Source organism: Streptomyces sp. IBSNAI002 (assembly GCF_052244475.1).
Classification (GTDB): domain Bacteria; phylum Actinomycetota; class Actinomycetes; order Streptomycetales; family Streptomycetaceae; genus Streptomyces.
This window is the reverse complement of record NZ_JBQPXG010000002.1, coordinates 1,573,706-1,629,080: the sequence shown is the minus strand read 5'-3', so window position 1 is coordinate 1,629,080 and position 55,375 is coordinate 1,573,706. Positions and strand designations below refer to the sequence as shown.

At 69.6% G+C, this 55,375-nt stretch carries 63 protein-coding genes and 1 pseudogene (2 of these 64 cut by a window edge); 16 read left to right on the top strand and 48 right to left on the bottom strand.

All coding sequences use genetic code 11. From position 1 onward, the window contains the following. A protein-coding gene (locus ACTVZO_RS08010) for an endonuclease NucS domain-containing protein (protein ID WP_443297719.1) crosses the window boundary here: on the top strand, positions 1-681 show its 3' portion. The gene continues 213 nt to the left of window position 1, outside the view; the window shows 681 of its 894 coding nt (coding positions 214-894); the start codon falls outside the window, past its left edge; its stop codon occupies positions 679-681. A gap of 13 nt (positions 682-694) precedes the next feature. Here ACTVZO_RS08010 and ACTVZO_RS08005 read toward each other — a convergent pair whose 3' ends face one another. From ACTVZO_RS08005 to ACTVZO_RS07995, 3 genes are all read right to left on the bottom strand, one after another. Next, positions 695-982, bottom strand: a complete 288-nt coding sequence (locus ACTVZO_RS08005) for a hypothetical protein (RefSeq protein ID WP_443297718.1) — start codon at positions 980-982, stop codon at positions 695-697. A gap of 528 nt (positions 983-1,510) precedes the next feature. Continuing rightward, positions 1,511-2,095, bottom strand: a complete 585-nt coding sequence (locus ACTVZO_RS08000; RefSeq protein ID WP_443297717.1) for an EF-hand domain-containing protein — start codon at positions 2,093-2,095, stop codon at positions 1,511-1,513. Between the two features lie 281 nt (positions 2,096-2,376). Continuing rightward, on the bottom strand, positions 2,377-3,633 hold the full coding sequence (locus tag ACTVZO_RS07995; protein WP_443297716.1) for a carboxylate-amine ligase: 1,257 nt from the start codon (positions 3,631-3,633) through the stop codon (positions 2,377-2,379). A gap of 79 nt (positions 3,634-3,712) precedes the next feature. Between ACTVZO_RS07995 and ACTVZO_RS07990 the strand changes: the two genes are divergently transcribed. Continuing rightward, the gene (locus ACTVZO_RS07990; RefSeq protein ID WP_443297715.1) at positions 3,713-5,098 is read left to right on the top strand and encodes an NAD(P)/FAD-dependent oxidoreductase; all 1,386 of its coding nucleotides are present in this window, start codon (positions 3,713-3,715) and stop codon (positions 5,096-5,098) included. 162 nt (positions 5,099-5,260) lie between these two features. Here the strand turns inward: ACTVZO_RS07990 and ACTVZO_RS07985 are convergent, their stop codons facing one another. From ACTVZO_RS07985 to ACTVZO_RS07975, 3 genes are all read right to left on the bottom strand, one after another. Then, a complete protein-coding gene (locus tag ACTVZO_RS07985; protein WP_443303085.1) occupies positions 5,261-5,617 on the bottom strand; it encodes an FKBP-type peptidyl-prolyl cis-trans isomerase in 357 nt (118 codons plus the stop codon). A 459-nt stretch (positions 5,618-6,076) separates the two neighbouring features. Next, positions 6,077-6,493, bottom strand: coding sequence for a hypothetical protein (locus ACTVZO_RS07980; protein ID WP_443297714.1), 417 nt, complete (start codon positions 6,491-6,493; stop codon positions 6,077-6,079). 135 nt (positions 6,494-6,628) lie between these two features. Beyond that, positions 6,629-6,910 carry a hypothetical protein gene (locus tag ACTVZO_RS07975; RefSeq protein ID WP_443297713.1) on the bottom strand — a complete coding sequence of 94 codons (282 nt, stop codon included), beginning with the start codon at positions 6,908-6,910 and terminating at the stop codon, positions 6,629-6,631. A gap of 1,012 nt (positions 6,911-7,922) precedes the next feature. Here ACTVZO_RS07975 and ACTVZO_RS07970 point away from each other — a divergent pair. Continuing rightward, complete coding sequence (locus ACTVZO_RS07970) at positions 7,923-8,225, top strand: hypothetical protein (protein WP_443297712.1); 303 nt, start codon at positions 7,923-7,925, stop codon at positions 8,223-8,225. Between the two features lie 9 nt (positions 8,226-8,234). On the opposite strand, the gene ACTVZO_RS07965 is transcribed toward ACTVZO_RS07970, so the two are convergent. The 5 genes from ACTVZO_RS07965 to ACTVZO_RS07945 form a co-directional block, all read right to left on the bottom strand. Continuing rightward, positions 8,235-8,492 carry a DUF6233 domain-containing protein gene (locus ACTVZO_RS07965; RefSeq protein WP_443297711.1) on the bottom strand — a complete coding sequence of 86 codons (258 nt, stop codon included), beginning with the start codon at positions 8,490-8,492 and terminating at the stop codon, positions 8,235-8,237. Beyond that, the gene (locus ACTVZO_RS07960; protein WP_443297710.1) at positions 8,489-9,925 is read right to left on the bottom strand and encodes a DUF317 domain-containing protein; all 1,437 of its coding nucleotides are present in this window, start codon (positions 9,923-9,925) and stop codon (positions 8,489-8,491) included. The genes ACTVZO_RS07965 and ACTVZO_RS07960 overlap by 4 nt, the downstream gene beginning before the upstream one ends. A gap of 67 nt (positions 9,926-9,992) precedes the next feature. Further along, positions 9,993-11,126 carry a DnaB-like helicase N-terminal domain-containing protein gene (locus ACTVZO_RS07955; protein ID WP_443297709.1) on the bottom strand — a complete coding sequence of 378 codons (1,134 nt, stop codon included), beginning with the start codon at positions 11,124-11,126 and terminating at the stop codon, positions 9,993-9,995. Next, complete coding sequence (locus ACTVZO_RS07950) at positions 11,126-12,373, bottom strand: DNA cytosine methyltransferase (protein WP_443303084.1); 1,248 nt, start codon at positions 12,371-12,373, stop codon at positions 11,126-11,128. Before ACTVZO_RS07950 ends, ACTVZO_RS07955 begins: the two co-directional genes overlap by 1 nt. Next, positions 12,373-13,194 (bottom strand): hypothetical protein, encoded by an 822-nt coding sequence (locus ACTVZO_RS07945; RefSeq protein WP_443303083.1) that lies wholly within the window; start codon positions 13,192-13,194, stop codon positions 12,373-12,375. The genes ACTVZO_RS07950 and ACTVZO_RS07945 overlap by 1 nt, the downstream gene beginning before the upstream one ends. A 204-nt stretch (positions 13,195-13,398) precedes the next feature. Here ACTVZO_RS07945 and ACTVZO_RS07940 point away from each other — a divergent pair, with 204 nt between their 5' ends. The 3 genes from ACTVZO_RS07940 to ACTVZO_RS07930 all read left to right on the top strand — a co-directional run bounded on the left by ACTVZO_RS07940 (position 13,399) and on the right by ACTVZO_RS07930 (position 16,587). Next, positions 13,399-14,472: a tyrosine-type recombinase/integrase gene (locus ACTVZO_RS07940; protein ID WP_443297708.1), complete on the top strand. Its 1,074-nt coding sequence runs from the start codon at positions 13,399-13,401 to the stop codon at positions 14,470-14,472. Positions 14,473-14,485: 13 nt separating this feature from the next. Continuing rightward, positions 14,486-14,818 (top strand): helix-turn-helix domain-containing protein, encoded by a 333-nt coding sequence (locus tag ACTVZO_RS07935; protein WP_443303082.1) that lies wholly within the window; start codon positions 14,486-14,488, stop codon positions 14,816-14,818. 350 nt (positions 14,819-15,168) lie between these two features. Further along, on the top strand, positions 15,169-16,587 hold the full coding sequence (locus ACTVZO_RS07930) for a hypothetical protein (RefSeq protein WP_443297707.1): 1,419 nt from the start codon (positions 15,169-15,171) through the stop codon (positions 16,585-16,587). Between the two features lie 346 nt (positions 16,588-16,933). Here ACTVZO_RS07930 and ACTVZO_RS07925 read toward each other — a convergent pair whose 3' ends face one another. The 14 genes from ACTVZO_RS07925 to ACTVZO_RS07860 form a co-directional block, all read right to left on the bottom strand. Beyond that, positions 16,934-18,211 carry a hypothetical protein gene (locus ACTVZO_RS07925; RefSeq protein WP_443297706.1) on the bottom strand — a complete coding sequence of 426 codons (1,278 nt, stop codon included), beginning with the start codon at positions 18,209-18,211 and terminating at the stop codon, positions 16,934-16,936. 73 nt (positions 18,212-18,284) lie between these two features. After that, entirely contained in the window at positions 18,285-20,078 is a 1,794-nt protein-coding gene (locus ACTVZO_RS07920) for a type IV secretory system conjugative DNA transfer family protein (protein ID WP_443297705.1), read from the bottom strand. 49 nt (positions 20,079-20,127) lie between these two features. Continuing rightward, positions 20,128-20,712, bottom strand: coding sequence for a hypothetical protein (locus ACTVZO_RS07915; RefSeq protein ID WP_443297704.1), 585 nt, complete (start codon positions 20,710-20,712; stop codon positions 20,128-20,130). Between the two features lie 34 nt (positions 20,713-20,746). After that, a complete protein-coding gene (locus ACTVZO_RS07910; protein ID WP_443297703.1) occupies positions 20,747-21,406 on the bottom strand; it encodes a DUF317 domain-containing protein in 660 nt (219 codons plus the stop codon). A 211-nt stretch (positions 21,407-21,617) separates the two neighbouring features. Then, positions 21,618-22,511, bottom strand: a complete 894-nt coding sequence (locus ACTVZO_RS07905; RefSeq protein ID WP_443297702.1) for a DUF317 domain-containing protein — start codon at positions 22,509-22,511, stop codon at positions 21,618-21,620. Next, entirely contained in the window at positions 22,439-22,786 is a 348-nt protein-coding gene (locus tag ACTVZO_RS07900) for a hypothetical protein (RefSeq protein ID WP_443297701.1), read from the bottom strand. Before ACTVZO_RS07900 ends, ACTVZO_RS07905 begins: the two co-directional genes overlap by 73 nt. Before the next feature lie 36 nt (positions 22,787-22,822). Continuing rightward, positions 22,823-23,632 (bottom strand): DUF317 domain-containing protein, encoded by an 810-nt coding sequence (locus tag ACTVZO_RS07895; RefSeq protein ID WP_443297700.1) that lies wholly within the window; start codon positions 23,630-23,632, stop codon positions 22,823-22,825. A 634-nt stretch (positions 23,633-24,266) separates the two neighbouring features. After that, positions 24,267-24,677 carry a hypothetical protein gene (locus tag ACTVZO_RS07890; protein WP_443297699.1) on the bottom strand — a complete coding sequence of 137 codons (411 nt, stop codon included), beginning with the start codon at positions 24,675-24,677 and terminating at the stop codon, positions 24,267-24,269. A gap of 28 nt (positions 24,678-24,705) precedes the next feature. Further along, entirely contained in the window at positions 24,706-25,464 is a 759-nt protein-coding gene (locus ACTVZO_RS07885; RefSeq protein ID WP_443297698.1) for a hypothetical protein, read from the bottom strand. Between the two features lie 42 nt (positions 25,465-25,506). Then, positions 25,507-26,256: a hypothetical protein gene (locus ACTVZO_RS07880; protein ID WP_443297697.1), complete on the bottom strand. Its 750-nt coding sequence runs from the start codon at positions 26,254-26,256 to the stop codon at positions 25,507-25,509. Positions 26,257-26,283: 27 nt separating this feature from the next. After that, entirely contained in the window at positions 26,284-26,994 is a 711-nt protein-coding gene (locus tag ACTVZO_RS07875) for a hypothetical protein (protein ID WP_443297696.1), read from the bottom strand. Between the two features lie 32 nt (positions 26,995-27,026). Next, entirely contained in the window at positions 27,027-27,773 is a 747-nt protein-coding gene (locus ACTVZO_RS07870) for a relaxase/mobilization nuclease (protein ID WP_443297695.1), read from the bottom strand. A gap of 8 nt (positions 27,774-27,781) precedes the next feature. After that, entirely contained in the window at positions 27,782-28,201 is a 420-nt protein-coding gene (locus ACTVZO_RS07865) for a hypothetical protein (RefSeq protein WP_443297694.1), read from the bottom strand. A gap of 117 nt (positions 28,202-28,318) precedes the next feature. Further along, positions 28,319-28,768, bottom strand: a complete 450-nt coding sequence (locus ACTVZO_RS07860) for a hypothetical protein (protein ID WP_443303081.1) — start codon at positions 28,766-28,768, stop codon at positions 28,319-28,321. Positions 28,769-28,972: 204 nt separating this feature from the next. Here ACTVZO_RS07860 and ACTVZO_RS07855 point away from each other — a divergent pair, with 204 nt between their 5' ends. The 6 genes from ACTVZO_RS07855 to ACTVZO_RS07830 all read left to right on the top strand — a co-directional run bounded on the left by ACTVZO_RS07855 (position 28,973) and on the right by ACTVZO_RS07830 (position 34,119). Next, positions 28,973-29,713 carry a hypothetical protein gene (locus tag ACTVZO_RS07855; protein WP_443297693.1) on the top strand — a complete coding sequence of 247 codons (741 nt, stop codon included), beginning with the start codon at positions 28,973-28,975 and terminating at the stop codon, positions 29,711-29,713. A gap of 175 nt (positions 29,714-29,888) precedes the next feature. After that, positions 29,889-30,089, top strand: coding sequence for a tyrosine-type recombinase/integrase (locus tag ACTVZO_RS07850; RefSeq protein ID WP_443297692.1), 201 nt, complete (start codon positions 29,889-29,891; stop codon positions 30,087-30,089). Between the two features lie 16 nt (positions 30,090-30,105). Beyond that, a complete protein-coding gene (locus ACTVZO_RS07845) occupies positions 30,106-30,486 on the top strand; it encodes a helix-turn-helix domain-containing protein (protein ID WP_443297691.1) in 381 nt (126 codons plus the stop codon). Between the two features lie 1,188 nt (positions 30,487-31,674). Next, a complete protein-coding gene (locus ACTVZO_RS07840) occupies positions 31,675-32,916 on the top strand; it encodes a hypothetical protein (RefSeq protein WP_443297690.1) in 1,242 nt (413 codons plus the stop codon). A gap of 198 nt (positions 32,917-33,114) precedes the next feature. Continuing rightward, a complete protein-coding gene (locus tag ACTVZO_RS07835; RefSeq protein ID WP_443303080.1) occupies positions 33,115-33,768 on the top strand; it encodes an HNH endonuclease family protein in 654 nt (217 codons plus the stop codon). 138 nt (positions 33,769-33,906) lie between these two features. Next, positions 33,907-34,119: a hypothetical protein gene (locus tag ACTVZO_RS07830; protein ID WP_443297689.1), complete on the top strand. Its 213-nt coding sequence runs from the start codon at positions 33,907-33,909 to the stop codon at positions 34,117-34,119. 165 nt (positions 34,120-34,284) lie between these two features. Here the strand turns inward: ACTVZO_RS07830 and ACTVZO_RS07825 are convergent, their stop codons facing one another. The 5 genes from ACTVZO_RS07825 to ACTVZO_RS07805 form a co-directional block, all read right to left on the bottom strand. Next, positions 34,285-34,839: an RICIN domain-containing protein gene (locus ACTVZO_RS07825; RefSeq protein ID WP_443297688.1), complete on the bottom strand. Its 555-nt coding sequence runs from the start codon at positions 34,837-34,839 to the stop codon at positions 34,285-34,287. 64 nt (positions 34,840-34,903) lie between these two features. Next, entirely contained in the window at positions 34,904-35,287 is a 384-nt protein-coding gene (locus ACTVZO_RS07820; protein WP_443303078.1) for an RICIN domain-containing protein, read from the bottom strand. 168 nt (positions 35,288-35,455) lie between these two features. Beyond that, positions 35,456-36,406, bottom strand: coding sequence for an IS3 family transposase (locus ACTVZO_RS07815; RefSeq protein ID WP_443296349.1), 951 nt, complete (start codon positions 36,404-36,406; stop codon positions 35,456-35,458). Then, on the bottom strand, positions 36,382-36,681 hold the full coding sequence (locus tag ACTVZO_RS07810) for a transposase (protein ID WP_443296350.1): 300 nt from the start codon (positions 36,679-36,681) through the stop codon (positions 36,382-36,384). Before ACTVZO_RS07810 ends, ACTVZO_RS07815 begins: the two co-directional genes overlap by 25 nt. A 2-nt stretch (positions 36,682-36,683) precedes the next feature. Further along, on the bottom strand, positions 36,684-37,304 hold the full coding sequence (locus tag ACTVZO_RS07805) for a hypothetical protein (protein ID WP_443297687.1): 621 nt from the start codon (positions 37,302-37,304) through the stop codon (positions 36,684-36,686). 576 nt (positions 37,305-37,880) lie between these two features. Here ACTVZO_RS07805 and ACTVZO_RS07800 point away from each other — a divergent pair. The 3 genes and pseudogenes from ACTVZO_RS07800 to ACTVZO_RS07790 all read left to right on the top strand — a co-directional run. Beyond that, positions 37,881-38,048 (top strand): annotated as a pseudogene (locus ACTVZO_RS07800) (DUF4158 domain-containing protein); the annotation flags it as partial. Between the two features lie 26 nt (positions 38,049-38,074). Further along, entirely contained in the window at positions 38,075-38,317 is a 243-nt protein-coding gene (locus ACTVZO_RS07795; protein ID WP_443303428.1) for a DUF4158 domain-containing protein, read from the top strand. A 33-nt stretch (positions 38,318-38,350) separates the two neighbouring features. Then, the gene (locus ACTVZO_RS07790) at positions 38,351-38,563 is read left to right on the top strand and encodes a hypothetical protein (RefSeq protein WP_443297686.1); all 213 of its coding nucleotides are present in this window, start codon (positions 38,351-38,353) and stop codon (positions 38,561-38,563) included. Between the two features lie 143 nt (positions 38,564-38,706). Here the strand turns inward: ACTVZO_RS07790 and ACTVZO_RS07785 are convergent, their stop codons facing one another. The 8 genes from ACTVZO_RS07785 to ACTVZO_RS07750 form a co-directional block, all read right to left on the bottom strand. After that, entirely contained in the window at positions 38,707-39,090 is a 384-nt protein-coding gene (locus ACTVZO_RS07785) for a hypothetical protein (RefSeq protein ID WP_443297685.1), read from the bottom strand. A 243-nt stretch (positions 39,091-39,333) separates the two neighbouring features. Continuing rightward, a protein-coding gene (locus ACTVZO_RS07780; protein ID WP_443296327.1) for an IS3 family transposase occupies positions 39,334-40,529 on the bottom strand; the annotation gives its coding sequence in 2 pieces (ribosomal slippage) (positions 39,334-40,277 and positions 40,277-40,529; 1,197 coding nt in all). Positions 40,530-40,592: 63 nt separating this feature from the next. Then, positions 40,593-41,942 carry an MFS transporter gene (locus ACTVZO_RS07775; RefSeq protein ID WP_443297683.1) on the bottom strand — a complete coding sequence of 450 codons (1,350 nt, stop codon included), beginning with the start codon at positions 41,940-41,942 and terminating at the stop codon, positions 40,593-40,595. Positions 41,943-41,996: 54 nt separating this feature from the next. Further along, positions 41,997-43,016, bottom strand: a complete 1,020-nt coding sequence (locus tag ACTVZO_RS07770) for a hypothetical protein (RefSeq protein ID WP_443297682.1) — start codon at positions 43,014-43,016, stop codon at positions 41,997-41,999. Positions 43,017-43,200: 184 nt separating this feature from the next. After that, a complete protein-coding gene (locus tag ACTVZO_RS07765) occupies positions 43,201-44,193 on the bottom strand; it encodes a hypothetical protein (RefSeq protein WP_443297681.1) in 993 nt (330 codons plus the stop codon). 53 nt (positions 44,194-44,246) lie between these two features. Continuing rightward, a complete protein-coding gene (locus tag ACTVZO_RS07760; protein ID WP_443297680.1) occupies positions 44,247-44,681 on the bottom strand; it encodes a hypothetical protein in 435 nt (144 codons plus the stop codon). Positions 44,682-45,155: 474 nt separating this feature from the next. Further along, positions 45,156-45,563 carry a hypothetical protein gene (locus tag ACTVZO_RS07755; protein WP_443297679.1) on the bottom strand — a complete coding sequence of 136 codons (408 nt, stop codon included), beginning with the start codon at positions 45,561-45,563 and terminating at the stop codon, positions 45,156-45,158. Between the two features lie 255 nt (positions 45,564-45,818). Continuing rightward, a complete protein-coding gene (locus ACTVZO_RS07750) occupies positions 45,819-46,451 on the bottom strand; it encodes a hypothetical protein (RefSeq protein ID WP_443297678.1) in 633 nt (210 codons plus the stop codon). 203 nt (positions 46,452-46,654) lie between these two features. Between ACTVZO_RS07750 and ACTVZO_RS07745 the strand changes: the two genes are divergently transcribed. Then, complete coding sequence (locus ACTVZO_RS07745) at positions 46,655-46,786, top strand: hypothetical protein (RefSeq protein ID WP_443297677.1); 132 nt, start codon at positions 46,655-46,657, stop codon at positions 46,784-46,786. Positions 46,787-46,911: 125 nt separating this feature from the next. Here ACTVZO_RS07745 and ACTVZO_RS07740 read toward each other — a convergent pair whose 3' ends face one another. The 10 genes from ACTVZO_RS07740 to ACTVZO_RS07695 form a co-directional block, all read right to left on the bottom strand. After that, positions 46,912-47,265 carry a hypothetical protein gene (locus ACTVZO_RS07740; RefSeq protein WP_443297676.1) on the bottom strand — a complete coding sequence of 118 codons (354 nt, stop codon included), beginning with the start codon at positions 47,263-47,265 and terminating at the stop codon, positions 46,912-46,914. 116 nt (positions 47,266-47,381) lie between these two features. Next, positions 47,382-47,891, bottom strand: coding sequence for a hypothetical protein (locus ACTVZO_RS07735; RefSeq protein WP_443297675.1), 510 nt, complete (start codon positions 47,889-47,891; stop codon positions 47,382-47,384). Further along, complete coding sequence (locus tag ACTVZO_RS07730; protein ID WP_443297674.1) at positions 47,888-48,502, bottom strand: plasmid replication/partition related protein; 615 nt, start codon at positions 48,500-48,502, stop codon at positions 47,888-47,890. The genes ACTVZO_RS07735 and ACTVZO_RS07730 overlap by 4 nt, the downstream gene beginning before the upstream one ends. A gap of 268 nt (positions 48,503-48,770) precedes the next feature. Then, positions 48,771-50,288, bottom strand: a complete 1,518-nt coding sequence (locus ACTVZO_RS07725) for a VirB4 family type IV secretion system protein (protein ID WP_443297673.1) — start codon at positions 50,286-50,288, stop codon at positions 48,771-48,773. Between the two features lie 30 nt (positions 50,289-50,318). Continuing rightward, the gene (locus tag ACTVZO_RS07720; protein ID WP_443297672.1) at positions 50,319-50,765 is read right to left on the bottom strand and encodes a DUF6238 family protein; all 447 of its coding nucleotides are present in this window, start codon (positions 50,763-50,765) and stop codon (positions 50,319-50,321) included. A 42-nt stretch (positions 50,766-50,807) separates the two neighbouring features. Further along, positions 50,808-52,271, bottom strand: a complete 1,464-nt coding sequence (locus tag ACTVZO_RS07715) for an SCO6880 family protein (protein WP_443297671.1) — start codon at positions 52,269-52,271, stop codon at positions 50,808-50,810. A 90-nt stretch (positions 52,272-52,361) separates the two neighbouring features. Continuing rightward, positions 52,362-53,693: an SCO6881 family protein gene (locus ACTVZO_RS07710; RefSeq protein ID WP_443297670.1), complete on the bottom strand. Its 1,332-nt coding sequence runs from the start codon at positions 53,691-53,693 to the stop codon at positions 52,362-52,364. Positions 53,694-53,725: 32 nt separating this feature from the next. Beyond that, positions 53,726-54,412, bottom strand: coding sequence for a hypothetical protein (locus ACTVZO_RS07705; RefSeq protein WP_443297669.1), 687 nt, complete (start codon positions 54,410-54,412; stop codon positions 53,726-53,728). After that, on the bottom strand, positions 54,412-54,726 hold the full coding sequence (locus tag ACTVZO_RS07700) for a DUF6112 family protein (protein WP_266449619.1): 315 nt from the start codon (positions 54,724-54,726) through the stop codon (positions 54,412-54,414). Before ACTVZO_RS07700 ends, ACTVZO_RS07705 begins: the two co-directional genes overlap by 1 nt. A gap of 116 nt (positions 54,727-54,842) precedes the next feature. Continuing rightward, positions 54,843-55,375, bottom strand: the 3' end of a protein-coding gene (locus tag ACTVZO_RS07695; protein ID WP_443297668.1) for a C40 family peptidase. Its footprint extends 607 nt past the window's final position; only the last 533 of its 1,140 coding nucleotides appear in the window; the start codon falls outside the window, past its right edge; the stop codon is at positions 54,843-54,845.

Sequence of the window (55,375 nt, the reverse complement as noted above, 5' to 3'; positions counted from 1 at the left end):
GTCGAGTACAAGCGGGGCACTGACGCGGGCGTGATCAACCAGGGCCTCTTCTACATGGCTTGGCTGCTCGACCACCGGGATACGTTCCGGCACCTGGTCCGTGACCGGCTCGGGGCTCACGTCGCGGCCCAGGTGCTGTGGAGCGCACCGAGGCTGATCTGCGTGGCTGGCGATTTCACCCGCTACGACATCCACGCCGTCCGCGAGCACCGGCACGCCATCGACCTGGTCCGCTACCGGTACTTCGGCAGCGAGCACGTCGGCCTTGAGACGGTGGCCTCCTTCGCCGGCCGTGCTGCGGCGCCGAAGGCCGGGAGCCGGAGTCGGGGTACGGCGAAGGCGCAGCGGACCGGGACGGAGGCCGGGGCCATGGCGGAGCTGGCCGCAGCGGTCGACGAGGTGCTGCTCGGACTCGGCGAGGACCTCACGAAGGTCTCGAACCAGACCTACACCGCCTACCGGCGCATGCAGAACTATGCGTGCCTGGTCTCGCCGAAGAAGGCCAAGCTGGTGGTCTACCTGAAGGCTGACCCGGCGACGGTCGACCTCGTGCCCGGCTTCGCCCGCGATGTGACGGGGCTCGGCCACCACGGCACCGGCGACCTGGAACTCACGCTTCAGTCCGAACGCGATCTGGAGCGCGCGGTCGAGTACTTCCGCCAGAGCTACGCGGTGGCATAGCCAGGCTGGGGAATCAGCGGGGGCGGCGTCCCGTCGTCTCTTCCCACCGGTCGCGGGCGGCTTCCAGGTCAGCTTGGGCTGTCTCCACGCGGGTGTCTTCGCGGTGTTTGGTGGCTATGGTGTCCACCTCCTGGCGGGCAGAATCCACCGCGGCCGTGTCTGCGCGTACTCTCTCCAGAGCTTCTTCTGCCTTCTCGATCGCGCGGGAGCGTTGCTTGCGAAGTTTGCTGCCAGCGACGATGGCATTTTGAAGGCGGACGCTGAACTGTCGGACAGCCTCCTCGGGGTCGTCGGTATCCACCGGGTGGAGCTCGGATTGGCCGTCAGGGTGAGTGACATATAGGTATGCCTTCTTGCCCGAACGGGCAGGCTCACAATGCGCGGCGATTCCCGCGAGGGGCAGTTGCTCCGTTCCGATATGCAGTTCGTGCTCGTATAGGGAGAGCGATCCCAGCGCGGCGAGTTGCTCGCCGCGGTGGGGGGCAGCAGAAGCCTGTCCCCTGCACCCCTGAAGGTGCCTGACGGGGTTAGCCGGTCCCCTCGGCCCCTGCCGGGCGACAGGCTGGGCAAGAGCCCCACGCCCCACCCGATGCGCTCCATCGCCCGATCCCTGGCCTGGAGGGGCGGATGGCTCCGCGAACGCGGAGGGGCGCGCCCTTACGCAAGGCCGTCGGCTCCACGGCAGGGTCGCGGCCGTGCCACAGGCAGGCGAGGGACGCTTCCCCGAACTGGGCCCGGCAGCCGGTGACGGCACGGGCCCGGCGCGACGGCGTGCCGCCCCGAGCGCGGGCTCGGTACTCCCCGCCGGGGCATGGTGTGGGTTCGGCGGTTACGCCTTGCCGAGGATCCGGTTGCCGGGGGCGTTGTGGTCGGTCGAGGTGAAGAATTCGATCGCGGCGGCAAGCCATTCCTCGAGCGTCAGTTCGCCGTCGGCGTTGCGGTCGAGTTCCCGGAAGATTTCTTCGGCTTCGGTGGAGGGGACACCAAGTGCCTGGTAGAGGGACTTGAACTCCTCGACGTCCACCATGCCGTCGTTGTCGCGGTCGGCGATGGCGAGGTCGGCCTCGATGGCCGGGCGGACCATGGCGGTGACTTGCTGGGGGCTGGCTGATTCGGCCAGGCCCGCCACGAAAGCCTGCTTGGAGATCCGCCCCGCGCCGTCGACACGCGCCAGTTCGGTGACAGACCGCCAGTAGTGCGCCTTGGACTCGCGTACGGCATGGCTTTTGGGCGAGGTTACGGGCTCCCCCAGGCCGCGGATGACGCGGCTGCCGAGCTCGGTGAAGTCCTCTTCTTCGATGTATCCGTCGCGGTCACTGTCCAGCAGGTCGAACCGGTGCTCGTACTTGCGGCGCAGCAGATCTTGGCTCATCACGAATTCCTTGATGCGGGGGATGCCGGGTGCTTCAGACATAGCTGGTAGGCATCGGGCACGCCCGCAGAACCGCTCGGGGCGGACCGGATGTCACCCTGCCGGGTCCGGATGCCCCTCTGCGGCGAGCCGCAGTCGCGGATATGGCACCGCGCCCATCAGGCTGGCCCGGCCCGGTGCTCGCGGACGTCGCCCGTCCCGAAAGGCCGCCAGGGGCTCTGAACGGCCTGGATGCGGCACGGTGACGGCATGCCCTGGACGGCAGCGCCGCTGCCCTGGACCATGCCGCTCCGGCCGCGGGCCGGGGACATTGCTATCCGGGCTTACCGTTGGCCCCACCGGTTCCTTCGGTGAGGGCCGCTCGGCTGTTCAACGCAGGTCCGCGGCTGGTCGGGCTGCGGGGCTGTGGTGGTGATCAGGTGGTCGACGACGTCGGTGAGGCGGGCGCGGTGGCGGTGGGCCGCGCGTTGGGCGTCCGCGCGGCTGCCCTGGGCACGTAGCCGGGACCAGAGCGTGTGGACGAGGTGGGTGTCGCCGTGGTGGTGGAGTGCGGGTTGCAGGTGGGCCAGGAGTCGGTCGATGTGCGTGGTGGCCGGCGTCAGGTGGCCGGTGAGGGGGTCAAGGCTGTGGCCGGTGATGCCGTCGCGGGCTGCTCGCCAGCCGGCGGCCCGCAAGAGTTCCGGGGCGGGTTGCGGGGCCGGTTCGCCCGCGTCGATGGCAGTCATGGCGGTCGCGGTCAGCGCTCTGACGATACCGGCGAGCAACGCGGTGTCCTCGGGAGTGGCGGCGGCGTCAGCTGCACGGAACTCGAGGGTGGGCTGGTGGTGGGAGGGGCGGATGTCCCAGTACAGGCCGCCGGAGTCCATGATCGTGCCGCTGGCGAGGAGGTTCGCGATGAGGTCCTCGAAGTGTGAGGGGGATTCGAAGTACGGCGGGGGGCCGGCGACGGGCCAGCGTCCCCAGGTGGTGGTGCGCCAGCTGGCATAGCCGGTGTCGCGGCCCTGCCAGTACGGCGAGTTGGCCGACAGGGCGATCAGAACGTGGATCCAGGGCCGCAGGTGATTGCTGATCTTCAGGGCCGTGGCGAGGTCGGGTACCCCGATGTGGATGTGGCAGGCGCAGGCGATCTGCTCGTCGTCCAGGGCCCGGAACATGGCGGCGCTGGCGGCGTAGCGGGGGCCGTCGGTCAGGGGTGGGGGGCCGGACGGGGAGAGGACGGGGGTACCGGTGGAGATGATGCGCAGGTTCTGGCGGGCGGCGGCGTGGGCGAGTGAGCGGCGGGTGGTGCGGATCTGGTCGGCGAAGTCGGCGAGGCGGGTGTGGGGGTCGGCGCGTGTCTCGACCTGGTAGCGGGTGAGCTCGGGGCCGACGCGGTCACCGAGGTCGCGGGCGGCTTCGGCCACGACTTTCTCGGCGTCGGGGCGCAGCTCGCGGGTGAGGGGGTCGACGAGGAGGAATTCTTCTTCGGCGCCGACAGTGAGCGGGGCGAAGGGGGTGAGCCGTGCGGCAGGGGGTGGGGTTCGGCCATGGCCGAGGGCTGGTGATTGTGTGACGGCCGGCGTGTGCCCTGTACTCGTCATGGTGGTCATGCTGGCACGGGCAGCGGGCGCGGGGCAGAAGGCGAAATCGGCAGTTACCTCAAGTGGACGGGGCATGTGCGTGCGTGAGGACAGGCAGGTGGTGGTCGCCGGCGGCGGACCGGCGGGGGCGACGGCCGCGGGGCTGCTGGCGCGGCAAGGGTTCGACGTGGTGCTGCTGGAACGCGAACGCTTCCCGCGGTATCACATCGGGGAGTCGTTGCTGCCCTCGCTGCTGCCGGTGCTGGACATCCTGGGCGTCCGCGAGACGGTCGAGCGTCACGGATTCGTCCGCAAGAGGGGGGCCTTCTACGGGTGGGGCGGCCAGGAGTGGGCGCTCGGCTTCGACGGCCCCGACAGGGAGGCTCCGTACAGCTTCCAGGTCATCCGCTCCGAATTCGACCAGCTGCTCCTCGACCACGCCCGCCACCTCGGGGCGGACGTACGGGAGGCAACCCGCGTACGCCGCATCGACCTGGAAGGGGGGCGGGCGGTGTCCGCGGCGTGGCTGGACGAGGACGGGAGCGGCGGGAGCATCGGCTTCACGCACCTGGTCGACGCCACGGGCCGGGCCGGAGTACTGGGCGCCCGACAGCTGGGGACGCGGCGGGTCCACGACGTCTTTAGGAACGTCGCCGTGTGGGGCTACTGGCGAGACGCCACCGCGCTGCCGCAGGCCCCGGAAGGCTCGATCGGCGTGTTCTCGCTGCCCGACCACGGCTGGCTGTGGGCCATCCCGCTCCACGACGGGACCCTCAGCGTCGGCCTGGTCACCGACAAACGCTCCTTCCAGCAGGACCGCGACACCCTCGGTTCCATCGACGCCGTCTACGAGGAAGCACTCGGCCGGTGCCCCCTGCTGGGGCGGATCCTCCACGGGGCCCGCCAGGCTTCCGCGCTGAAGACCGAGAGCGACTACTCCTACACCGCTGAAGCATTCTGCGGGCCGGGCTGGTACCTCGCCGGCGACGCCGCCTGCTTCCTGGACCCCCTGCTGTCCACCGGCGTGCACCTGGCCATGTACAGCGGGCTGCTCTCCGCTGCCGCGATCACCGCCGTCCTGCACAGCGAAGTCGAAGCGGACGCCGCACAGGCCTTCTACCAGACCGCCTACCGCAACGCCTACGAACGCCTGCTGATCCTCGTCGGCGCGTTCTACCGCATCCACGACGGCCGCGACGCCTACTTCCGGCAAGCCCAGCAACTCAGCCACCGCGACCAACGCCCCCTGCGGCTGCACGAATCGTTCCTCAACATCATCACCGGCGCCGAAGACCTCCACGACGCCCGTTCCCTCTCCCTCGCACATCTCTACGCCAAGCTCCGCAACCCCGTAGCCGGCCTGACCGGCCCGGGACTCAGCGGCCACGGAACCAGCCACATGCTCCCCCTGCCAACCACCCCCGACCACGCAGCCGCAGGCCACTACCTCACCCTCACCCCCTACCCCACCCTCCGCCCTGCCTGACACACAGCCAGCCCCCTGTATTGAGCGGGTGATTCGGGAGCCAGTCCGGCAACGGATTCGAGAGCCACCTCGGGCGAGGGGCACTGGTGCACCGGAGACTGCGCTGGCCCATGGCGTGGCCGTGGGCCAGCTAGTCCACTTGGATCTCTTCCGGCCGACGGCTCAGTCGTCGACAGCGAGCAGGTCGACGACGAAGTGGAGCGTCTCACCGGGTTTGATGGCGGGCGATGGCGAGCGATCGCCGTACGCAAGGTGCGGGGGAATCACCAGCTTCCGACGGCCGCCGACCTTCATGCCCGCTACGCCCATGTCCCAGCCCTTGATGACCCTTCCCGCCCCGAGGGGGAAGTCGAACGGTACGCCGCGGTTCCAGCTGGCGTCGAACTCCTCGCCTGTGGAGTGGGCCACGCCGACGTAGTGCACGGACACCGTCGAGCCCTTGGCCGCCTCGGCCCCGTTCCCCACCGTAATGTCCGTGATATCCAGATACGAAGGCGGCTCTCCCTCAGGAAAATCCATCTCCAGCCTCTCGAGCGCCACTCTCGTACTCCTCGTCCGGCATGGCCGACCCGTCGTCGGCGTCCACCACATAGTCCCCACCCCAGCCCCGCGAAACCCGGCTGGCGCGCCGTCACTCAAACGTGGACCAGCGACATGGGCCGCCGCGCGTCGATCTCATCGAGGAGAGAGCATTCACGAGTTCACAAACGGCTCCCGATCTCGCCGCCCAAGTGGCTCGCGTTCATCCCGCCGAAAACAAGCCCCGAACCCGGCCCGTGCGCGGACGCCTTTGCGGAACACCGCAGATGCCTCTGCCCGTAGCACGACGCTGCCAGCCCCGCCGCGAAGCGCGGGGCTGGTGACTGCACAACGGGTGGGCACCGGGGTTGACCGTGCACGCCAGATCGGCGCGGGCTGAAGCGACTCTGCCCGGGCCTTGCCCTGGTGTCCCACCCGCCTACGCGGCCTGCGCCGTTCCTACAGCACGGCGACGGTGAACGGTGCGTCCACGGCGGAGCCGGCGCTGTCGGTGAGCACGACCGTGATGGTGGTCGCGTCGTTCCCGCACCAGCTGTGCGGGTTGCCGATCGCGGTGATCATCGCGCGGTTGTTGTTGACCGTGGCCACGAGTGCCGCGTCTTTGAGGTCGATGTCCGGATCCGACACCTTGACGCAGAAAACTCCTGTGTTGTTGGCCTGAGCGGTGCTCCGCCTCGACGAGGAGACGTTCTTTTCAGCCAGCAGGGTGCCGACCGCGGACACCTTCGCGGCGGCCCGGGCGTATGGCGCGTACAAGTCCACCGCTGAGGCGGTACCGGCCAGAAACGGGACTGATGTCACGGCGGCGAGGACGAGCGCGAGGACACGGCCGGTCTGGGGCATGGGGGTTCGCATGGTTGTTTCCTTCTCGGCCGTCTGCCGCCGCGATTCTCGCCGGCCGGCCGGCTAGATCATCAGGCAGGACGGCGTTCCCACCGGAGCTGACCTGTATCGGCGGTCTCGTCTCCGGCAGGGCTGGTGCGGGGGTGGTCAGGGAACCAGGAGCGGGTAGTCGGCCGGGCCGCTGTTGCTGCCGGTGAACACGGTGAGGGTGTTCGCCGCTCCGCCGCACGCGATGCTGGGCTGGGTGTTGACGTAGACGGTCCACCCCCAGGGGCTGGTGCCCTCATGCCCGTACAGGGTGGCGACCGGCGTGCTCCGCGCGACCTTGATGTTCGCGGCATCGTCGAACGTCACGCAGTACTCGCCCGTGCTGGGCTTGGTGAGCGACTTGATTCCCTTGGAGATCGGGCGGCTGCCGTCCGCCTCCACCAGCGCGGACGCCGACGCGTACGGAGCGAACGCCTTGACCGGCGCGTCATCCGCGAGCGCGACGCCCCCCCGTCACCCCCGCCGCCACGACAGCAAGAACAGCACATCCCAGTACCGGCTTGGACAGCCTGATAGAACGCAATCTCTTCACAACCTCATCCCTCGGCGCTCCCTCCATCAGGAGCGGTTCAGGGGCATCGTTGCGGGCCACGCCACAGAGTGATCGTTTTCGCAGAGGCGCACACATCACCGGTGTCGCCGAAGTCCACCCGTCCAGCCCCCAGCAGCCTCTCCGGCGCGAGCCAAAAGACCGCGCAGTCCGCCCCGCCGGGCGCCGACCACTACACCGCCAGTCTGGGAAACTCTCGGCATGTGTCAGGGGGTAGCGCTACGGTTCGTGCATGTTCAGAAGTGGCCGCAAGAAGCAACAGCCGCTGGTGGCAGAGCCGCGCCGATCGGTGGATGACGCCCTCGATGAGGGCGTCCCCGCACACCTAGAGATCCCCTTGCGGCAGTGGGTTATGGCGATTCTGCAAGAGGACGAGGAGAACGCTCAGAGAGTTGCCCTGCACCTGCGGCTGCGTGTGGATACAGGTAGGTATGAGTACTCGCCTGCCAAGTTCCTGGCAGGCAGCACCACCGGCGAGCAGCTGCTCGACGTCATCAACACGATGCTGCGCTTTAGCGCACCGCCCAAGCCGGAAGCCGGTAGCCCGCGGGCTTACAGGTTCGACACAAGCCGCTACGTGCCCGGTACTGCCGATCGGAACAGAGCCATCGACGTTCTGCAGGACATGTTGACGCTTGGAGGCTCCGCTTACCGTGTGAACGATGCGCGGACCGGCTGGAGCTTCGAGTCGGCCCCACGACGCAGCAATCCCTGTCCCACTCGCTTGCCGCGTCCCGGACACCGAGCTGCGGGTCCGCTGCTGATCATCTGGCAACGGCCTGGCAATGTACGTACGGGCGCAACCCGGACCCCTCCAAGGCATACAGCGAAGCGATCAAAGCAGTGGAGTCTGCGGCCCAGGCCCTGATCGAGCCGAACAACACGAAGGCGACGCTCGGCAGCATGCTTGGGGAGATCCGCAACGGGCCTCAGCGGTTCACCACGGCAATTGCGGCTGCGGGCGCTGGCGACGATATCTTGCTGATAGCGGACATGATGCGTCGCCTGTGGCAAGGCCAAACCTCCCGGCACGGCTCGCAGAACGGCACCCGGCTCGAAACGCAGCAGGAAGCGGAGATGGCGGTCCACCTGGCCTCCACCTTGGTCCAGTGGTTCGCGGTCGGTTTGATCCACCGCGCCCCGTAGTTCCCAAAGCTAGTTCTCGGTGCCGCATCCGGGGTCGAAGCCCTTGAGGACCGGGCCGACTTCGGCTGCGGCCCCGCAGAGAGAGCACAGCCGGGTGCCCGGATGTAGTGCCGCGTCCAGGGCCTGTTCCAGGCTGAGCACCGGTGTCCCCGCCGGGGCCTCTGCGCAGTCAACGGCGTGGACGGCGCCCCGGCCGGGCCTGCGGCCGCTGGCCCTTCGCCAGCACCCAGCAGGACGCGGCGCGGCCCCAGTTCCCTCTTCCTTCACGACCGACGGCGGCTCCAGGTACTCGCCGGGGGACTGTGGGGGTGGGATACAGTGCCAGGTTCGGGCAGGTGGGCCTTGGGGCGGGTGGTGCCGGTGTGAGGCTGCCGGTGTCCTTTGCCGTGGGCGAGTTCGAAGGTGATGTCCTGGAGTAGGGCTGCGGGTGTGTGCGTCGAGAGCCGTATGGACCAAGTTGGCTGGTCGGGCGTGTTTCCACCCCAGACGGTCCATGCGTCGAGTGGGGTGCTTGGCCGTGAGGCGGCGAAGGTGTCGAAGCGGACGCCAGCGGGTTCCTCGCTGGGTGCGGTCCACTCCACCAGTCGGGCACTGACGGTCAGAGGCCAGCCTGTCTCGGCGAGGTAGCGGGTGGCCTCGGCGAGCGTCTTGTCGGTGACAGCCGTGGCTGGTCCCGGACCCCAGCCGTTGCCAGCGGCGAGGCTGTCGAGCAAGGCGCGCACGATATCGACGGGGGTGCTACGGGTGGCCGTGGCCTGCCAGAGGCGTTCGCCGACCGGGGACTCGTACGAAGCGATCGTCCAGGCGTCAGGCGCACCGGGATAGGCCTCGTGGAAGAACTGCACTCGCAGGGCCAGCGATTCGTGGTTGGCGATGGTGGTGCCGTCGGACCACGTGCGCACCTTCTCCCATTCGTCCTGCGAGGCGAAGAATCGATCAAGGAGGTCTTCGTGGTCGCCAGGGTCAGCGGCGTATACGGGCACTGCTTCCGGCGACGGCTCGCTGGGCGCGAGGCTCGGGGCCGGGGCCGCGTCCGGGTCCGGGGCCGAAGCCGGGGTCGGGGTCGGCCCATCGGAGGGCGGCGTGGTGATGGCAGCGACGGCAGCGCGCTCGATGTCGGTAACGGGGGCCGGCCCGGGGCGGACGGCGACAGAGTGCTGGCGCTGGAAGTCCGCCACTGCCTCGGCCTCGGATTCGTAGTCCGTGACCTCCTGGCGGAGATAGTCCTCGCCGTGCAAGTAGACGCTCCTGCCGCCTTGGTAGGTGCCGACAGCGACGGTCGTCCATCCGTCGTGGGCATGGAGGTGGATGGTGAGACGGCCGGAGGCGATGTCGTCGTGGATCCGCTGGGCTTCGGCACTGACCTCCCGGATCCCGTTCCGATCCAGATAGGGCATGGGGTAGTTGCCGTACGTCCACTCCGTGTCGATCTCCGTCTGGAGGGCGGAGTCGATCTCTACCCTGGCGCCCTTCTCCAGGAGCGCGAGGGCAGCCTGGTTGGCGTAGTAGGGCTCGTCATGGTCGATGCGTGCCAGCACCGCTGTTCGGTCATCGACCCAGTGGAAGTGGTACAGGGCGAGCAACTCGTGCGACAGGTCGCGGCCTACGCCGTGGTCGTTGAGGATTGCGACGACAGCGCTGCTGTGGTCGGGATGAAGAGCGAGGCGGACATGAGGAGCTGCGGGACTGGTCTGGGGCATGGGGCTCGGTTCTCGGGTCCGGTCAGCCGTGTGGCTGGCCGGACCCGCTCGGAGGGCGGAGAAGGAGTTACCGCGAGGCCCGCGATGAGCCGGCGACGCTGGTAGGGCGTGGGGCGGGCGGACCGGCGCGTGCTGCTGGGGCGGGCTTGGTGCGTGGGGGGCTGACGGACGGCGGGCGGGTGGCGTGCTGCCATCGGGCTCGGACGGCGCCGAGGTCGGCGAGTGCGCGGCGGCTGCCGGTGATCAGCTGGTGCAGGGTGTTTGCGGGGTCGTCGGTGTAGGCGTGGATGTGCAGGCCGGTGGTGTGGGCGTGGTGGAGGAGGGAGCGCTGCAGGATCTGCTCGCCCCAATGCTCCGGCGATCCGGCCGGGGCGGCGAGCATGTCCAGCACCTCCGTGGCGGTCGTCCCGGAGGCGAGGAGGCCATGGTGCTGGGCTTCCCAGAGCACCGTTACCGCGTCGATCGGATCGCCCCGGTGGGCGAGGGAGGTCATGCACCGGTACAGGACCCCGTGAAGGGGGACGGCGAAGTCCTCGGGCCGCAGCCACCTCATCTCGGGCAGGTAGACGGGGCGCGCGGCCGCCGTCGACAGCAGTAGCTGTTCCTCCCCGGCGGTATCGGTTCCGGGTGCGGTGTCCCGGGTCGGTGGGGGCGGCAGCACGGTGCGGGGGAGAGAGCCGGGGTGTGAGGGGAAGAGCCCCGTGAGGCCGTCGAGGACGGCGGCGACCGCGTCGGCACGGTCCAGGACGTGCGCGGCCGGGTTCGGCAGCGTCGGGTCCGTGGCTGCCTGGACGAGACGCTCCGCGGCGGCCCGGATGGTGAGGCGGGCCCTGTTGGCCACGATCATCTGCGCGTAGGCGGGTGCGTGACTGGGGTTGGGGCAGGCGTCGGTCAGGGTGTGGAGGTAGGAGGCTGTCAGTCCGCGGGCATGGGGCCGGGCGCGGTCGAGGAGGGCGGTGATCCATACCGGTTCCCGGGCGTGGACCTCCGAGGCTGGCGGGGTCAGCGCGCTCATTGCCGCGAAGAGGGCGCCGTGCATCGGGACGCTGAAGTGCTCGGGGCCGAGCGGGCCGAGCGTCTTGATCCGGAGGGGCTCGAGGATGATCGCGCCGAGGAGGGCCTGTTCGGCAAACCGGACGGGCGGGTCCGCAGGTATGTCGTCCAGGGCCAAATCTTCTTGCTGCGAGGCGGGGTTGGGCATCAGGCGGCCAGGGTGAAGTCGGAGCGGGTGAGGGTCTTGCCGAGGTGCGGGGCCAGCAGATGGGCCGCCAGTAGGGGCGGGACGGCGTTGCCGATCTGGGAGAAGGCCTGCCCCTTGTTGCCGGCCCAGGGATAGTCGGCGGGGAAGGTCTGCAGGACGCCCGCTTCGGTGGCGGTGATCCGGATCGACTCCGGCGCCGGACTCTCCTCGTCGGCTTCGAGGGAGTGGGGTTCGGCGACCCACACGCATTCGTTCGCGCGGTGTCCGAAGAACAGCGTCCCGGCGGGCTCGTTCGCTCTGCGGACGGTGGCGTTGGCCTGGTTGCTGCTGCGCAGGGACCAGGACCAGCGGTGCTTCCCGCAGGTGCAGATGGGGGCATCGGTGTCCGGCGGGCGCAGGCGGCCGGGACGTGTCCTGCGGCTGGTGCGCTGCCCGGGGGCGGGCGTCTTCCAGGTTCCGCGGTCGCGGGCGTCGGTGAGGGTCTTGCGGGCCCCGGAGGGGAACGGTTCGGGTCCGCCGCCCGGTCCGCCGCCGGCGCAGACGGTCGGGGTGGGCCGGTCGGTGGCGCCCCAGCCGAGGGCCTCGGCCATGGACACCCACCGCTCGCGGCCCGGCCCGAACAGGCTCTCCGGTTCGGCGGCCTGGGCGTGGGTCGGTGGCGGCGGTTCGGCGGTGCGGGTGCGGGAAGCGAGCAGGATCGCCCGCCGCCGTGTCTGCGGTACGCCGTAGTCGGCGGCGTTGAGGATCCCGGTCCAGACGGAGAAGCCCCAGCCTCGCAGGATCACGGCGTACTGCCGCCATAGCGGCAGGACGTCCGGGACCTCCTCCATGGCGATCCACTCCGGCTCGCCGACCGAGTGCAGGGCGTGGAGGTAGCGCATCGGCTCTGCGGCCAGCAGGCTCCGGGGGTCCTTACAGGCGGTCAGCAGCTGTGCCCGGGTGTCCCGTCCGGCGGCGAGGTCGGCGACGGCCTGGTGAACGAGAGGCTGGTCGACCAGCCCGAGCCGCTTGCCGGCCATGGACCACGCCTGGCAGGGCGGGCTCGCTATGAACCCGCGGGTGCGGCCGACCAGCGGCCACACCGGGTACATCGCCACATCAGTACGGATCGTCAACTGGCCAGCGCGGGCACGGGTTTTGCACGCCCACTCGTCCCACTCCAGACCGATGTCCCGTACGCCGAGGACATGCAGGGCATGGCTCCAGCCCCCAGGACCGGCGAAGAGGTCCACCACAAGCCTGTCCATCACGAGGCAAGCCCGAAGTCGTCCTGCTCCGGCTCCTCGCCCCGGCAGGCCCAGGGCGAGCACCCGTTAGCCACACCGTTTTCCAGCAGGTCGAGTTCGGCGGCGTCACGTTCCGAGCGGGTGACATGGTCGATCGGGGCCAGGTCGAGCGGGATACGGGAGCGATGGAGAAAGGCCTCACCCAGCAGCGGATTGCCCGACGCATTGGCCCTCGCGTTTCCCTTCCGGATTGCTGCGTCGAAGGCGACAACGTCATCCCATTCCGTTGGGGAGCTGTCCCTCAGACTTCGCCACTGAGCGTTTCCGTGGAACGGACACCCGAGGCAACTCGATTTAGGTGTATCTGCCAGGCCGGTGCTGGAAAGGTAGCGTATACAGTCGGCGCGGGACCAGTTGAGATCGCCGATCAGTGGGTGCCGATTGCGCATGTACTTGACGTCGGAATCCTTGGCGCGATGAAACTCATCAGTAGATATTCCAACCCACTGCTCGACGAAAAGACCCTTGGGGACCCGCTGCGGATAAGGGAATCCCAGCAGCTCGCGCACCTGTCGTTTAATCGGCTTAATTTTATATTCGCCCGTACATTGGCGCCTGGTCATTCCTGGGCGGCCGTCTCGGTTGAGAATATAGAGCGGCATAGAGGCGAATCTGCGCTCCGGGTTCAGGGCGTCATCTCTGATGTTCCCTGAGGAAACTCGAAGGATGGGTATACCGGCCGGTTTGGCCACCTCATGTTCCAGCCGGTCGAGGTGATCATAAACGGCCTGGGGTTCCCAGCCTGTGTCGGCAAAAATCGCGAAGTCGATTCGCGGGAGTATTCCTTCGGCGGAAAGTGCGAGACATCTTTCCCTGCGGGTTGCCTGCCTCGCGAGGGATCCCGACGGCTGCGCTGTGGCCTGCGACCTGCTGGTTTGTCCTGCTGTCACCCGATTGGGCGAAGAGTGAGGGAACTGCGACCAGGGTGAGGCAACTTCATGGATTCTGAAGTTCGAGTCCTCGGGGTGAACCGGCGGAGGTATGGCGTGTCGCTTACGGTTGTTCGGGAGATCCGCAGCCCTCACGCCCTGGCGGTCGAGGACCTTGACGATCTTGAGACCGATGTCCTTGCCGGGTACGTGCTGGCGCGCGCGGCGTCGGGCCTGGCGGATGGGTCGGTCCAAAAAGACGTTTCGTGTCTGGGGCAAATCCGTTCCTGGTTCGGTCGGCCGTTGTGGGAGATGGAGCCGCCTGACGCGGACAGGTTCTTCGGGCAGGTGATGCGGGGGACCGCGGTCGCGACACGCCAGCTCCGGGCGTTCTCCTTGTCGACGTACTTCCGGTTCATCGAGCTGCGGATGAAGTCGGAGCTCTACCGGCTGACGGGCCGGATCGCGGAGTGTCCGCTCGACGAGATGAACACCCCCTCGGGCCGGACCCGGATGGGTCTGCGGATCCCGCCTGAGGAGCATGAGGTCGAGCACCTGTTCGCAGGCTGGCGTGGGGACTTGGCGACATGCCGGAAGTTCGGGCCGGCGGCGCGTAACTTCGCGGCGGCCCGGCTGATGGCGAAGGTCGGCTTGCGGATCAACGAGGCGCGCATGCTTGACCTGAGCGACGTCAGGTGGGAGCTGGGGCGGTACGGCAAGCTGCACGTCCGGCACGGCAAGGGTGCCAGGGGCAGCGGTCCGCGCGAGCGCATGGTGCCGTTGATCAATGGCGGCGACGTGCTGCTTCGCTGGTACATCGAGGACGTGTGGGGGCAGTTCGATGCCGACCACTCCCGGCCGGGTGCGCCGCTGTTCCTCTCCGAACGCAGGGGGCGCGACGGCAGCAGCCTGCGCATGGGTGAGCACGCACTGCGTCTGGGGCTGGCCGAGGCGGCTGAGCGTCATCTTCCGGAGTGGGCGGGCAAGGTGACGCCGCATGTGCTGCGGCATTTCTGTGCCTCCCAGCTCTACTTGCACGGCATGGATCTCATGGCGGTGCAGGAGCTGCTCGGGCATGAGTGGCTGGTGACGACGTTGCGCTATGTGCATGTGCACCGGGGTTTCGTTGAGGAGTCGTGGGCCGCCGGACAGCGGCGGGCAGCTGAGCGTCTGGCGGGACTGGTCACGTGAGGGGATGTCGATCGTGAAGTGGAATCTGAGGCTGGCCGCGGCCAACCGCGGGGTCTGGAAGGCGAGTGAGTTGCAGCGGATGCTGGCCGACCGTGGGCTGGTGATCAGTGCGGGCAAGATGTCCGGGCTGTGGTCGGGGGATCCGGCGAGCGTGAAGCTGGCGGACCTGGACGTCCTGTGCGCCGTTCTCGGCTGTGGCATCGGGGACTTGCTCATCCCCGAGCCTGAGAAGGTGCCTGCCACCGGCGGTCAGAAGGAGGCCGTGGTCAGGGCGGCAGGCGAGAGGTTCCCGGGGCAGCGGCCGGTGCCCCGTCAGCGGGATGGACGGACGTTGCCTCCGCTATGAGCCCGTTCACGTTCCAGCCGTGCCCGAGGTGCGGCGGCAGCAGCCCGCGTCACCGCAACAGAACGGTGTGCTGGTGGTGCGTCCATCCCGCCGTGGGCCACGCGGTCTGCACGGTCTGCGGCGTCAGCGTGCAGCGCGGGGCCTTCTATAGCGCGTCGAAGTGCGCCGACTGCCACCCCAAGACCCGGAGCACCCGGCCTCGCAGTTGTCCTCACTGCCACGCCTGGGTCGTCAGCAAGAACCGTTACTGCGTCGCCTGCAGTGGCTGGACCTACCGGTTTCCCCAGGGGGCCTGTCTGACCTGCGGGGCTGAGTTCTTCCTGAGGGACGGATGCTGCCGCGCCTGCTGGGTGCAGGCCAGGCTGCTGGAGGGAACGGAGCTGGCCAACCCGGACGTCCGCATCGACCCGCGGGCCTACTTCCCGCTGATCGCCCGCACGGGTCATCAGCTGGAGCTGGGAGGGCTGAAGCGGACGTCGCAGCTGGCCTACCCGAAGTGGCGATACCGGCAGGACAGGCTGACGGCGGCTAGGGAGGCGCCGGCCTCCGGGCCGGGCCCGGAGGAACAGCTCCGTCTGTTCGAGGCGCGTCGGGACTACTGCCGCTTCGAGAAGAGTCGGCACGCCGACTACGCCAACCTCACGCTGATCGCGGGCCGCGTGGTCGCCGAGCGGCTGGCTGAGCTGCGTGGATGGACAATCGACGTGTGTCGGCTGACCGATCGCGGTCTGGTCGTCGTTCTCTCCGGCCACCAGGCGGGCGAGCGCGTCCGCTACCTCGACATCCTGCCCCTGGCAGCCGACCGCAAGGTGAACGTCGAACGTGTCGCGGAGGTCCTCGACGAGCTGGGCATCCTTGTTGACGACCGCCCCGACTCGTTCGAGTCCTGGCTCGCCGCCCGCAGCCAGGACCTGGCACCGGAGATCGCCGAGGACGTCCGTAGCTGGCTGCGGTCCCTCCACAAGGGAGGACCGCGGCACCGGGCACACAGCCGTTCCAGCACCTGGGGCAAGATGGCCGCCGTCCACCCGCTTCTGCTCCAGTGGTCCGGCCGCTACCAGCACCTCCGGGAGGTCACCCGGGACGACATCCAGACCGCGGTAGACGCCGTCTACGGACTCGAACGCAAAACACTTCTCAACGGCCTTCGCTCCCTGTTCCGCTACATGCGCCGCCGACGGCAGATCTTCCGCGACCCGACCATGGGCATCAAGGGCGGAACGTTCGAGCGGCCACCGATCATCCCCCTGCCCCGGCAGAGTTACACCGAAGCCGTTGCCGCCGCGATCACCCCAGCCCAGCGGCTCATGCTCGCCCTTACCGTCGTCCACGCAGCCCGCCGGCCAGCACTCAAGATGCTCACGCTCGACGACCTCGACCTCTCCAACCGGAAGATCACCCTCGCTGGCCACACAAGGCCCCTGGACGAACTGACGCACGGCCTGCTGATCAACTACCTCTTCTTTCGCCACCGCTCCTGGCCGAGGACAGCCAACCGGCATCTGTTCGTCACGCGTGTCACCTCTCACGAGATCGGCCCGGTCAGTGACTACTGGTGCCATACACAGTTCGCTGGCCTGAGTGCTTCCCTCGAAAAGATGCGAATCGACCGGCACTTGGAGGAGGCACTCGCCGGAGGAGGCGACCCGGCGCGGCTCGCGGCCGTCTTCGGAGTCTCCGAATTCACCGCCATCCGCTATGCCAAGGCAGCCCGAATGCTCCTGGAGGGTCCGCTGGAGACTGCCAGTCGGCCCGAACCCAGACCCTGACACCAGAGCAGAGGCACTGTGAAGGTTCGGGTTCCCGCTGAGCACCCATCGGAAAGCCTGAACTCGCAGCGTTCGCAGGCAGGACGACTGCACTCCGGCGCCCAAAGAAAGAATGCGGTAGCGAGGGTTTTCCAAGAGAGGGGATCCAGGGGTCGTGCGGGCACCGAAGGCGATCACGGCGCTAGGGGGCGGGGAGAAGGCCGGGCGGATCGGCGGGAGGCGGACCACGAAGCGGCGGCAAGGGAGTGCGCCGTGTCCAGCGGACCCGTGCCGGTGCCGCCGTGGTGCGGGCCGGGGATGCCCGCGTCCGGGGGCGGTGTCGGGTGAGTGTGGGAAAGGGGCTTCGTCAGCGGGCTCGGATCGGTCCGGACACGGCGGGGGCGTGGGGGACAGGCATGGCCGTGGATGCGGGCCCGGAGGTTGAGGTGCTCTGGCCTTCGGGCCCGGCCGTGAAACTCCTCGGTGCCGGGTCGGCGTGAGTGCCGACGAGCGCCTGGGCGATGAGCTGCTGGTCCTCATGGCGAGCCGGGGTGGATGCCAGGCGGAACGAGAGGCGCTGCGCCTGCCGCCTGTACGTCTTCGCCGCGTGCACCAGTTCCTCGGCGGCGCTCTTCAGGTTGTCGCGGCTCGTCTTCGGGGTCTCGTCGCCATCCTCGTAGAGCAGGACTTCCGTGCGTCGGTGGATGGCGAAGGTGCACATGGTGGCCGCGAAGGCGACCTGGGCGCAGGCTTCCGCGAGCTCGGCGAGGTTCTGGTGCCCGTCCTTCATGGCGGCGTACTGGCTGGTGGACAGGAAGGCGAGCTGCTCCGTGTACTGCATCGCCAGCCCGTGCAGGCGGAGGGAGATCGGCGCCAGTTCCCTGACGGGTTTCTCTATTTCTCCCGCCCGTACGGTCTCCACCTCCGTGATCAGCGACTTCAGGGCGGGCGCCGCCTGACCGAGGCGGCGGGTCTGTTCGACGAGATCGATGATCTGCAGTGTGAACTCCATTCTCGGGACGCCGAGTTGTACGAGACGGTTGAGGTCGCGTGCGAGGTCCTGCCCGGTTGGGTCAGCGTGTTGTGGGTGCCGGAGCCGCGCCGGTCGGGAGGGGGAGCGCGGTGGCGACGGGGCTGGGCTGTCGTTGGTTGCGCCTTGCTGGTGGTGGCGGGGGTATGGGGTGTTGTGGATGTGCTTGATCTGTTCGAGCCGTACCGCCGAGAGGTGGGTGAGGGCTGCCGTGTCCGCGAGCCACTGGGCGCTGTGGGCTGGGGCGTCGTGGCGCCGGCTGGCCCAGGTGGCCGTGAGATCGAGGATCTCGGCGAGCTGGGGGAGCTGGGTGGCCAGTTCGTGCAGTACGTGGGCCCGTTCCCAGTGGCTGTTGGCGGTGTGGGCCGCGTCGAGGAGGGCCGAGAGCGTCGGCGGTTCTTCGACGGGTTCCTTGGGCAGGCCGTACAGCTCGGCGTGGATCGACCGGGCGATGGCGGTCAGCGGGCCACCCGTGGAGCGGTCCTTGTAGCGGGAGGTGGTCTGGGGGCGGACACGGAAGCCGACGACCACGTCCCGTACGGGGACATCTGCTGCGATGTGGTTGGCCAGGGCTCGGGCGATGTCCTTGACGGTGGGAGTGCTGGGTTCGATCAAAGGCTCCAGAACAGGTGAGGGGTGTGGGTCTGACCGCGCGGCGAAGGGATCTTGCGACGGGGCCGGGGCTGGCTCATGCCGCCTTCCCGAAGTCGGTCTTCTTCGGAGTGGCCTTGGCGACGGCGCGTTCGGTGATGCCCCGTGACGCGGCGGCAGAGGCAACGGACAGGCCGTCGGCGCCGGGTTCCAGGTACCAGGGGCGCAGGTCGAGCATGGCGGCGCGCATGCCGGTGGCGAAGCAGAGGGCGGTGCCCTTGGGGAGGGCGCGGATCGCGTCGGCGGGCAGGATCCGTTCCTGACGCATGCTGATGCTGGTGGACTTCCCCGAGTCGGAGATGGAGGTGGACTTCGTCTCGACGTCGTGGTCGCCGATCAGTCGCGACAGCTTGTCGGCGAAGTCGGGGTCGTCGATGCCGGAGCCGATCACCTTCACGGTGCTCGCGGACCACATGGCGTCCATGCCTGCGTCGCCCCAGACTTTCTGGCCCTGGCGGTAGGACTGCAGGATGGTGATCGGGATGATCCCGCGGGAGCCGAGGTGGGAGTACAGGTCGGGAAGGTCGCTGATCTTGCACACGTTGGCGGCCTCGTCGAGGATCGCAAGCATGGGCGGGTCCAGGCGTCCGCCGGCCCGTTCCGCCTGGGTGGTCGCGGCCCGCATCACGGAGTCCGCGCACGCGGCGATCAGCGCGCTGGCGCCGCCGCCTCCGTCCTTCGACAGGAGGTACAGGGTGTCCTTGCTGGTCACGAAGTCGGCGGGCTTGAACTCGGGAATGCCCTTTTGAGGGGTGACCCATGCGGCGATCTCCGAGTTCAGGAGGGCCGACGCGTACTGCCTCGCGGTTTCGTAGATACCGTCGCGGGTTTCCGGCGGGCCCTCGACGGTGCCCTTGAGCTGGGCGGCGACGGCCGAGTACCCGTGGTCGCGCAGGATGTCCAGGGGGCGGCGGTCGGCGGGGAAGGCCAGCCACTGCATGACGTCGGTGATGGGCCGCTCGTCGAGAGCGGCGGCCAAGAACAGCTGGGAGAGGATGTTGGATCCGGCCTTGGACCAGAAGTCGCCCTGCTGGGAGGCGTCCACGCTCGCGGCGAGGAAGTGGCCGGCCAGCCGGCCTGCTCCGTCGAGTGATTTGGCGGTGGCGAGGGGGTTCCACCACATCTCGCGGGTTGCGTGGGCGATCTGCTGCGGATCCATGCTCCAGGTCCGCCCGTCCTTGCCGCGGGCGACGAGCGTCGCGGTGTAGGCGTCGCCGGCGGCCTTGTTCGAGGTGAGGAGCACGGGGCCGGGGGCGGCGAGGATCGCGGGGATGGCGAGGCAGGTCGTTTTGCCGGATCGGGGGGCCATGATCGCGACGGCGACGTCCTCGAAGCCCATCCGGACCTCAGTGCGGCTGCCCTGCAGGTTTCCGAGGAGGATGCCGGTGTCGGAGGCGTTGATGGCCTTGGCGTCCTTCAGGCTCGGCCTCAGGGATCGGGCCTTGGCTGTGATGGCCTTGGCGAGTAGAGGCTCGATGTCCTTCTGCTTGGCCATCCCGGCGATGCGCTTCTTCTTGCCGATCGTGCCCTTGTGCCGGGACCACCACAGGTACCCGCACATGGTGAGTGCGAGGAGGACTGCGGCGGGAAGGATGCGGGTGGCGATCAGCAGGGACGTTTCCCCTGCTGCTGGCCAGAGGCGCTCGGGGTGGAGAAGAGCTTCGGCCGGCTGGTAGGGGACCCAGGGGCTGCGGCTGGTGACCCAGGCGGTCGCGTTGCCGCCCAGCCAGGCCAGCGTGGACAGGGGCAGGGCGATGGCGAAGGCGCCGAGGAGAGCCTTGAAGGCTATGTCGTAGCCGTCGGAGCTGGAGTTCGGGGAAGGGCTGGACAAGGGGGCGGCTCCAGGGGATGGGGGTGGTGGACACGGCGGTGGAGGACGTCTACCGGCAGGGCTTTGCCAAGTTTGCGTTCCGGCCCGGGAGCAAGGGGACGGGCGCGGTGGCCGGCCGGGACTGACAGCGCCGGAATGCGGTGTGGATGTCGAGGACGACGTGGCCGTGGAGGGACCACTCGTCCAGGTAGTGCCAGGCCTCGGCGTTCCGCTCGGCGAGCGGCCCGTCGTACTCCTCGCTCCCGGGCCGGGCGGACACCGGCAGGGTGGTGCGCAGGTCGAGCCACTCGCTCTGCAGGGTGCTGAGCCGGTCCAGGGCGATGTGGAGACAGGAGATCTGCCAGGCCCAGCGAGGGTGGACGCTCCGTTCTGGGAGCTTCTGCAGCTGGGCCTCGGCTGTGGCGACCAGGTCCTTGGCCCCGGTGCGGATCCGGTTGAAGGACCGCCAGGTGTCGGCGTCACGCCGGGACTGGCGATACCCGTAGGCCCTCTCGTCGTGGGGCCAGCCGTCGGGGTCGGTGTGCTCGTCGGAGTAGGCGTCCCAGGCAGCGAGGATCTCTTCAGCCTCACGGAGGAAGAGGGCGAGCTGCCGCAGGAGGAGGTCGTGCGTGGCACGGGGGGCGGGGTTCGTCACGCGGCTCTCAGGAGGGGGTGTTATTGGCGGCGGGCTACCGGGAGGGCCTGGCCGGCGCAGCGGTGCCCGGGACCGCGGATGCAGCCGCGGCGGTGGTGGTGAGGCGTGTCTTGGGCCGGTGGCGGCGGGCCTCTGCCAGGCGCTGCTTGTGCGCGCCGACGACCTCGGCGCCGATCGCGAACTCCGCGCCCTGGGCGAGGTGAGCACTGTCGTTGATCTTGAATCGGGCGCGCAGGACCGGCGTGGGGTCGCAGATCGCCTCGGCGACGGCGGCCAGCAGGTGGGCGGGGGTCGCCTCGTCGAAGTAGGCCCGCCACATGCGTTCCTGCGGGCCGTGCTGACCGTGGTGGTGGGCGGCCTCGATCTCCCAGCCCATGACGCCGAGGGACGGAGAGACGTAGAGCTCCACCTGGACGATGCCGTCGGGGGAGGTCAGCTTCTGTGAGCCGGTCTCGGACGTGGTGTGCTGCCACCCTCGGCTGGTGAGGACCTCGGTTACTGAGGGGGCGGGTTCCTCGGGTTCGGGCCGGATGAGTGCGTCGGTGAGGCCGGCCACGATTTCGGCGGGGGTGTCGCCGTTGAACGTGGCGTACCAGAAGCCGGGGCCGTAGTTGTTGTCGATGCGCCACCAGCGGTGAAAGCTGCTGGGTGTCGGCGTGAGGTCGAGACGGAAGGCGTGGTCGGGGCTGGTCATACGGATTGCCGGGTGCAGGGGGTCGGAGTCCAGACTCCATCCGCGGGCCCGCAGTGCGTGGGTGACGTGCCGGGGGTCTCCGGCGTCGGCGAGGTAGCGCGGGGTGATGGCCGAGCCGAGGTTGTTCTCGTGGTCGTGGGCGAAGGCGGCGAGTTGCCGGTCGGTGATGGACAGGGGGGCGGCTCCTTGAGGGACCGGTCGGGTGCCCGTGTCAGCGCCGGGGCCCGGCGACGGCTGGCGCCGCCGGGGTCGGGCTGGTGACGGGCTGGGTGGTGAGGGCGGTGCGCTGGCTGCGTACGGCGGTGGCCCGGGCGCGGGCCAGACGCGTGGCGTGTTCCTTCGCGAGGTCGGTGGCCTGGCGGCCACCGGGTTTCTGGGTGACGAGGCCGCTGTGCGGGACGTCGAACTCGGCCCGTGCGACCGGTGCGGGATCGACCAGCGCGGTGGCGAACGCGGCGGCAAGGTGCGGGGCGTTGCCGAGGTGGGCCTCCCACACCGATTCCTGCCCGCCGAGGCCGTCTGGGAGCAGTGCGGCGGCGGTCCAGCCGGGGTTCCAGTTGCTTGGGGTGTTCCACCGGCGTAGTTGCATGATGCCGTCGGGATGTTCGGCGAGCTCGTGTCCGCGCTCGTCCCGTACGTAGGTCCAGCCCGCCGCGGTGAGGATGGGCCACACGTCGGCGGCGGTCTCGGGCACGGGAGTGAGGAGCGCGTCGGTGAATCCGGCGAGGATCTCCACGGGGGTGTTGCCGCCGAACTGGGCGTACCAGCTCTCGTTGTCGCTGGTGCAGCTGATCCGCCACCACTTGGAGTACGACTCGTTCTCCGGCTCCAGGGCCAGGGCGTAGCGCTGGTCGGGGCTGGACAGGATCACGTGGGGGTAGTCCGGGTCGGAGTGGTTGGACCATCCGGCTGCCCGCAGGGCTTGTGTGATGTGGCGGGGGTCGCCGCGGCCGGCGAGGTGGCGGGGGCTGGTTTCGAACCAGACCCCGTTGTGCGGTTCGTCGGCGCGGGTGTAGATGAAGGGCCGCTGGCTCAGGACGTCGGCCCCGCCGGGTTGGCGGTGGCGCGGGCCAGGCTGCGGACCTCCCAGTGCAGGGTGTGCCACTGCATGATCTCGGTGGCTGCTTCCCGGAGGGTGGTGATCACCGAGTTGACGTCGCTGCTGTACGGCTCGGTGTGGGTGGCGACGGCTCGGGCGGCGGCGCGCAGCACGTCGGACAGCAGCATGGGGATGCCGTCGTCCTCGTCGAGGAGCAGTGTCAGCAGCGGCAGGATGTCGAGGGTGGGCGGCTCGGTCCGCAGGTAGTCCACGAGCTGGGCCAGGGTGTCGGTGGCCTGCTCGATCTGCTCCGCGGTGGGGGCGGCTACGGGTGCGGTCATGGGGCTCCTAGGTGGTCGTGGTGTGGGCTGGATGGGTCAGCGGCGGGTCTTGGTTGTGCCGGCTGCCGTGTGGGGGCCGGTGGTGGGGGTGTGCTGGCGGGGGCGTGCTGCGGTCCAGGAGTTGCGTGCCCAGGTGGCGGCGCGGGCGGCGGTGATCCGGGCCTGCTGCCAGCCCCCGAGTTCGGAGGGGCGTACGGATACCGAGGTGGTGCGGATCCACTTGCTGGCGGGGACGTTGCCGCGTGGGCGCATGACCGGGGTCGGGTCGGCGAGCGCGGCCGAGAATCCTTGGATGAGGTGCATCGGTGTCGTGGGGGTGAAGACGGCGTCCCAGGTGCGGCCGTGCTCGGTGCGGGCGCCGGCCCACCAGTGCGCCTGGCCGGGTTCGTTCTGGTGGTACTGCAGCCAGGCGTTGCGGTCCGGGGAGACGGCGGTGAAGTGCTGCCCGCGTTCGGTCTCCCAGCCGTTCTCCTCCAGAGGAGCCCACACGTTCGGGGCGTGGGCGGAGCGCGGTTTGGCCAGGGTGTCGGTAAATCCGGCGACGATCTCGATCGGCACGGCGGTGGTGAACGTGGCGTGCCAGGCCGGCTGCTGCCCGACAGCCTGTCCGGAGACGGTCCAGCCGCCGGGCATCGCCGTCGGGTCGAAGCCGACCCGTACCGTGCGGTCGGGGCTGTCGAAGACGATCGGGCCGCCCGTGCGGGAGATGTCCTTCCAGCCGGAGGCGCGCAGGTACTCGGCGACGAAGCGGAGGTCGCCTCCGCCGCCGAGGTGGCGGGGCTCGACCAGGTAGTGCTGCTGGGGCTGGTCGGCGCCGGGGCCCCAGCCCGTCCAGGTCTTCTTCACCGGTGCCTCCTGGCGACGAGCGCCGACGGGGCCGGCGGGAGCACGGTGTCCGGGGGCGCTGGGTGAGCCGGTGGATGTCAGCTGCGTGGTCGTCGAGGTCGAGGGCGATGTCGTGCAGTTCGTTCGCGGCGCGGGCGAGGGCGAGCCACACTTCAGGCGGTAGAGCTCCGGTGAGCGCCGGGCCCTGCGCGAAGCGTGATCCGGTGGCCACCAAGGTGGTCAGGGACCCGAGGACGCCTTCCTCGGGGTCGAGGACCTGGCCCAGGATGCGGGCGGCTTGCTGGGGCGGGGCCACGATCAGGTGCTCGCTGAGCTGTGCGATCTGCTGTGCGATCTGGCGGGCCAGGGCTTCGGGGTCGTGGACGGTCATGCTCCTCCAGGTGGTTGGGGCCGGCGTCTCTGGACTGGCGACGTGACCAGGACGCCGGAAGGGCCGGGGGCGAGTTGGGTGTGCCGGTCGGTGGATCCGGCGGTCACGGCGCGCAGGTAGCGGCGCAGGAGGAAGACGGCCAGACGCGGGCTACGGGCGGCCGAGATTGCCGGTGGGCGGTTTGGACTGTGCGGGATTGTGGTGCTCCAGTGGGTCCAGGTGCCGTTCCCGGCCCGGCCCGGACGGGCCGGGAACGGCGAGGCGTCAGCGGGAGCGCGGGGGAGCGCTGGGGTGCGCTGGTGGAGCTACGGCCGGGGCCGGGGCGCTCTTGGCCTTGGCCTGCTCGGCACGGTGCTCGGCCATCGCTTGCGCCCACGCGGTCACGTCGTACACGCCTTCACCGAAGTTGACGTCGTAGTTGGCGATGAGGAGCGGGAGCATCGCGCGGGTGGCCAGCTGCTTCTGGGCCTTCTCGCTCAGGCCCTCAGGGGTCTCGTGCCACACGTAGACGGGGCCAGAGGTCTCGATGGTCTTTCGTTCCAGGCCGGCGTTGTCGAGGATGGCCAGGAGCTCTTCGGGGGCGTCGCTGCGGCTGATGACGTGGATGGTGTCGGGGTTGCGGGCGCGGCGGTACATCTCGACGTCGGTGCCGGATTCATCGGCCAGATTTCCCACGGGGTGTCTCCTCGCGGTGGTGGGGGGATCAGCGGGTGGGGGACGCGGTGGCCGGGGCCGGCGGGCGCGCGGGCAGTGCCGTGGCAGCTGGTGATGGCCGGGCGGGGCGCATGGTGACGCCGACGCCGATGCGGGCCAGTTGCTGGGAGACGGCCTGGACGCGGGTGATCTGCTCGCGGTCGCCGTAGGACGCCGGTAGCAGGAACTGCCGGTGGTAGGGGTGGTATTGGAATCCGGCGCCGTACAGGACCGCGGTCGCTTCGCGTACTCCGGTGATGGCGCCGACGGCCCCGTCCGTGTGCCAGGTCATGCTCACCGCGCCGGCAACCAGCGAAGGTTCGGGCCGGCGGGGCACGGGGTGGGTGGTGTTGTGCTGGACCTGGCGCAGCGCGGCGTCATATCGGGGCAGCAGCCTGCGGGTGACCTGGGCGGAGGCGCGGACTGGGTCGGCGGGGATCGTGATGCCGTTGGGCTCGGCCACCTGGTGGAAGGCATCGTGGTGGGCGTCCGGTTCCAGGGCGCCGATCATGAACTGGTGGCGGTACCGGGGGCGGTCGAAGAGCAGCAGGCGGGCGCCGTCGGCTCGGGCGATGACAGCCTGGTGGTCGAGGACGAAGTTGGAGGCGGCGTAGCCGACGGCTCCCATGTCCCACACCTTCGACGTGGTGGCGATCTGGTCGTGGTAGGCGGCGTGGCGTGTGTAGGTGCTGGTCCAGGTGCCGGGCAGGCGGGCGGCGAGGCCTTCTGCGAAGGCGGCGAGGTCATCTCGGGGGTGTCGTGGAGGCATGGTCGTTTCAGAGGATGAGGAAGCGGGGTTCGCTGGCGTCCTTCACCGGGATCGCACGGTGTTCGGTGCGGTCGGGCGCGGTGCGGGCAGGGGCGTCGTTGTCGGTGTGCCCCGGTGTGGTGCGTGGCGCAGGGTGACGCCGATGTTCAGGGCGCCGAGCGCGGCGCCGGCTGTCCGTACGCACTGTGCCTGGTGGGCGGTGTCGTCGCCTGAGGCGATGTACGTCTGCTGGCCGGGGTCGTAGACGAACCCGTGGGCGGTCAGTATGTCGGCCACATCCGCGCGGTCGGTGCTGGCGGTGAGGTCGCCGGACTCGGTCCAGGTCATCACCAGCGCTGCCGGCGGGGCCGAGAGGCGGGTGATGCGCAGGGCGTTGTCCTGGACCTGGGCTCGAGCGGCCTCGTAGCGGGGCAGGAGGTTGGCGGTGATGGCGTCGGCAGCCTGCTCGGGGTCGGCGGGGATCGTGATCCCGTCCGGCTCCGGCACCCCGCGAAAAGCCTCCGCGTGGGTGTCGGCGGGGGCCATGGCGGCGACGACGAACTCGTCTTCGTAGCGGGGGTGGTCCATGAGGAACAGGCGCCGGCCGTCGTCGCTGGTGAGGATGACGTCCTGCTTCAGGGGGTGCTGGGCGAGGGCGTCGGCGACACGGTTCATGTCCCAGACGTCGGCGGTGAGGAAGAACTGGTCGTCGTGGGCGGTGTGCTGGCGCAGTTCCCGGGTCCAGGTTCCGGGCAGGAGCTGGGTGAGGATGGCGGCGAAGGAGTCGAGTTCTTCGGGATCGTGGTCGGGCATGGGTTCCTCGGGCGGGTTCGGGGCGGGTCAGCGGCGGCGGCCGGCCGGGGCGGGCGGAGCGGCAGCCGGTGCGCTGGGCGTGGTGGGGATACGGGCGGTCGCGGGACAGGGGCAGGAAGCCGACTTCTCGCGCTCGTCACCGGCGACTTCCTGCGGGCAGGGCGCGCGGTGGGGGTGTACGGCCTGCCGGTCGGCGAGATCATTTCGGACGTGCCGCAGATCGGAGGTGAGGACGTGGAGCCGCTCGTCGGCCAGGTGGCACAGCCGGGCGGCCGTGTGCGGGTCGGTGGGATGCCCGAGGTCCTGGAGGAAGTCGGCCGCGGCGGCCAGGATTTCGGCGAGGGCCGGGAGGATGCCGTCGTGGGTGGCGGTCAGCTCCGTCAGGGCGTCGGCCACCTCTTCGGTGCTCTCGGCCTCCCGGATCCGGACCGCGAGGTGTGAGACCTGGTCGCCGAGGGTGAGGTAATGCGGTTCACGTCGCTCGGTGGCGAAGACGGGGTCGGTGTCGAGGTCGTAGCCGACGGCCTGCAGGCGGGCCACGGCCCGGGTGGCGAGGCGGATTTCCTCGTCCTGGTCGAGGCCAGTAGGCAGGCGGTGGTAGGTCTCGTGGCGGCGGACCACGGGGACGAACCCGGTGCGCTGGAGAACGCTGTGGGCTTCCGGATCGCCTCCACGGGCGAGGACTTCTCCGGAGTGCGGATCGCGCCGGATGGTCAGGACACGGTGGGCAAGGGCCAAGAAGAGAATGCTTTCTGCAAGGGAGAGGCCGGTCAGCGGCCCCGGGGGGAACCGGGCACCGGGATACCGGCAGGGAGAGGCGGGGAAGGGCTTGCGACCGGGGCGCCGAGATGCTGACCTGCCCTCTCCATGAGGCGGCGAGCGGCGGCCAGGTGCCGGTACGCCTCATCGGACAGGTGCGCCACGATGCTGGGGTCGAGCCGCTCGGTGGTGGGCTGCGTGGTGGCCAGCATGTTGGCTTTGAAGGGGCTGACGTGGTGGTCTCGTGGGGAGAGAAGGACGAGGTCTGCTTCGATACGCCGGCATTCCGCGGCCAGTACGTGATGGACTTGCCTGGGCACGGCCGCGCGGACGCCGTCCTGGCGGATCAAGTTGGCCAGCAGGTCGAGACGGTGGGACTGGTCTCGAACGGCGATCCATCGGCAGGAGTTCCGGTCGCCGGGCGGTGCGATCCCTGCGACGCGTGCGAGCCGGTTGCCGACCTCGGACCATTCGGCGGGAGTCAGCTCCCGGTCCTTGGGATGCAGGCGGACGCTGACATGGAGGATGACGCGGCGGTCGCCCCGGTGGGTGGCTGCGAACGGATGGGCTCTGTAGGGGTCGTCGAGGTGCTGGGCCCACTCGGCCGAGGTCCAGATCCGGTCCTCGTTGGTGAAGTAGTCGAGGTCGGACCAGTGGGCGACGATCGTGCCCTCGGTGGTCAGACCCTCCTGGTCGCTGACGGGCCGACCCAGTGCCTCGGCGAGCCCGTCCACGCAGGACGTGCTCAGCCCGTGCACCGTGGGGATCATCGGCTGCCGGCCCGGCCGTCTGCGACGTGGACGAGCTGGTTCAGCTCGGTGATCGAGTACCAGCCCACATCGACGCACTCGCTCCCGGGGAACTTCGGCACCAGGTAGTCCTGCAGGGCCCGCTGGTAGATCACGCAGTCGGGGCAGTGCTTGGAGAGGTGGACGAGGTAGCGGGGGTGCCCGGTGATGAAGCTGCGGGCGCCTCCCTCCGGGTTCCGCAGGCGCCACCCGTCCTCGTTCGTCGGGGTGTGCCAGGACGGGGTGACCACCGTCATCGCGTCTCCCCACAAGACGCCGTCGTCCACACCCTTGATGACCACGATCCGGTCTCCGGGGGCGAAGTGCTCGTGGGTGATGTCCCGCTCGGGGGTGATCGCATCGGCGGGTATGAACGCGGCGCGGCTGGCGTCGGGCACGGCAGAAGTCCTTCCACGAAAGTGCCGCAGGAGCGGCTGGTGAAGTACTTCAATGGTCTGGAGAATCCCCGGTTTGGCTGACCGGGGATCGTCGGCTATATATGGCCCCCGCCCCGGCTACCGGAACGGGTTCTCCGTCCCCCGGTCATCGGCCGTGGCCGCGTCCAGCAGCTCGGGAAGGTCCGTGCCCTCGGCATCGCGCTGGTCGATCCACCAGCCGGCCCGGGTCACCGTACGGATCCTCTCCTCCAGAGCGGACCAGCCCGCCTCGTCCCACGACCCTTCGGCGACGAGGGCGGTGTACGCGGTGGTCACCAGCTGGTATCGCGAACGCTCGCCCCAGGCCAGAGCCCGCTCCGGGCCCTCCAGCGGCGGCATGTCGAACTGCTCCGCCCAGGCGAGCGCGGCCTGCTGCTCCTCGGCGCGCTTGGCGGCGAGCCATTCCTCCTTGGCGACGGTGTCGGAGTCGCGGGCGGCCTTCCAGCAGTCGGTGCAGTCCCGCCCGCCGAGCCAGCGGGCGAACCCGGCCCGCTTGTCGGCGGGACGGTCCGACAGGTCGCGGGTGATCTCGTGTCCACAGCTGTGGACGATCTTCCATTCGGTTCGTACTCCCGGGGAATTGCGTTTAATGGGCGTTACGTTCGAGGTCGAGTGGTTGGTCTGCGGCTTCAATTCGATGTCTTCCTTGAGTGGTTGGGGTGGTGGCCTGCGTTGTTGTGGAGGGTCATGCATCAGATGCATGATTCACGCGGCAGACGGAGGTGGTCTGGGGTGCTTGGTGGCGGGCTTGGGGACGCTTCCGCGCGGCTGGTGCTGCTGCAAGGGGTGTCCCTGTTGCGTCCGGAGGACGTGGTCTTCGAAGCGATGATGGAGGGGTGGGCTCGCCAGCAGCGGGGCGGGCGGCGGCTTCAGGCGAAGACGATCGGCGACCGGCGCCGCGTGGTGGAGCGGTTCGCGGAGTTCGCGAACACCTTCCCCTGGCAGTGGACGGCGGGCGATCTCGACGAGTGGATGACGCACCTGATCGGCGTGCTGCACGGGGCCGAGTCGACAATCCGCGGCTACCAGGGCGCGATCCGAATGTTCTGCGACTACATCACCTCGCCGCACTACCAATGGCCGGCCGAGTGCGAAGAGCGTTTCGGTATGCATCCGGTGCAGATCTGCCACGAGTGGAACACCGTGGCGCACCTGGTCGAGTGCGAAGGGCGGCCAGGGCGGCGGCCGATGACACGGGCAGAGCTGCAGGCGTTCTTCGACTACGCCGACGATCAGGTCGAGCGAGCGGTCCGCCTGGTCGTAAGGGGGCCCTGGCGGCCTACCGGGATGCGACGGTTTTCAAGGTCATGTACGGGTGGGGGTGCCGGTGCACGGAGACCTCGCGGTTGGAGACCGTGGATTTCTATCGCAACGCGCAGGCGCCGGAGCTCGGAGAGTTCGGTGCCCTGCACGTGCGGTACGGGAAGCGGACGAAGGGCTCGCCCTGGCGGCGGCGGACTACGTTGTCGGTGATGCCCTGGGCGGTAGAGGCGGTCGCGGACTACGTGCGTCACGTCCGCCCCCGGTACGCGGGAGCGGAGTCGAGTCCGGCGTTGTGGCTAACGGAGCGGGGCGGGCGGCTGCAGCCGCGGGAGATCGAGGAACGCTTCGCCTCCTATCGGGACGCGTTGGGTCTGGACAAGAACTCGTGCCGCACTGCTTGCGGCACAGCCACGTCACGCATCAGATCGAGGACGGTGCGGACCCGGCGTTCGTACAGCGGCAGGTCGGGCACCGTTATGCCTCGACAACCGCGCTCTACACGGGCGTGAGCGGGGACTTCATGAACACGATGATGCGGCGGATGCTGGACCGGGCCCTTGGTTCCGACCAGGGCTCGGGGACGTGAGGCTCGGGAAGGGGGCGTGTTGCGGAAGCTGGACTACCGGTGGCACCTACGGGAGGTGATGGCGATGCGGGGGATGTTCTCCACTACCGACCTGCGGCCCCTGCTGGCCGAGCGGGGGATCGATCTGTCGCCGTCGCAGACCTACCGCCTGGTGACCGAGCGCCCCGAGCGATTGAACATGGCGACGCTGATGGCCTTGTTGGACATCCTGGACTGCCGGATGGAGGACCTCATCGAGCCGGTCCCGGTCCAGGCGACGGTCGGCCGGCGGCGGGCGGTCGGCCAGAGGCAGGAGGATCGGCGGGGCGGGCCAGGCGTGGGCGAGTTCCGTCCCCGCCGTGCCCGGATTCTGCCGCCGCCCGGTGACGGGGCAGGCTCGTCGGACGGAGCAGGGTAGGCGAGGGGATGGACTCGGTGCGATGGAAGACGGAGCCGGAGGAGGTTCTGGAGGAGGTGGTGTGCGCCGCAGATCCGGCCTGCGCGGCCTTGGGTGTGGCCGCCTTGGTGGAGGAGGTGTTCCGGCAGCGTCCGCAGCGTCGCGAGCTCGCCCGCCTATTGGTGGCCGATCCGGGCCTGCTGACCTCGGGCAGTGCGCAGGGGCCGCGGGCAGTGGAACGGCTGATCCGGGCACTGATCGACGCTGGTGCCGACGGCGTCGTCCTCCCGGTCTGCGCGGGGTGTGGGAGGCAGCGTCCGCTGACGGCGACATCGCCGCAGGGCCGGACTTGCACCTCCTGCTACAACCGGAGCAAGATCGAGGAGCGCCGCTGCGTCGTGTGTGGCCGAGGTGACTCCGGAGGCCGGGACCGGGAGGGCCGGCCTCGTTGCCGCCGCCACCGACCCGACCCAGACGTCGATCCGGCTGCGCCTGTGGTGGGCGCTTTCGGACCGGCCCGAACTCCTGACCGGCGCTGGCGCCGAAGGCCCCAAAGCGATCTCCACCCTGGCTGCGGCACTGGTCGCGCACGGCGCCGTCGGGGTGGTGGTCCCCGTGTGCCCATGGTGCCGCACGACAACGGACCTGCGCAGCCTGCGTGACGGGAAGCGTTGTTGCCCGCGGTGCTGGAACGCGACCCGGCTGCGCCGGTGTGTCCGATGCGAGCGGGAACGGCCGCTCGGCGGGTACGACGCCGAAGGCCAGCCGCTGTGCGCCCCCTGCAGACAGCGGGACCCCTTACACCATCAACGCTGCGATGGATGCGGTGAACTGCGACTCCGAAAAGTACGCACCGCCGACGGCGGACTGTGCTCGTCCTGCCGCACCAACCCGTACGCGCTGTGCGCGACCTGCGGGGCCTGGCGGCCGTGCTGGTTCGCCTCTACCCCGGCGCCGCGCTGCCAACCCTGCACGGCCAAGGTCCGGCGGCAGGCCGTGTGTGTGCGTTGCGGGCAGCATCGCAGGGTCAACAACCGCACAGCGGCCGGTGAGCCGATCTGCTCGGGGTGCGGGCACAAGCCGCGCCCGTGTGCCGGATGCGGCAAGACCTACCGTTCCGCCGGGCTCGCGGAGAACGGCCGGAGCCTGTGCCAGACCTGCTGGGCTAAGGACCCCCGGGCGAAGAAACTCTGCACCCGGTGCGGAACGGTGGCCCGGCTCTACCACCGCGGGCTGTGCGCCGGGTGCGCCCGCGATCGGAGCCTGCGCGAGGTGCTCACGGGCCCCGACGGACACATCAGGCCCGAACTCCAGCCCGTCCTCGCAGCGCTGCGGGCCGTCGACGCCCACACGGTGCTGCGCTGGATCCGCAAGACCCCGGCCAGGCGAGACGCCTTCCGCGCACTCGCGGCCGGCACCGGTCCGGTCACCCACGAGACCCTCGACGCCGTGGCCAGCAGCACGGTCGCCGACCACCTGCGGGCCCTCCTCGTCGCCGGCGGCGTCCTGCCCTCCCGCGACGAGCACCTCGCCCGCATCGAAGCATGGCTTCCCAAGGTCCTCGCCCGCATCCCCGATACGGGCGAACGGCGGGTCGTCGAACGCTGGGCGCGCTGGCAACCCCTGCGCCGTCTCCACCGGCAACCCGCCCACCGGCCCACCACCCGCGGCCAGGCCGACGGGATCCGCCACGAGATCCGCGCGATCGTCCGCCTGATGGAATGGCTACCCAGTCAGGGAACCGACCTCGCCTCTTGCGCCCAGGACCACATCGACGCCTACCTCATCACCGGGGCCCCCGGACGCTTGCTGGTCCGCTCCTTCCTTCACTGGACCAGCCGCCACGGGCACACCCGACCGCTGACCGCACCCCTCTACAAGAGCCCGTTCGCCGCCGACGTCCTGGCCGCCGACACCCGCTGGAAGCTGGTCCGCCGACTCGTCCACGACCCCGGCATCGCCGTGCGTGACCGCACGGCCGGACTGCTCCTCCTGCTGTTCGCCCAACCCCCCTCACGGATCGCCAGCCTCAACCACGACGACGTCCTCGACGACGGCACCACCCTCCGGCTGCGCCTGGGTGCCAACCCAGTGGAGATCCCGCCCCCGCTTGACGGGATGATCCGCGAACTGGTCAACCACCCCACCGGCAAGGCCACCATCCTCGACGCCACCCCCAGCCGGTGGCTGTTCCCCGGCGCCCGCGCCGACCGGCCCCTGGAGCCTGCCAGCCTCTCGAACAGGCTCAAAGCCCTTGGTATCCGCCCCCGCCCCACCCGCAACGCCTCCCTGATGGACCTCGCCGCCGAGCTCCCCGCCTACGTCTTCAGCCGACTCCTAGGCTTCAGCCCACAGACTGCCGCCAACTGGAGTGCCGAGGCAGGCGCCGCGGATGCCGGCTACGCCGCCCATCGAGCTCGTCGCGGTGACCAGGTGTCGGCGTTCCCGTGAAGGTACAGCCACCTGCACCGCTGCGCGCACAGTGGCTGCACGCTCACTGCAGGGCCAGGCCCCTCTTCGCGGCTGCCGCCAGGCCGCGGCGGTTGACGCGGTTGATCGTTTCTCCGGTGAACTTGCCCACCCGCTTGGGTGAGCGGCCCGGTTGTCGTCCGGGCCGGAGGGTCCCGGGCCGCTACAACTCGCGTCGTGATCAAGACAACCCTTCTGCGTGCCGCGACAGCCGCCGCGCTCACCGTCCTGCCCTTGACCATGACCGCACCGGCCCACGCCGCCGAAACCTTGTCCCTCTCCGAGGCGGTGGCCAGCCTGCCCCTGGCTGCCGAGAGCCGCGATGGTTACCAGCGCACCAGCTTCAAGCACTGGAATGCCGGAAAGCTCGACGACGGGTGCAATACGAGGATGGAGGTACTCCTCGCGGAGGCGGTCTCCGCGCCGGAGGTCCTGCCCGGCTGCAAGCTGTCCGGCGGCCGCTGGTGGTCCTATTACGACGCGAAGTGGGTGACCTCCGCCGGCGCCCTGGACGTGGACCACATGGTGCCTCTGGCCGAAGCGTGGGACTCGGGGGCATCGCAGTGGACCGCGGAGAGGCGTGAGGCCTACGCCAACGACCTCGACGCCGACACCTCCCTCGTCGCAGTCACGGCCGGCTCGAACCGCAGCAAGGCCGACAAGGATCCTGCCGAGTGGCTCCCGAACGCCGAGGTGACGTGCCGCTACGTATCCGAGTGGACCGGAGACAAGTTGCGCTGGCGTCTGACCGTCGACGCCGACGAACTGGCGGCCCTGACCCAGCTCGCCGAGGCATGCCCCAAGACCACCGTCGAATACGAACCGGCCACGTAAGCACGCCGAACGCAACCGACTTGGAGATCCATGTCCAATCTCAGAACGAACGGCCGAGCAGATGTCCTGGGCAAGCCGGGCGTCTGGATCGACTCATCGGAATCGACGACACACAGCGAGACCGTCACGGTTAGCGGCATGCTGACCGTCGCCCTCCGGCCTGAGTCTCACCACGCCGCCACGGTGACCGTCGTCATCACCGACGCCGGGGGCCAGGAGAACAGGCGCACCATCACCTCACAGAGCAACGAGACCATCCCCGTCCCCTCTGGCTCCAAGGTCCGGGTGACGTACACCGCCGACGAGCAAAGCCACGCAATGGTCAGCTGGACCCCGTTGGGGGCCAGCTAGTGCTGTGACCGGGAGTAAGGGTCTACGCCATGGCCAGCGGCCACCGCACGATCTTCGTTTGGCCACACCCCAACCGGTGATCGCGCGGCGGCCGTACCCGTTCCTAGTCAGGTCCGCCACCAGATCGCAAGACCAGACTGGACCACTGACTGAACGGTGTTGGTTCTAGACCGGGGCGAAGGACCACCACATCGCGTCCGCGTCACTGTTCGTGTCGAGGACGACGACCTGGTTGACGTGGTTCGGGTAGAACGGGGTCATGGCCGTGCCCGTGGAGCGGGAGACGATCTTGTGCTCCATGCCCGACGGGCCGCGCTGCCCCTGGATCGCCCACTGGAACTCCCAGGCATTGCCGCAGTTGCCCTGGGTCACGTACGTCTTGTAGCCGTACTGCCCGCCGGGCTTGAGGCACTTGTTGGTCATGGTGTTGCGGATGATGTAGTAGCCGTACTCGACGTCTTCCACCCGCCAGGTGTCACCGCCACCCCCGCTGTTCCAGGCCCACATGTAGATGCCGTCGTGGAGGTTGTGACCGTACCCGCCGGGCAGTAGGTTGCCGCGGTTGGCGGAGTTGACGATCTTGTAGGGGCCGTACTGGGCCATGGCGCGCTGGGGCGCCGTGGGAGCTGTTTCGGCCGTGGCGGTCGTGGCGGTCGTGGCGGTCAGCGCGGCGAGCAGGCCGAGGGCGGCCAGGCTGCGTGCCAGCAAGGTTCGGTGCATGAATCCTCGATTCGGGTGGTGCTGCGTGTCCGCTGGGGGGCGTGTGCCGGTGGGGGTGGGGGAGTTACTGCGTCCACTTCCACTTCTGGCTCGGCCCGCCCGTGCAGTTCGCGTTCACGAGCTGCAGGCCGGAGGCGATCGTCCCCTGGTCGACGCACTTGTCGGCGTAGGGGGAGTAGATGTCGAAGGTGCCGTCGCCCTTGTCGCGGAACTGCCAGCCCTGCTCGGGGTACTTGTTGATGTCGCAGTCCCAGATGTTGAGCGGGGCGTTGTTGTCCTTGCTCTTGTTGCCGATGTCGAGGCACTTCTTGGTCAGCGGGTTCTGCAGGTAAAACTGGTCTTGCCCGGCGGGGGCCACGGCCCACTGCTGCTTCGTGGCGCCGGCGTGCACGCCCAGCTGGACCGGGGTGCGGTTGACGTCGCCGCCGTCCTTGACCTCCACAGTCAGCTGTTCGTTGAAGGCGGGCCGGAAGTAGCCGGTCTGCCCGGAGGCCGGGCGCGGTAGCGCGACGGCGACCGGTTCGCCCGGTGGGCTCTTCCAGATCTGTGCGTGGACGATGGCGTTGTCGATCCAGAACTCGCTGGTGTCAATCCCCTGGAAACGTAGAGTCCTCTTCTATGCGGCTTCGGCCCTCTGGTGGGCTTGGCTGCGTTGCTGGCTGATCTTCTGTTCGAACTCCACGGGTGGGAGTCCGCCGGCACGGGTGTGGCGGCGTCTGGTGTTGTAGAAGTCGGCGATCCAGGTGGCGATCTTGATCCGGGCTTCGGCGCGGGTGGTGAACCGGTGCCGGTGGATGTACTCGGTCTTGACGGTGGAGTTGAACGCCTCGGCGGCGGCGTTGTCGAAACAGGACCCCACGCGGCCCATGGACTGGACCACGCCGAGTCGGTCGCACAGGCTGTTGTAGGCGGCGGAGGCGTATTCGCTGCCCCTGTCGGAGTGGAAGATCACTCCGTCCACGTCGCCGCCGCGGGTCGCGGCGGCCATCTGCAGGGACGCGCTGACCAGGGCGGCGTCGTGGCGGGCGTCCATGGCGTATCCGAGGCAGCGGCGGGAGAACAGGTCGATGACGGTGGCCAGGTAGAGCTTGCCCTCGCCGGTGTCGATCTCGGTCATGTCACCCACCCAGAGCACGTCGGGAGCGATCGCGTCGAAGTGCCGTCCGACCAGGTCGCGGGCTGCTTTCCGCTTGCCCTGGCGAGTCAGGCCCTTGCTCTTTTTCGGTTCGCGGCCGTACCAGCCCTCCTCGGACATGATCTCGGCGACCGTGTTCACGGACACTTGCCAGCCCTCGGCCCACAGGTCAAGCGTGATCCTGGGCGAGCCGTAGGTCCGACCCGACGCGTCGAAGAAGTGCTTGATCCTCTCGGTCAGCGCGGCCCGTCTGACCTCACGCTTCGTCAAATTTGCAGGCCTGCCACGCCATTTGTAGTACCAGGCCGGTGACACACCGAGCGCGCGGCAGGCCACGGTGTGCGGGATCTTCTCCTCGGTCCTGCAGTCGCTGATCACCCCGACGAGTACCGCCGGGTCCCAATCAGCTACTTCACCCACAGGACCATGCATCGCTTGAGGACATCACGCTCCATCCCGAGCTCGACGGTCTCCTTGCGCAACCGCTGATTCTCCGCCCGGAGCCGGGCCAGTTCCTCCCGCTCGGATTCCTCCAGAGGGCCGGTACCCGTCTCCGCGGCCCCGCGGGCCCGGCTCACCCAGGTCTGCAGCGTGCCCTCGTGCACACCCAGATCCCGCGCGACCTCCGCAGCCGGCTTGCCCGTCTCCAGCACGATCCGCACGGCCCCCTCACGGAACTCCGCGTCGTAGCTACGTCGCTTCCCCACCCTCAACTCCTTATCGGGTCACGACTCCACGCTACGAGGGGAAGCACACTGGCGGCGGAGTTGTTGGACGCCTGGGCGGTGATCTTCACGTCGCAGTCGGTCGTCGGGTGGTCGGAGGGACACGACAGCAGCCCGGTCCGGATCATGGAACCGTCGCGCCAGCGGCGGTCTTCGGGGGCGGCGGTGTCCCAGGTGAAGACGTCGCCGTTCTCCGAGTCGATGGGAGCGAGCTCGGCGCCGTTGGCGAGGACGCGGCCGCGGCAGTAGTTGCTCGCCGCGCTCGTGCCCTTGCAGCGGATCTCGGCGTTCACCCACACCGTGGCGACGACGTTTTGGCCCCGGGGGACCTGGAGGGTCACCGTTCCGCAGTCGAGGTCGGTCCAGGCCGTTCCCTTGACGGTCTGCAGCCCCTTGGAGCTACTGGATTCGGACTGCTTGTCGGGGTAGCGGCTCCAGAAGTTGCGGCAGTCTCCGGGGGCGAGCTGGGCGGGAGCGGCGGCGGCCGCCTGCGTGCCGGTCGTCGGCGCCTGGGCGGCCTGACCCCAGGCGGGGGTGGTGAGCAGTGGCAGGGCGAGGATCGGTGAGAGCAGGGCGAGTCTGGGAACTCGCAGGCGTGAGCGCATGGGGTACTCCTGTCCGGGAGGGGGAGACGCGGGTACCTGACGTGGAGCGGACCCGCGTCAGCGACGACCGTGCCACCGCCTGGCACACGCGTATCGATTCCTCAGCCGCGACAGGCCCGGGAGACCACTCGAACGGGCTCTCGGCGCTCCCGAACACCCACACGCCGTAGGGCTGGATGGGTGCGCGTGGCCCCGATCGCTGCCTCTCAACTCGCGTGCGGGCGTGGGGAATAGGCGAATCGATTCACCGATCCCGGTGTCAGCGTCTGCGGCTCAGCCTGTTCCATATCCCCGGCGCCGCAGGTAGAGGACCGATTCCAGGGAGACCCGCCACCGGACGCGTTCGGGGAGCGGTCGCAGTGCCCGCTCCTCGAACGGAAGTTCTGGTGCCTCTGGGCTTGATGTGACAGATGCGGCGTTGACCGCCGTCAACCGCTGTCCCGTCTCACGCGGTCTTGCCGCTGTCTCATCTGATCTTGGTAGATCTGCAGCTGGTCTCGGCGGATGTTGCCGGTACGGGGACAATGGCCAGCAGGTTGGGGTTCAAGCAGCTGATCACCGTGCCGTGAACTGCATGTGTTCTTCACGCCTTCCGAGGAGGAGCGGGCCTTCGCGGAGGAGTCCGAAGATTCCAACGAGCACCGTCTCGCGCTGCTGGCGGCGCTGAAGTCGTACCAGCGGATGGGCTGCTTCCCCAAGGCGCACGACGTGCTGGACCAGGTGATGGAGTTCGTGCGCCGGGCGGAGGAGCTCCCGGAGGACACCTGCCGGTGTACGGCTCGGAGCGGATGGCCGAGAGCCAGCGGAGCATGGTCCGCCAGCGGTGCGGGATGCGCTACGACGGGCAGGCAGCCCGCGCGCTGGTCGAGGAGACGATGCGCATCGAGGCAGCGTCGAAGAACAGCCCGGCGGACCTGATTAACATCGCGCTGGAGAAGCTTGTGGAGGCCGGGATGGAGATCCCCCGGCACTCCACGCTGGACACGATGGCCCCACCCTGCGGGCCCGGGTGAACGAGGCGATCCTCGCCGGGCATCCGGGATCGGATGACCGAGGACGAGTGGGTGCGGCTGCTGGGCTTGGTCGACGCGGACATCATCAAGGCCGCGCGCGACATGCTGCCCAACGCCGACCTGTCGATCACCGCGATCGCCAAGCTCCTCAAGATCAGCCCGGGGACGCTGTACAACCACATCCCCGACCTGCGTGGGCTCCGCACCAGCCGCATCCCGGCCCCGCTCGACGGCGGCAACCGGTGATCCCCGGCCTGCACCGCCTCAGGGGCTGTTCCCTCCAGCTCGGTGCCGAGGAGCCCGGCCTGTCCGGGCCCCGGTCGGCGCTCCGGACGACCTGATCGCCCAAAGTCCACCCTGACGAGCGGAAGTCAGTAACACCACCCCATTCAGGCGTCGTCGGCGATGCAGACGGCGTAGACGGTGAACTCGGGGTAGTTGTTCGGGTTGCCGCCACGCTCCAGAGCGGCCATCGACACCATCCACCCCTTGCCTTCGGAAGAAGGGCGGCTGCGGTAGGCGAAGTCGCGGTCCTTCATGTCGGGGCATTCCCACCCGCCGCCGGTGACGATGTAGCCGGCGGGAGCCTTGGCCTCCAGCGTTGTGTAGGACCAGTACGTGTTACTGCCGGTCGAGAGGTTGTCCGGCACGCCACAGCGCCCCTTGATCTCGACGGTCTGGTACTTCAAGCCGGAGCCGTTGTGGCCGCCAAGCGCCTTGTGGGCACCGTCGCGGACCGCCGCCGCGGCCTTCCCGACATCAGACAGACTCATCGTGGTGTTCCTTTCTTGTGCAAGGATCGAACATCCGTAGGGATACCAACCACCAGCCTCGAACTGTGGGACCGTGACCCAAACGAAGTGTGGCGCGACCAGCCCCGACCCGGCTCTGCGCCATCTGGCCAACTCAGGTGGAACGTCTTGGCGACTACAGCGAGCTACTTGCTAGTTGGCCTCAGCTAGCAGCGATGCGTTTGAGGGGCCCCGCGTTTTCCGGACAGCTGCTAATTAGCAAATTCAGGCTGCGAGCTGCTGGTTCAGGTACTCGTCGTGGACCTCTCGTGGGGTCCGGTACCCGAGTCCCGAGTGACGGCGCTTCGTATTGTAGCGGACCTCTATGTAGCGGGCGATGTCGCGGTAGGCGTGTTCTCGGGTGGGGTATACGGTCCGGTGGACACGTTCATTTTTCAGGGTCGCGAAGAATGATTCCGCCATGGCATTGTCGTAGCAGATCCCGGTCCGGCCAACGGATTGCCGGATTCTTAGCCCGGTCAGTGTATTGGCGAACTGGGTCGAGGTGTAATTGCTGCCGCGGTCCGAGTGAAAGATGGCGTCTTCGGCGAGTGGGTGGTTGCGTGCTGCCATTTTGATGGCTGCTTCGATAAGTGGGGTCTTGTAGTTGTCGTCCATGGCCCACCCGATGACGGCTTTGGTGTGGCAGTCGATGACGGTGGCGAGGAATACCCAGCCTTCCCAGGTTGGAATGTATGTGATGTCGCCGACCATTTTGCGGCCGGGTGCGTCGGCGGTGAAGTCGCGGTTCACGAGGTCAGGGATCGGGCCGGCGGAGCCGTCGTTCTCGGTGAGGCTGTGGCGCCACGGTCGTGGCTGACACGCCTGGAGGTCCAGTTCCCGCATGAGGTCACGCACGAGCTCGGGTCCGCAGGGGACGCCCCACGCGGACAGGTCGGCGTGGACCCGACGGTAGCCGTAGGTTTCGTCAGAATCCTCGAACGACTTGGTGATCAGCAATTTCAGATCCTCCCGTCGCCGGGCAGTCGCTGAAATCGGCCTGCTCCGCCATTCGTAGAAGCCGGAGCGGGATACTTCCAGCCAGTCGCACATCTTGGCAACCGGCACCGTGTCTTCAGTGTTCGTGGTAAATATTGCGTACTCTGCATCGATGAACTCGAACTTGTCGCTCACCGAGGGTCCTTGGCGAAGTACGCTGCAACTTTTTCCAGGAAAGCGACTTTCTGTCGCAGCTCGCGCAATTCTCGTTCCTGCTCCCGCAGGCGGGCGCGCTCGTCGAGCGTGAGTTCCGGCTCCTCGCCATCATGCTCACGACGGTATGCGTTGACCCAGTTTCCCAGAGTTCCTTCAACGAGTCCGAGTTCCCGGGCGACCTGGGCGACCGGACGCGACGTCTCGATCACCATCTTCACGGCCTCTTCCCGATACTCCGGGCTAAATTTCCTGCGTTTCTGCGACAACCGACTTCCCTTTCCGAGTGGTCCCACCGTAGTGGGACCACTGTCCGGAAGGTTCGGGGCGCCTCAGTTCCAACCCGCACTGGGCGGAGCATTCCGCAGATTGGAACAGCTCGACGTACCAGCAACGGCCATGCGTGAATCTCCTTCGAGGACAGGTGAGTGGGGGTTCTGTGTCTGGCGGGGGCGCCGGTGGCGGCCGGGGCGACGGCCGGGGCCGAGCTTTCGGCGGGCGAGGGTGAGGATGGCCAGCGAGGTGGCGGCTCCGGCGGCGGGGAGCCCGGCGAGTACGTACGGGAGCTCGGCGAGGGCTCCGGCGAGCGCGGTCCCGGCGGCCTGGCCGGTGCCGACCGACAGGATCAGCCAGGCGTACGCCTCGGTGGTGCGGGAGGCGGGAGCAAGGGAGTCAACGGTGTGGAAGCCGTTGGTGATGATCAGAGTGAGGAACAGTCCCGGGACGACCGCGAGGGCGATGGCGGCCCGGGGCTCGGGCTGGGCCAGGAGCGGAACCCATCCGGCGAGGAACAGTGCGCTGGTGGTGATGAGTTGGGTGGTGGTCGTGCCGGGCCATGTCCGGCGGGCGTAGATCAGGCCGCCGAGGAAGCTGCCGGTGGAGAACGCGGCGGGGAGCGCCCCGGAGAGCATGGCCAGCCCGTGGGTGCTGGCCATGCCCGCAGCCCACACCGTCATCGCGCCGAGCGCGAAGCCCGTTCCCGCCAGCGCGGTGCACAGCAGGACCAGACCGGCCCCCATCAAGCGCCCTCTTCCCACCGTCCCGTCTGCGGTGGCTGGACGCCAGGTCCGCGAGGGGGCGGCGGTCAGGACGACCGCCGTGCCCACGAGCCCGAGTGCGGCGGTCGCGGTCAGGGCGGTGTCGGGCCCGTGCGCGGTGGCCAGCCAGGAGGCGAGCAGGGGGCCCGCGATGTAGAGGAGTCCCTGCGACCCGGTGTCGAGAGCCTGGACGACTCGGCGCCGCCCGGGATCGGGTACGACGGTCGGCCACAGCGCCCGCAGGCCGGCCTCCAGCGGCGCCGTGACCAGGCCCGCGAACCCCACCACCGCGGTCACCGCCGCCGGGTGCCCGCCCGCTCCGATCCAGGGGAGCGCGGCCAGGCAGCCGGAGTTCAGCAGCACCGCCGGCGCCGACACGCGGGTCTGTCCGTAGCGGTCCATCAGCCTGCCCTTGACCGGCTGGGACAGCCCGGACGCCAGCCCGTACAGCGCGGCGAGCAGGCCGGCGAAGGCCAGCGACCCTCCGCCTCCGGTGATCCACAGGACGAGTCCGACGGGGACCATGCCGTTGGGCAGGCGTCCGGTCAGGGTGCCGCCGAGCAGGCGCAGGACATGCTGGCTGCTCAGGACTGCGCCGTACGTGGCGGGCGGTGGGGTGGTGGTCGGGTGATCGGCCAGGGTCAACAGGGCAGGGCTTTCCGTCAGAAGGCGTGCGAGAAGTGGGCGCCGGACCGGTCGCTATCGGCGGTGCGCGGAGGTGGTGCTGACCGGAGGCGCTGCTGCCACGGGGGTGGTGGCGAGGGCTGGTGGGCGGGGCGTGGGCAGATGCCGGGGAGCGGGGGTGCGGTGCGGTGGCAGGACGGCCACGGCCTCTTCCAACTGCTCTCCGACGTGCGTGAGGTCCTGGAGCAGGTGACCGGTCTGGGCCGAGAGCATCCGCAGGCGGACAGCGATCTCGTGCCCGGCCCGGGTGTCCAGCGCGCCGGCCCAGGTGGCGCAGGTGTCGAGGAACTCCGTGAGCTGGGCGATGTGGCCGGCGGGAGCGTGGGGCGGCCGGTCGGTGACGTAGGAGATCGCCTCGGCGACGTCGCTGCTGTGCTGCGCGTCGATGACGTCGCGCGTCAGCTGGGCGAGGGGGAGTCCGGGGAGCGCAGTCGGTGCCGACGCGTGCCCGTCGGGGAAGAGGACCCCGGGCGGGACCGCCGGCGGGAGGTCCCGGATGGCTTCGTCGTCGGTGTCGTAGCAGCCCAGTACCTGCATGTGCGGGCTGTCGATGTCCCCGGCGAGGACCAGGACGACCTCTTCGTCCTCGTCCGGGTACGGGAGCAGGGCGACGGTGAGCTGGCGGCCTGTGGCGTCGTACCGCGACTCCTGGGGCTGGAGCAGATGACGGCTGCGGGCCGCACGGGCCCGGGCGGCCCACCACTCCTGTTCCTCTCCCGTGAGCCGCGGCCCCGGGCGCGGAGGATGGGTCGGCTGAAGGGCCAGGTCCCGCAGGAGTACGGCGTGCTCGCCCCAGGTCCGCAGGTAGGGCCACAGCCGTGCGTCGCGGGCAGCGGAGTCCTGGCCCGGGTGGTGCTCCTCCAGGATGCGTACGGCCGCGTCCGCGGCGTGGGCGAGGTCGGAGACCAGAAGGTGCCAGCCGGCGTGGTGGCGAGCGGGAGGCATGGCCTCGATACCGGCACTCGCGTGGGCGAGCAACGTGGGCACGTAGGGCCGGAGATCGCCGAAGAGGGCGGCGAGTTCCCGGTTGCGCAACGCCTCGACGGCTTGGGCAGCCTGCTCGTTGAGTATGTCGCCATGGTGGTTGTGGAGGCGCTCCAGGGCAAGCTCGCAGCTGAGTGTGGTGACCGAGAATCGGGTGCCCCAGCCGGTCAGAGCGTCGATTGCTTCTTGCAGTGGTGGGATTGGGGAGTGAGGGATGAAGGCTCCAGGGGGGCGGCTACCTGCGGGTGAGTGAGGCGGTGATCTGCAGGGGCGGGGAGGGGAGAGCGGGCGTCGTGCGGACCGGGGCGAGAGCTGTCCGGCGCCAAGAGGCCGGGCTGACGGAGCGGGCGAGGTCGACCAGGTCCTGGCCTTCGAGCAGCCACACCGCCAGCGGATCGGGATCCGCGGCCTTCTGCGGCGTCGTGGAGGCTTCCTGCGGCAGGGCCGGCTGGCCGAATACGGCATCCATGTCTTCCAGGAACGCCTGCTCATGTGTGTTGAGGCGGGTGTTGTTGGTGCGCAGGGTGCTGATGAGGTGCGGCGCGGCGGTGGCGAAGCGGGCGAAGGCGGCGGCCAGATCAGGCTGGGGCGGACCAATGACCGTGCCGGGCTCGTACGCCTCGTGGGCCCAATCCAGATCGTCCCTGAGGGTGATCAACTGCAGCCGCCAGGAGGCACGGTGGTATTTGGCGAGGAGGGAGGAGCTGACCTGGTGGGCGGCGTACACAGGCTCGTCCCCCACGGTGATGCTGGAGGGCCCGGCAACCTCCGGGGTCAGGTTCATGTCTTCCGGGATGAGCGCGCCGACGCGGTACAGATTGCGGCCGGGGACCGGTACGACGGCCAGCTCGGCCCCGCTCTCGCTGCCGAGGATTGCCGCGGCCAGCACACGGTCCGTCTTGACCGTGTGAGCGAGAGGGTCGGCGCGGGGTGTCCACAGGTAGTACAAGAGGTCCTCTTGCACGATCGGGACTGGGTAGTTCTCGACCCGCACGCTCCACTGGCCGGGCAGGTTCTCGACGAGTTCGTGGGCGAAGTCGCCGATGTATTGGAGGCCGTTGGTGGCGACCAGGACCTTGTGCGTCAGAGCGGTGTCGCCGAGGGCGGCCAGCGACTGCCGGGCGCGGGCTATGTCGGTAAGGGGCGTGACGTAGTTGCCGGCGCTGTCCTTCTCGAATCCTGCGAGCTGGAGAGCGGTCCGGGCCCAGCGCCAGTTGTCGCCGGACACGAGGCCGACGATGCCGTCGTGGCGGCTGGTGAACAGGGTGATCTCGGACGAGGTCAGCGGGGAGCTCCCTCGGCGTCGGCGACGAGCGCCGGAGTGGGCCCGGGCCGGTCGGGCAGGGTGTCGTGCGCGGCGGCGAGCAGGTCGATGCCGAGCTGGAAGAGCGTGCGGTCGGCGATGTCGAGGAGGTCGCTCGTGCGGTCGTAACGGGCGGCAAGCTGGGCGTGGCCCTGTTCCCGGCAGCGGTCGCCGGCGGCGCGCAGCAGGTTCCGCAGTGCGATCAGTCCGGCTTCCTCGCCACCGGCGGCCAGTTCGGTCAGGGCGTGGACCTCGGCGGGTGTTGTGGCCTGGGCCATGGCCTCGGTGCAGGCGCGCAGCGGGGCGGCGGGATCGCGCGGGACGGGCAGACCGCGCAGGAAGGCGGCGGCCTCCTGGCCGGCCCGGCGGCGCAGTTCGCTGCTGCCGGGCCCGTTGTAGGTGGTGGTGAGCATGGGCGGGGTGGATCCTTCTCGCGTTAGCGGGTGCGGCTCGGCTGTGTGGATGCTGCGGGTGTGGGGGTGACCGGCGTGGTCTGCGGCGGCCTGGAGCCCCGGGCCCGTGCGGTGGCGTACTGGGGCGAGGTGCTGGCGGCGGCCTGCGGTACTCCGACGCGGTACCACTCGCGCGGGTCCCGGACCGGCCCGCTCCGTGCCGCCTTGGTGTTCGCGGGATCGAGGGAGTAGTCGGCGTGGACCTGGTATCCGCTGCCGCGCAGGCTTTCGATGGCCTGGCGGGTGCGGCGGGGCCCGTCGTGGGTGGGGGCCGTCAGCAGGTAAACGCCGTGCAGGCCGTGAACGGGCTGGAAGCCGAGGCGGGTCAGGTACCACTGGCTGATGTGGTGGGGGATTCCTTGGGCGGAGGCGACGTACCCGTACTGGGGGTGCGTGCCGACGACGAACTGTTCGGGCAGAAGAGCTCCTTGTGGATCAGCGCCGTGCGGCGCGCGACGGGGAGGCTGGGACGGAGACGCTCATAGCGACCAGGGCGGTGGACAGCCGGGGCGGTCGGTCTGGGGCAGGCCTGGCCGGCGGCCACATCGCCGGGTGGTCGCTGAAGTGGGAGAGGGGGTCGGTCGCCCACCCGACGACAGGACCGCGGTGATGTTCGTCCAGGCTGATGACCTCGATGCCGTGCGGGTGCAGCACGTATCCCCACTCCAGCTCGTCTGTGGCTTCGGGGGCGACGGTCATCCGCCGTGGGGGCGAGCCGTCCAGGGTGGAGAGGTTCTTGGGCTGGCTGCTTGGCCAGGTCTCGCCGCCGGTGAGGGCGAGGACCAGCTCCTCGGGAGCGTGGTCGAGGAGGTCGGTGCCCAGCTCGTCCCATCTGATGGCCACATCGTCGATCAGGTGCCTGGAAATGGCGTCGAGGTCGCCCTTGAACCTGTACTGGTACGCGGTGAGCAGGAGCGGAAGGTGGTTGCTGGGGAGGCCGTCTTGATGGACGTGGATGCCGTCGTATCCGCCGGCCTCGGTGGGCCGGGCGATGAAGGAGCGAGTGGTCAGGGGAAGTCTTCTCCGGTGGGTGCGGTGGGTGCAGGACCGGGTAGCGCAGGCCGGGCGGTGGCGCTCGCCGCCTGCAGACGCTTCGGGTCAGCGGGCCCTGCCCGGGCTACCGGGCAGGGCGGGCGGCAGCACGGTCATCGGTGCGGGACCCGCATGGTTCCCGGGGCAGAAGTAGATCTCCAGCGGATGCAGGTCGCTGAGTGTGACGTCGAAGCCGAGACCACGGAGCCGGTCGGCGGTCTCCTGGACGAGGACCTCGGGTTCGAAGGGGGAGTTAGCGGCCGGCATACACAGTCCGGTACCGGGATCCAGATGCCAGCGGTCGTCATCATGGAGCAGGGCTCGCACGGCGCGGGGCATGACCGCGTCGGCGATCGGCCGACCGTCGTCCGACCGGCCGATGATGACGCGTTCTGCCTGCTTGAACCTGGTGCCGCTGGCCACGCTCATCGCCGCCATCCGGTAGTACGGAAGCAGGCGGCGCCGTACCTCGGAGGCGGCGCGGGCGGGGTCGCTGGGAACAGCGACGGCTCGCGGGTGCTCGGTCGCGTCGTGCTCGAACACCCCTGCCGGAAGCAGCGCACCGACGAGGAACTCGCCGGACTGGTGAGGTCGCTGGACGATGTAGAGCTGCAGGCCGTGCGCATGGGTGAGGACGGCCCGCGCACGCAGATGGTCGTCGTCCTCGCGCAGCGCACGCCAGAGCACTCCCTCTTCCATGTCCCAGAAGCGTTCGTCGGCGTGGCTCCACCGGTACGGCGTCGGCAGGACTCTGTGGCTCCACGCGGCGCCCAGGCGGGGCGCAAGCTCGGCGGTGAACGCCTCCAGGGAGGCGGCCGTGGCCGTCGAGCGCCGGAGTGCCTCCTACTCGAAGGGGGTTATGGAGCTTCCCTCGGTCATGCTCTGCTCGCAGGGTGATGGAGGTGAACTACGGGAAGTCCGAGCGGCTGCAGTGCGTGTACGGCCTGGTGCACGATGTGCTCCTGCTGCTCGACGGGCAGGGCGGCTGGCGCGGTGTAGGCGTCCAGCCGGGAGCAATAGGTGAACCCCCTTGACCACAGGACACGTTGCACCGGGTCGGTGAGGGGCAGGGATATCGGTCCGGCGGCATGCAGTCCTATGTGGATGCTGACGGGGTGGTACACGGGGAACCTTCCTGGAAGACGGGGCGGGACGGCGATCAGCGCCCGCGCATGCTGGGTTTGGCCGGCGGCGGGGTGGGGATCTCGGCCGCGATCACACCGACGGTTGCTGGTGGTGACGGCGTGCGGGTAAGCCGTACGAGGAGCGCGTCGACTGCGGAGATCAGCGGGCCCACGTTGTCGAAGTCCGGGCTGGAGGACACCGTGGTGTCGTACAGGACCGTCGTCGCAGTCCAGCCCTCGGCGGGGGCTTGGTGCGTGGCCAGCCATCCGTCCTGCCTTCCGATGAGAACGACGGAGTCGTGCCCGGGCGGCCAGGCGTAGACGATCCAGTCGTCCAACCCGTACTGGACATCGCAGATCAGGCCGCGTTCGCGCAGCGGAGTAGTCACGTGGGCGAAGCGGGCCCATGCCCGCTGCCAGCTGGGGTCGAGGACGTTTCGGTGATCCGGAAGGGGTGCCAGCGGACGCTCTGCTGGGCGACCCGTCGCCGGGTCCTGGCGCGAGGTCATCCGAGGTGGTCCACGTCCCAGTCGGAGTCGTCGAGAGTGTCCTGCTGGTAGTGAAAGACGGCCTCTTCCAGCGGGTGGAGGCTGGAGAATCCGGAGTGGGTGCGGAAGGCATCGGTGCGTTCGTGGACGTACTGTTGGGTGTCTGCGGCTGCGGTAATGGTGTGGACGATGTTCCGCGACGAGATCAGGCCCCACTGCGTCAGGTCTGTCGGGGTGGTGCGCTTCATCCACACCCAGATCCCGTTGCCGAGCTTGATGATGCTGTCCGGGTGGTAGAGCCCGCCGGTCTTCCGGTTACGGCGGGGGCTGCGGCGCTCACCGAGATCCCGCATCAGGCCCTGGGCGGCCTTCCTGATGATGGCCCTGTCCAGATCGCGGCGTTCGCGGATCCGGTCGCACAGGTCGTCGAGCACGTCCTCCTTGTGCATGCGGCCGGCGTCGGTGGTGACGTGCTGGGCGGCTTCGAGAGCGAGTTGGCGCAGCTGGGGGTCAGCGGAGTACTTCAAGCGAGGTTGCGTTCCTTCCATACGGTGGCCAGTTCGGCCAGGGCGGTAGCGGCGTGTTCGATCACTTCACGGGTGACGGCACGTCCAGGTGGAGCGAGTTCGGGGTCGTACTGGGCGAAGGTGCGGCTGCCGCGTATCTGGGCGAGCGAGGGGAGGATGTCGCAGAGCAGGTTGGTGGCGACACGGCGCTGCCGCAGGTCCTCTTCCAACCGGGCCTTCCGCTCTGCCCAAGCACCCTGGATGGTGAGAGCGCCCTCTACGACGCGGTCGGCGAGCCGGGGGTCCTCGACACGGAGCCGGGCGAGCTGCGCCTCAGCGCCGTTGGCGCGTTCCTTGTTCTCCCGGGCTACGCCGTAGGCCTCGTCGAGCCCCATGGTGCCGTTGATCACCGCATCGACAAGGTTGGGTGCGTGCTGCAGGACGGTACTTGCCCGCCCCAGGAAGGCGACGGCGATTCCGACCTGGTCTCCGAGGGCCCGTGCGGTCTGTTCCGATTCGGAACGGCCGCCTCGTTCCGAATCGGAACGGCCCTCCTGTTCCGATTCGGAACGGGCCTTGATGGTGATCATCGCGACCTGCCCCTTGGAGAGATGGCGGCGGTGCAGATTCACGGAGAGTACGTAGACGGCGGGAATGGCGCCTTCGTAGGTGTCGAAGACCGGTTCGATGCCGACGCGTTCGCAGGCGGCAAGTCGGGCGCGGCCGTCAAGGATTCGACCGTGGGGGTCGAGGACGATGGGATGGAGGAGGCCGTTCTCCTGGATGTCGAAGGCCAGGGCTGCCAGCTCTTCCTCGCTCAGAGGGGGGAGGAGCGAGGTGGTCGGGTGGATGTCGATGGTGCTGTCCTGTCGGTGGTCTGGGTTGGTGAAGGCCCGGAAGTCAGCTCATCCGGGAATCCGTATCGAACAGTTGCTGTTCGGCGGGGTGGAGCAGGTGCTGGACGATGAAGGAGCGGCCGGCGACCTTCCACAGGCCGCGTCCGCGGCTGAGGTGGGAGATCGCTTCGGTCTCGACGGAGGTCAGGCCGAGTAGGGCTGCGGCTGCGTGGACCTGGTCGGTTTCCTGCCGGTAGATGATGCGGGTGGAGCAGTCCGCGAGGAGTCCTTCGGCCAGGGCGCGGCCCTGGGATCCGGCGTCACCGGCGGTCAGGAGGTCGGAGAGCCGGTGGATGACCATGAGGTTGGCGATGCCGAGGCCGCGGGAGAGCTTCCACTGGGACTGCATGCGCTGCAGCAGCGCGGGGTGGCGCATCAGGCGCCATGCCTCGTCGTAGACGATCCACCGCCGGCCGCCGCGCGGGTCGGTGAGGGCGGACTCCATCCACGCGGAGGCGCAGGTCATCGCGAGGACGAGCGCGGTGTCGTCGCCGGATCCGCCGAGGCGGGACAGGTCGATGGACAGCATCGGGGTGGCCGGGTCGAAGGCGACGGTGGAGGGGGCGTCGAACATGCCAGCCAGGTCGCCGTGGACCAGGCGGCGCATGGCGTGGGCGAGGTCGCGGGCTGCCTCTCCGAGGTGGCCTGAGACGGTGCCGGCGGCCTGGTCGAGGAGGGCGGGCTGGGCGAGGGTGTGGGCGATGTCGCCGAGCAGCGGGGTACGGCCTGCCGCGGCTGCGGCCTTGACGACGCCGTCGAGGGTGATGTCGAGGGCGGTGTGCTCCATCGGCATGAGGTCTCGGCCCAGGACGGTGCGGGCGAGGGAGCCGAGCAGGAGCAGGCGGCGCTTTCGGACCTCGCCCGCCCAGTCCGCCTCCGGGACCGACGGCGGCCTCGGGGCGGCATCCATCGGGTTCAAGCGGCCCGGCAGTCCGGGCCCGAGCGCGATCGAGGTCCCGCCCAGTGCCTGCGCGACCGGCGTCCACTCGCCCTTGGGGTCGCAGGGCACGTAGATCCGGTATCCGAAGGCCACGGACCGGAGCGCGAAGCTCTTCGCGAGCGCGCTCTTGCCCTGGCCGATCACACCGGCGAGCAGGATGTTCGGGTTGGTGAACCCTTCGACCTTGCCGTACAGGGTGAACGGGTCGAAGACGAAGGCGGCTTCGGCGTGGACGTCGCGGCCGATGTAGATGCCGTCGGCTCCCAGGCCGCCTTCGGCGAGGAACGGGTAGGCGCCGGCGGCGACGGCGGTGGTCATGCGGTGGGCGGGCAGCCGGAGCTTGTTGCCGCGGGCGGAGGCGCTGCCGGGTCGTCCGGCGGCGGGGTAGAGGGGGAGGGGCATCGCCTCCTGGTTCGGCTCGTGTTCGCCGGAGTGGGAGGTGGCTTCGGCGCGGGCTTTGGCCTGGGCTTCGGCGAGCTGGCGGCGGGCGGCCTTGCGGGTATTGCGGTCGGTGCCGTGGGGGGTGAACAGGGGGCTGGCGGATGCGCGGCGGGCGCGGCGGCCGGGGCGGTGCTGGGACATGGGGGCGGATCGTTTCTGCGGGGGCTGCCTTCAGGCGGTGCGTGCCGGGCGGGGGCCGTGGTCGGCGGGGGTGGTCTTGCGGCGGATGGCGTGTCCGGAGGCGAGCTGGCGCTGGCAGATGGTGAGGACCTGCGGGCCCTCGGGCAGCCGATCGGGGCGACAGTCCGAGTCCAAGCCGGTGGACTCTGCTGCGGGGAGGGTGTGGAAGGCGTCGTGGACGCTGGTCGCGGCCTGCCACAGCCGCAGGTGGGCGGCGGCGAGGTGGCGTCCCGCTGCCGGATGCCGGGGCCGGGTGGTGTCCGCGAGCCGGTCCATCAGGAGGTGGAGACCGGTCAGGTGGCTGTGTAGGACGTCAAGGTGGGCGCGATCGGCGGGGGTGCTGGTGCGGGCTGCCTGGCGGGCGTGGTGGCGGACTCCGGCGGTCGCTGCCCGGAGGTACGGGTGGGCGTCGCCGGGCGGGGTGTGGGCGTTGGTCAAGTGGTGGGTCCTTGCTGCCGCGGCGGTGCGGCGGGTGGTCGGCTACAGGGCGGTGCGGGCCAGGGGGAGCGCTGCGAGGGTGAGTGCTTCGGGCTGCTGGTAGATCAGGCGGCGTAGATCGACCTGGGCGCTGACGGCGGCCGTTTCGATCTGCGCGCACGCGGCATCCAGCGCGGAGTCGGTCTCGGCGGAGACGGTCAGGAGGCCGGTGAGGGCGACGTCGGCGTGCCCGGCGATCAGCTGGCGCTCGCGTTCCTTGACGTCCCCGTACTCGACGGAGTCGGCCTCGGAGTCGACCTGTCCGCGACGCTGGCGCTCGGCGGCGTCGGCGATGATCGTGGCCTTGGTGCGCTGCACGTCGCGCAGCGCGGACTCGAGCCCCTGGGGTACGTATATAAGGGAGAAGGAGCGGCGCACGCCGGCGGTGAACATCAGCCCGTGCAGGAATCCGGCGCCGGTTTCGGTGCGTGGCCAGTTCTCGACCCAGTAGGTGGCATGGCGGGCCGTGTCGGTGATGACGCGGTCGTACTCCTCGACCTGGACGACCGGGCCCGCGGCGGCCGGGTCGGCTTCGGCCCTGCCGTGCTCGGACCACTGCTGCAGCCCGGCCAGGGCCTTGGGGTCGTAGGCGGTGCGGACGACCGCTGCGATCTCGCGGGCGGTCAGCCAGCCGGTGACCATCAGACCGACGCCGCGTGCTGCTTGGGCGACGGAGGCGGTGGTCTGCCCGAGCACGGTGAAGGCGCCGGGCAGTCCGCCGCTGGCCTGGGAGATGAGCCGCTTGGCGGCCTTCATGTCCAGGGAGATCGCCAGGTAGCTCTCGTGCGGGGCGGCGGCGGGGCCGGCGGAGGAGACGAGTTCGGAGTACACCTGCCCGGCGACCGGGGTCTGGGGGTGGCCGTGGGTGGTCCAGTGACGGGTCAGGGTGTCGCCGGAGTCGGGGACGGTGCGCTCCAGGACCTGCACGGTGGCGATGTGCCCTGAGCGGGCGATGCCGGCCAGGGCCCGGCCCCACGAGGTGACGTTGCTGTTCTGGGTGGCGGGGTCGAGGAGCGCGAAGGCCCGGCTGGAGACGCGGGCGATGGCGGTCAGGGTCTGGGCGTGGGGGTCGTGGACGGCGGCGGCCTGCGATCCGGAGGGGGTGACCACGCGCAGTGAGGCGGCGGTGCCGGGCAGGTGGAGCATGCCGTCGGTGCGGGGCCGGGATACCGCGCGGGCCAGCCAGAGGGTCTGGCCGGTGCGCCGGCGGTGTGCGTAGCGCAGGACGATCGGCGTCCAGTCGATCAGGGATCGGCCACCCCGGCGGATGGCGACGAGGGCTGCGACCGCGGCCCACAGGGGGGTCAGGGCGAGGGCGCCGACCAGACCGGTGGACACCACGGTGGCCAGGAGCAGGGCGAGGGCCGTGGAGGTGAGGACGAGCTGGGGCAGTGACAGGCCGAGCAGGATGCCGCGCCGAGACCTGTGGGGGAATTTGATCGTGAGGGGGAGGGCAAGGTCAGACAAGGCAGAAGCCGCCTTCGGGGGCTCGGGGTTGGGACCCGGGCGGGACACGGCATCGAGTGCGGCGTGTCCCGCCCGGGTGGCGGGGACGGGTCAGGAGCCGGTGGGTGAGGGCCCGCTTGCGAAGGGGCTGTTCGCGGTGGCCGGGCCCTGCGCGGGTGCGCCCTGCTGGGTGCTGCGGGGAACGGGACCCGTACCGCCCGATCCGGAGGGACCGGACGGGGAGGAGCCGGTGCTTCCGCCGAGCTGGCCGCTGGTGTCCTGGCTCGCGCTGGTCGGCAGAGGCTGGACCGCCTTGGACAGTGCGTCGGTCAGCGCACCCCCGCCGGAGGACGGCATTGGAGCACTGTTCTGCTCGCCCCCGGAGCCGCCGGTGGGGTTGGCTGCGATGTCACCGGGGAAGCCAGCCGGGCCCTGCGGCGCTGCGCCGGCTCCGGCCGCGGCGCCGGCTCCGCCTGTGGCGGCCATCGCGGCGGCCTTACGGGCTGCCTGCTCGGTGTGCTGCTTGGCCATCTGTGCACCGGTGCCACCGGCCCGGTGGATCGACTCGCCGTCGGTGCCCTCCGCCGCCCAGTGGACGAACTTGAACGTGGCGTACGGGCAGAGCAGGACCATCATCATGATCACGACTCCGGCGAGGCAGTCGGCGAGCGCGCCCAGTCCGTCCTTGGCCTGGGTCTGGCCGAGGGCGGAGATGCCCAGGAGGAACACGATCGTCATCAGCAGCTTCGAGACGACCAGGGTGGCGGTGGCTTCGATCCAGCCCCGGCGCCAGCGCCGTGCGGCTTCCCAGCCGCCGCCGGCTCCGGCGAAGACGGCCAAGGTCACCAGGACGAGGATGCCGACCTTGCGGACCATCATCACGCACCAGTAGAGGATGGCCCCGATGCCGGCCCCGAGGCCGACGATGCCGGGGATCATCCAGCCCAGCGGCACCATCGAGGCGACGGAGCTGGCCTTGACCATGCGGCGCACTGCCTCCTCGATCGAGGTGCCCGCTGCCGCGAACAAGCCGTCGGACAAGGCGTCGACGACTTCGATGGCGACGGTGGTGCCGGCGATGGCGGCGAAGCAGAAGATCACGCCGCCGGCGGTGCCGGTGAAGGCCTGGGTCAGGGCCTGGCCGTCGCGCCGGATCGCGGCCCGGATGAGCTGGGCGCAGAAGGTGGCGACCAGGATGGTCAGGCCGATCGGCAGCAGCAGCTCGTAGTTGTCGACGAACCAGCCGGCCCGCAGGTCGACCTTGGTGGTGGCGTTGACGGCCTCGGCTGCGAGGTCGGCGGATGCTGCGGCGAACTCGCCGCAGCTCTTGGCGATCCAGTTGCCGATGCCCTCGGTGATGGCCTTGCCCGGGTCGGATACGAAGTCGATGGCGTCGGCGGCCGAGCACAGCTTGCTGGCGATGGGTATGGAACAGAAGTCCACTGGAGGGGTACCTCCTTGTCTTCAGTGGCGTGTTACGGGGCGACGCTCGGGGCGAGGGAGACCAGGGCGCAGTCGGAGCTGGGGCGGCACTGGACGGCGAGGGTGACGGCACGGTCTTCGGCGCCGCCCCCGCCGCCCTTCCAGGCGATGGTCTGCTTGCCGGTGACGGTGACCGCGTAGATGTACGCCTCGGTGATCGCGGAGGGGTTCTCGGCGAGGGCCTGCTTGAACGCCGAGGGGAAGTGGGCTTCCCCCACGGCGGCGGTGGCGTACTGGGCGTTGTCGGCCATCCGCGACCACAGCACCGGGTCTGGGACTTGCCCGGAGATCGCCGTCCAGTCGGTGTACTTCGTCTTGCTGGTCATCCACGCGTTCATGCCGGCGAGGTGCTGGTCACGGCTGGTGGTGCGGGTGTCGTACGACCAGAGCATCACCGCCGCCGCCCTGGCGTAGGCGAGAGGGTCGGTGAGCTTCGGCGGCGCCGGGACCGACCCCGTGCCGACGGCAGGCTTCGGGGTCGTTCCGGTGGGCGAGCTCGGCGCGGGGGCTGCGTAGGCTACGCCGCCGGTCTTGCTCTGACCGCCGCGGGAGGTGAACCAGGCAGTTAGTCCAGCGGCTCCGAGGAGCGCTGTGATGACCACGGCGGCGACGAGGATCCGTCGCCCGGTCGTCCAGTGCGTGGTGGCCCGGTGCAAGGGGGAGAGGGAACGTTTCGGCACTACTTGACCTGCGTCCCGAGCGCCGAGAAGAACGCGACGATGCCGTTGGCGGCGCCCAGGCCCAAGGCGGCCCCCGCGGCTACGACGGCGCCCTTCTTGCCGTTGGCCTCGGCCTGGTGGCCGCCGCTGTGGTGGCCCCAGGCCCACACGCCGAGGGAGACGGCGAGCGCGCCGACGACGGCGATGATGCCGAACATGTTGATCGAGTTGACGACCTTCTTCAGGACGTCGAGCCCGGGAAGGCCGCCATCCGTTGGAGTGATTCCGGGGTCGTAGGCGAGATAGAGGACGCGGTCTGCGAGTGAAATGGGTATGGCGAAGCTCCTTGCGGGCGCAGGCCGGAGAGGCCCTGCGGCTGTGCGGGGAAGGGAGAGGGGCGCTCGGGGCGCGAAGAGGGGCCCGGCGCGTGCCCGCGTCTGCGGGCGGCGGCCTAGCTGTTGAGCGCGGGGATGCGGCGGACAGCGAGGATCTGCCAGTCGCCGACCTTCTCGATCCGCACCGGCTTCGTTGTGCGCGGTGCGTTGATCACCAGGCCGGCGCCGATGTACATGCCGACGTGCTCGGGGACGGCGGCGGTGCCGCGGGAAAAGAGCAGGTCGCCGGGGATCAGGGCGTTCGCCGGTACGGCGTCGCCCTCCTTGACCTGGGTGTACGTGGTGCGGGTGAGCTGGATGCCGGCCTTGGCGTAGGCCTGCTGCATGAGGCTGGAGCAGTCGCAGCGGCCCATGGGGTCGGGGCCGTGGGGTGCGGTGCAGGTGCCGCCCCACTGGTAGAGGGTGCCGAGCTGGTGCATCGCCCAGTCGATCGCGGTACGGGCCTTCGGTGAGGCGTCGGCGGGGATCTTGTATCCGGCGGGGACGGTTCCTTCGGGGATGGAGCCCCAGTCGGCTCCGTCCTCGCCCGGCTTGCAGCCGCCGGCGCCGCCCGGTGTGGTACCGGATTCCTGGCCGGGCTGGCCCGCAC

Excerpts from the sequence above, each read along its gene's own strand:
- ACTVZO_RS08000 (WP_443297717.1), bottom strand. The coding sequence starts at position 2,095 with ATGTCTGAAGCACCCGGCATCCCCCGCATCAAGGAATTCGTGATGAGC.
- ACTVZO_RS07995 (WP_443297716.1), bottom strand. The coding sequence starts at position 3,633 with ATGACGAGTACAGGGCACACGCCGGCCGTCACACAATCACCAGCCCTC.
- ACTVZO_RS07985 (WP_443303085.1), bottom strand. The coding sequence starts at position 5,617 with ATGGATTTTCCTGAGGGAGAGCCGCCTTCGTATCTGGATATCACGGAC.
- ACTVZO_RS07980 (WP_443297714.1), bottom strand. The coding sequence starts at position 6,493 with ATGCGAACCCCCATGCCCCAGACCGGCCGTGTCCTCGCGCTCGTCCTC.
- ACTVZO_RS07960 (WP_443297710.1), bottom strand. The coding sequence starts at position 9,925 with ATGCCCCAGACCAGTCCCGCAGCTCCTCATGTCCGCCTCGCTCTTCAT.
- ACTVZO_RS07955 (WP_443297709.1), bottom strand. The coding sequence starts at position 11,126 with ATGCCCAACCCCGCCTCGCAGCAAGAAGATTTGGCCCTGGACGACATA.
- ACTVZO_RS07950 (WP_443303084.1), bottom strand. The coding sequence starts at position 12,373 with ATGGACAGGCTTGTGGTGGACCTCTTCGCCGGTCCTGGGGGCTGGAGC.
- ACTVZO_RS07910 (WP_443297703.1), bottom strand. The coding sequence starts at position 21,406 with ATGACCAGCCCCGACCACGCCTTCCGTCTCGACCTCACGCCGACACCC.
- ACTVZO_RS07900 (WP_443297701.1), bottom strand. The coding sequence starts at position 22,786 with ATGACCGCACCCGTAGCCGCCCCCACCGCGGAGCAGATCGAGCAGGCC.
- ACTVZO_RS07885 (WP_443297698.1), bottom strand. The coding sequence starts at position 25,464 with ATGCCTCCACGACACCCCCGAGATGACCTCGCCGCCTTCGCAGAAGGC.
- ACTVZO_RS07880 (WP_443297697.1), bottom strand. The coding sequence starts at position 26,256 with ATGCCCGACCACGATCCCGAAGAACTCGACTCCTTCGCCGCCATCCTC.
- ACTVZO_RS07830 (WP_443297689.1), top strand. The coding sequence starts at position 33,907 with ATGCTGACCGTCGCCCTCCGGCCTGAGTCTCACCACGCCGCCACGGTG.
- ACTVZO_RS07825 (WP_443297688.1), bottom strand. The coding sequence starts at position 34,839 with ATGCACCGAACCTTGCTGGCACGCAGCCTGGCCGCCCTCGGCCTGCTC.
- ACTVZO_RS07815 (WP_443296349.1), bottom strand. The coding sequence starts at position 36,406 with ATGCATGGTCCTGTGGGTGAAGTAGCTGATTGGGACCCGGCGGTACTC.
- ACTVZO_RS07805 (WP_443297687.1), bottom strand. The coding sequence starts at position 37,304 with ATGCGCTCACGCCTGCGAGTTCCCAGACTCGCCCTGCTCTCACCGATC.
- ACTVZO_RS07790 (WP_443297686.1), top strand. The coding sequence starts at position 38,351 with ATGACCGAGGACGAGTGGGTGCGGCTGCTGGGCTTGGTCGACGCGGAC.
- ACTVZO_RS07785 (WP_443297685.1), bottom strand. The coding sequence starts at position 39,090 with ATGAGTCTGTCTGATGTCGGGAAGGCCGCGGCGGCGGTCCGCGACGGT.
- ACTVZO_RS07760 (WP_443297680.1), bottom strand. The coding sequence starts at position 44,681 with ATGCTCACCACCACCTACAACGGGCCCGGCAGCAGCGAACTGCGCCGC.
- ACTVZO_RS07750 (WP_443297678.1), bottom strand. The coding sequence starts at position 46,451 with ATGGAAGAGGGAGTGCTCTGGCGTGCGCTGCGCGAGGACGACGACCAT.
- ACTVZO_RS07725 (WP_443297673.1), bottom strand. The coding sequence starts at position 50,288 with ATGTCCCAGCACCGCCCCGGCCGCCGCGCCCGCCGCGCATCCGCCAGC.